Below are 57,671 nucleotides of genomic sequence, written 5' to 3'. Positions count from 1 at the left end.
TACCAGTAGAAGTCCATGTTCCGGTTCTGCCGCTGCAACTGGGGCAGGTGGTCGAGGGTCCAGGCGATCGACGAGCACCAGTTGCGCCGCCGCAGGTGGTAGGTGGGGGTGAGGCGCAGCGTCAGCGCGGTCACCACGCCGAGCACGCCGAGGGAGAGCTGCGCCGCCGGCAGTACGTCGGCGTTCTGCTCTGCGGAGATCTCCAGCACCTCGCCGGTGCCGGTGACCAGCCGTACCCCGGCGACCTGGGTGGAGAGGTTGCCGAATTCGAGGCCGGTGCCGTGGGTACCGGTGGCGGTGGCGCCGGCGATCGACTGCACGTCGACGTCACCGAGGTTGTCCATGGCGAGCCCGGCCTCGTAGAGCGCCTCGCCCAGCTCACCCAGCGGCACCCCGGCGCCGACCGTTGCCAGGTGCGGGTCGTCGTGCCGGCGCACGGTGCGGGGCAGCCCGGCCAGGCTGACGAGTACGTCGTCGGTGCGGACCAGCGGACTGGACGAGTGGCCGGAGCCGACCGGCCGGAGCGTGGTCGACGTCTGGCGGGCCCGTTCGACCAGGGCCCGTACGGCGTCCTCGTCCTCCGGGCTGGCGTACTCGCGCGGGGTGAACCGGAGGCTCCCCGACCAGTTCCGCCACTCCCGTCCCAACACAACCTCCCTGCTCGGTTGCCCGCCCGGGAGCCGGCCGCACGCCTCCGGTACCGGGCCGGACGGATCGGGACAGGCGTCTCTACCCGGTCGACGGCCCGGGAAACGGCAGGTCGGGACCGGTGGTGGTTGTCCAGGCAGTGCCCAGCGGGGCTCGGTAGGATGGCCTGGTGATCGACTCAACTGTCCAGGAGGGCAGCTGTAGCCAGCCGGGTCGGACCCGGCATTCCTCGCACCAGCCGCGACGACAGGGAGCGCTGAGCACCCTGTGTTGATCGCGATCGGTCTCCTCCTGATCATCCTGCTCACCGCGGCGACGGGGTACTTCGTCGCCCAGGAATTCGGTTACGTCGCCGTAGACCGGGGCAAACTGCGCCAACTCGCCGAGGACGGTGACGTCGCCGCGCAACGCGCCCTCACGGTCACCGGACGGCTCTCCTTCATGCTCTCCGGAGCCCAGCTCGGGATCACCGTCACCGCCCTGCTCGTCGGTTACGTCGCCGAGCCGTACCTCGGCGACGGCCTGGCCGAGCTGTTCGGCGTGGCGGGCGTCTCCGCCGCCGTCAGCACCCCGGTCGCGGTCGCGCTCTCCCTGGTGATCGCCACCGTCATCCAGATGGTCTTCGGCGAACTCGCCCCGAAGAACCTCGCCATCGTCCGGGCCGAGGGGCTGGCCCGGGCACTGAGCCGGTCCACGCTGATCTACCTGGCCGTCGCCGGGCCGGTGATCCGGCTCTTCGACGCCGCCGCCACCCGGCTGCTGCGCCGGGTCGGCATCGAACCGGTGGAGGAACTGCCGAGCGGGGCGACGCCGGAGGACCTGGAACAGATCATCGCCGAGTCGCGCGAGGAGGGACACCTCGACGCCGAGATGTCCACCCTGCTCGACCGGGGACTCGACTTCCGGCAGCTCACCGCCGCCGAGGCGATGGTGCCCCGGGTCGACGTCTACACCGTACGGCCCGACGAACCGCTCAGCCGGCTGGTCGAGCTGCTCGACACCGGGCACTCCCGCTTCCCGGTCCGTGGCGCCGAGGGCGTGGACGACGTCGTCGGGGTGGTCGGCATCGCCGACGTACTCGGGGTGCCGCCGGCCAAGCGGGCCAGTACTCCGATCGAGGCGGTCGCCGTACCCCCGTTGCTGGTGCCGGCGACGCTGCCGCTGCCGACGGTGCTGGACCGGCTCCGGGCCGGGCACCGCCAGCTCGCCTGCGTGGTGGACGAGTACGGCGGCTTCGCCGGGGTGATCACCCTGGAGGACATCGCCGAGGAGCTGGTCGGGCCGATCCGGGACGAGGACGACCCGCCCGAGCGGGCCCCGGTCCGGCAGGCCGACGGCTCCTGGGTGGTGCCGGCCCGCTGGCGGATCGACGAGGTCGCCGACAGCACCGGGATCACCCTGCCCGAGGCACCCGAATACGACACCCTCTCCGGTCTGGTGATGCGGGAGCTGGGCCGGATCCCCGAGGTCGGTGACCGGCTGGAGATCAGGCTCTCCGCCGAGGGGGAATCCGAACAGGAGGCGATGCGGCCCCGGGCCCACGTCGAGGTGCTGGCGGTCGACCGGCACGTCGCCGACTCGGTCCGGCTCCGGGTGCTGGTGCCGCAGAGCGGGGCGGAGCGCGCATCGTGAGTGCGACATGGGCGTTGCTGGTCTCCCTGTTGCTGCTCGCGCTGAACGCCTTCTTCGTGGCCGCCGAGTTCGCCCTGCTGGCGTCGAAGCGCTACCGCCTGGAGCAGGCCGCCGCCTCCGGTGGCCGGGCCGCCCGGGCGGCGCTGGACGGGGTACGCGAGCTGACCCTGATGCTGGCCGGCGCGCAGTTCGGCATCACCGTCTGCACCCTGGGGCTGGGTGCGCTCGCCGAACCGGCGATCGAGCACCTGCTCAGTCCCCTGCTGCACGCGGTCGGCCTGCCCGACACGGCAAGCCACGTGATCGCGCTGGTCTTCGCGCTCGCCCTGGTCACCTTCCTGCACCTGGTGGTCGGCGAGATGGCCCCGAAATCGTGGGCGATCACCGACCCGGAACGCTCCGCCCTGCTGCTCGCGCTGCCGTTCCGGGCGTTCGCCCGGGTGGCCCGGCCGGTGCTCTTCGCACTGAACGGGCTCGCCAACGTGACGCTGCGGCTGGTCCGGGTACGCCCGGAAGAGCAGTTGGCGGTGGCGCACGGGCCGGAGGAACTGCGGATGCTGTTGCAGCAGTCCCGGGAGCACGGCCTGCTCGCCGCCGACCAGCACGAGATGCTGACCAGCATGCTCGAACTCCAGGGCACCACCGTCGCCCAGGTGATGGAGCCGGTCGAGACGATCGTCTCGGTACGCCCCGACGACTCCGCCGAGCGGATCGAGGAGGTGTGCCGGTCCAGCGGCCGGTCCCGGCTGGCGGTCTTCGAGGCGCCGGGCGAGGTGGCCGGGCTGGTGCATGTCCGGGAGGCGGTCCGGGCCACCACCGCCGGACGGCCCGCGACGGCCCGGGAGCTGATGACGAGCCCGTTCACCCTGGAGGCGACCGCGACGGTCACCGAGGCGGTGGCCGCGATGCGGGCCGAGCAGGCGCAGTTGGCACTGGTCAGCAACGGTGCCGGTGCCGGTCGGCCGGTCGGTTTCGTGGCGCTGGAGGACCTGCTGGAAGAGGTCATCGGGGAGTTCGACGACGAGACCGACCCGATCCCGCGGGGCCGCCGGCTGCGCTGACCGTCCGCCGCGCCGTCCCCGGCAGCCGTTCCGGGGGCGGCCGGGGTGGCGGGCGCGGCCGGGTGGGGGCCCGGCCGGGGCCGGTCACGGGAGGGGGCGACGGTGGGCTTCGGGATACTCCCGCCGGGTTCGGGTCTGACCGTGCGGACCACGCTGGCCAATCCGAGTACCCGGCCCGGCCTGACGCTGCCCGGCCGGGTCACCGTCACCGCCGGCCGGTCGCCGGTGACGGTCGACGGCGTGACGCTCGGCCTGGCCACCCGGGTCGAGCCGGCCGGCGGCGAGGTGGAGTACCAGCCGGTGGAGTTCCACCGGGTGGCCGCCGCCGGGACGTTCGTGCTGGCCGCGGGGGAGCGCCGGGTCCTCGACTTCGGCGTGCCGGTGCCCTGGGAGACGCCGGTGACGGTGATCGGCGGGCACTGCCTACTCAACCTGCGGATGGGACTGCGGGCCGAGGTCGCGGTCAGCGCGCTGCTCGACCGGGGCGACCTGCGCCCGGTGTACGTGCACCCGCTCCCCGCCCAGGCCGGTGTGCTCTCCGCCCTGGCCGAGCTGGGCTTCCAGTTGCGACAGGTCGGACTGCTCGCCGAACGGCTGCCGGGGATCGAACAGAAGCTGCCGTTCCACCAGAAGATCGCGTACTGGGCGGCCCCACTGTACGGTGGCCCGTTCAGCGAGTTGGAGGTCTCCTTCTTCACCGACCCGTACCGGGTGGAGGTGCTCTTCGCACTGGACCGCCGGGTGGCGCTGGCCGGTGCCGGGCACCTGAGCTTCAGCCGGTTCCGGGTGGCGCACCAGGGTGCGGCGGAACTCGACTGGATCACCGTGGTGGACAGTTGGCTCCGGTACGCCGTACGGCGGCACTCGGCGACCGCCGCCGGCTACCAGGTGCGTACCGAACGCGGTCCGTCGCCGTCGCCCCGCCCGACCGACCCCGACCGGTCGCACCCCGGCCCGTCCGGCACTGACACCCCGGACAGTCAGCCGGCGGGCGAGGAGCCCCGGGGTGCCGCGCCGGCCGCCGGCCACGATCCGGACCGGGGGCTGCGGCCGATCGGCGGCGGTGAGGGCGGGATCGGCGGCGGCTCCGGCGGAGCCGGCGGCGGAGGCGGCGGCAGCGGCACCTGAAAGGAAGGGCCCCCTCTTATCGTTTTCTGTTGTAGCGGGGGCCCTTCCTTTCACCTCAGCCGGCGGTGGCGGTGGCGAGTTTGATGCCGAAGCCGAGGAAGAGCGCGCCGATCCCGGTGGTCATCCCGGCGGCCAGCCGACGGCGGCGGCGGAACTGTGCCGCGAGGAAGGTGCCGGTGAAGATCAGCATGGTCAGGTAGAGCGCGCTGGTGACCTGGGCGATCGCGCCGAGCAGCAGGAACGACAGCGCCGGGTAGGGGTAGGCCGGGTCGACGAACTGGATGAAGAACGAGATGAAGAAGAGGATCGCCTTCGGGTTCAGCAGGCTGATCACGGCCGCCCGCCGGAACGGCCGGTCGGCCGCCGCCGGCCGGGTGTCGACCAGCGGCGCCACCGCAGGGTCGTTGCGGGTACGCCAGCGCCGCCACGCGCCGCGCAGCATCGTCAGTCCGACGTAGCCCAGGTAGGCGGCGCCGCCGTACTTGATCACCATGAAGATCGGCGGGTACGCCTTGAGCAGCGACGCCACCCCGGCGGCCGAGAGGACCATCAGCACCGCGTCGCCGAGGAAGACCCCGGCGGCGGCCCGGTAGCCGGCGCGTACCCCGGTCTTCGCGGCGGTGGTGAGCACGTAGAGCGAGTTCGGTCCGGGCAGCAGGATGATGGCGACCGTGCCCAGCACGTAGGTCCAGATGTCGGTGATCCCCAGCACGCCGGTCATCATCGCCCCGCCGGGGCGCCCCGCTGAAGGCTTTCCCGGAGCCTGACCTGTGCTTTCGGCCACTCGTCGGCGAGCATCACGTACTGCACGGTGTCCCGCCACGAGCCGTCCGGCCGGATCCGGTGCCGCCGGAGTACCGCCTCCCGGGTGGCGCCGAGCCGTTCGATGGCGCGCTGCGACCGCTCGTTGCGGATGTCGGTGTGCCAGACCACCCGCTCCGCGCCGAGTTCGTCGAAGGCCCGGCTCAGCAGCAGCAGCTTCGCCTCGGTGTTCACGCCGGTACGCCACCAGCGGCGGCCGAGCCAGGTGTGGCCGATCGCGACGCGGCGGTGCTCGGGGTCGATCTCGTAGTAGGAGGTGGTGCCGATCACCTCCCCGGTGGTCGCGTCGAGCTGAGCCCACGGCACCCGCTCGGCCCGCCAGTGCGCGTCCAGGGAGGTCCGGACGATCTCGGCCATCCCGGCCGGGTCGTGCGGCTGGGCCACGCCCAGACTGGTCCAGACCTCCGGGTCGCGGGTCGCCGCGAAGAGGGCGTCGACGTGCGCCTCGGCCAGCGGGACGAGCTGGACGTGCGCGCCGGCCATCGGCGCCGGGGTGTGCCAGCGGGAGCGGTCCGGGCGCAGGTACGCCGGCAGCGGGGCGGTCACCCCGGCGTCCGGCTCGGGCCGCCCGGCGACGGTACGCAGCGGCAGCACGCCGGCCCAGTGCGGCAGGTCGTAGTCGTCGGGCTCGTCGCGTACGCCGCCGGTGCGGTTGCGCACCGAGACCTCCGCCAGCGGGAGGGCCAGCAGGGCGGTCTCGGCCAGTTCCCGGCGGCTCGGCGGCCGGCTGTCGGCGCTGCGGCCCGACCCGACCTTCTCGACCAGCGCGGTCAGTGCCGTCCGCTTCTCGGTCTCGTCGGTGACCAGGCGGGCGGTGCCGTGTGCGACCAGCGAGCGGTAGTTGGCGCTGTGGTGGAACTGGGAGCGGCCGTAGACCAGCCCGTCCAGTTGGGTCACCGCGACGCAGACCGGCAGCCCGGCGTCGGAGCGGGCGGCGAGCAGCGGCCGGCTGCCGGTGGAGCCGTGCAGGTAGAGCGTGTCGCCGAGCCGGACGTGCAGGGTGGGCAGGATCCGGGGCTCACCGTCCACGGTGAACCCGAGGTGGCAGTGGTACGCCTCGTCGAGCAGCTCGTGTGCGGCGTCGCGCCGGTAGCTCATCCTCGACCGGTCGCGGGTGGCGGTGGTCCGTCCGGTCTGCCGGTAGGTCTCGGCTGTGCCGTTCGGATGCGTCTGATCGGCCATCTGGCGTCCGCCCTTTTGTTATAGTACAATTTCAAAACTGTGACAGCACATTATCAGATCGCCGGTACGACGGCAGCCGAGATATCGGCCAGCGTGGAGACGGGGGTCCGGACCGGGGACCTGCCGGCCGGAGCCGCGCTGCCCGCCGTCCGGGCCCTCGCCCAGCGGCTCGGGGTCAGCCCGGCGACGGTCGCCAAGGCGTACCAGGCACTGCGCCAGCGCGGGGTGGTGGAGACCGCCGGTCGCAACGGCACCCGGATCCGCCCGAAGCCGCCGGTCACCGGCCGCCGCGCCGCGCTGCGGCTGCCCGCGCCGCCCGGCGCGCTCGACCTCTCGGTCGGCGAACCCGACCCCGGGCTGCTCCCGCCGATCGGCCCGCACCTGGCCGCACTCGCCGAGTCCGCCGCCGCGGCGGTCAACTACCGGGACGGCGGCGTGCTCCCGGAACTCGTCGACGCGGCCCGGCAGCGGCTGGCCGCCGACGGGGTGCCGACGGAGGCGGTGACGGTCACCGGCGGCGCGTCGGACGGCATCGAACGGCTGCTGGTCGGCAACCTGAGCGCGGGTGACGCGGTCGCGGTCGAGGATCCCGGCTGGGCCAACACCATCGACCTGGTCGCCACGCTCGGGATGCGGGCGGTGCCGATGCCGGTCGACGACGCCGGCCCCACCCCGGCCGGGCTGCGCGCCGCGCTGGCCGCCGGAGCGCGGGCGGTGCTGGTGACCAGCCGGGCACAGAACCCGACCGGGGCGGTGGTCACCGCCGACCGGGCGGCGGCGCTGCGGGCGGTGCTGGCCGACCACCCCGACGTACTGCTGATCGAGGACGACCACGCCGCCGAACTCTCCGTCGAACCGCTGCACACCCTGGCCGGCGCCACCCGGAGCTGGGCCTTCGTCCGCTCGGCCAGCAAGCCGTACGGGCCGGACCTGCGGCTCGCCGTGCTCGCGGGGGACGAGGTGACCGTGGCCCGGGTGGCGGGCCGGCTGGGGGTCGGCTCCGGCTGGGTCTCCACGCTGCTGCAACGGCTCACCCTCGCGCTGTGGCGGGATCCGGCGGTCGCCGAGCGGGTCGCACTGGCCCGGGCCAGCTACGCCGAGCGGGTCGCCGCGCTGCGTGCCGCCCTCGCCGAACGCGGGTTGACCGGGTACGGCCGCACCGGGATCAACGTCTGGCTCCCGGTACCCGACGAGACCCGGGCGGTCGCGGTGCTCCGCGACGCCGGCTACGTGGTGGCGCCCGGCTCGCTGTTCCGGTTGGCCAGCGGGCCGGGGATCCGGATCACGGTCAGCCCGCTCGCCGGGGTCGACATCGCGCCGCTGGCCGACGCCCTGGTCCGGGCCGCCGCCCCCGCCACGCCGGCCACCCTGAGTGCGTGACCCCGGGGACACGGGGTAGAACATTCGCTATGTCTGAGACGGAGACCGCACCCGGAGCGCAGGAGTTCATCCCGCCCGATGCCGGCAGCCTGGCCGAGCTGCGCGACGCGGCCGGCGGTTGCCGGGGCTGCGAGCTGTACCGGGACGCCACCCAGACGGTCTTCGGCCGGGGTGACGAGCGGGCCCGGGTGGTCTTCGTCGGCGAGCAGCCCGGCGACATGGAGGACCAGAAGGGACTGCCGTTCGTCGGGCCGGCCGGGCATCTGCTGCGGCGGGCCGTGGACGAGGCCGGCATCGACCCGGCGCAGCTCTACATCACCAACGCGGTCAAGCACTTCCGGTTCGAGATGCGCGGCAAGCGCCGGCTGCACAAGACCCCGGACCGGGTGCACATCGTCGCCTGCCGGCCCTGGCTGGTCGCCGAGTTCGCCCGGCTGCACCCCGAGGTGGTGGTCGTGCTCGGCGCGACGGCGGCCAAGGCGCTGCTCGGCCCCTCGTTCCGGGTCACCCAGTCCCGGGGCGTACTCCTGCCCTGGCCGGAGTCGGCGCAGCGACCGCAGGACTTCGCCAAGGTGCCGGTCGGGCCGACCGGTGAGCGGGAGACGGTCGCGCCGACCCGGCTGGTTGCCACCATCCACCCCTCCGCGGTGCTCCGCGCCGACGACCGGGACGCCGCGTACGCCGGACTGGTCGACGACCTGTTGGTGGTGGCCGGGGCGCTCGGCTGAGTCCTGAGTCCGACGACCCCGTCCAGCACCTCGACCCCGCGTACGTGACCGGGTGGTGGGGGGCCCCCGCCGGGCCGCCCCCCCCCCCCCCCCCCCCCCCCCCGCCGGGGGGGGGGCCCCCCCCCCCCCCCCCCCCCCCCCCCCCCCCCCCCCCCACCACCGGGACGCGTCAGAGCCGCTGGAGTTGGGTGACCACCATCGCGACGGCGAAGAAGCCGTAGAAGCCGATCGCCACCAGCATGCCGCCGAGCCGCCAGCCGCGCAGCCGGATCGCCGTCGGCAGGTCCCGGATGTTGAGCCGGACCAGCAGGATCGAGTAGAGCAGGGTGACCACCGAGGCCGCGCAGGTGGAGACGATCAGCAGCCCGAGCGGTTGGCTGAAGCCGGCGAGCAGGATGATCGAGCCGAGCACGATCTCGGCCCAGACCACCGCCAGATAGAGCCGGGCCTCGGTCCACCGGGTGGAGGTGGTGAGGTAGTTGCGCCGGAGGAAGTCGCTGGCCACCCGGCCGATCACGTCCAGCAGCCCCATCGCGGCGGCCCAGAGCGAGACCACGGCGATCGCGAAGAACAGCAGCTTGAGCCAGGTGCCGACCTCGGCGGCCAGCACCTCGCCCTCGATCCGCAGGAACGACGGGTCGTTCGTCAGGTCGTCCCGGCCGAAGAGGGTCTCGTAGGCGAGTAGGCACATGATCGTGATGGTCACGAAGCAGACCAGCGCGAAGGTGCAGAAGTGCTCGATGTTGGCCCGCCTCCACCAGGTCGCCCAGCGGGCCAGACTTCCCTCGTCCTGCGGGAAGGCGTACCGGTCCGAGCCGGCGGCCTCTTCCCGGCCGGTGATCGGCGAGAGCAGCCGCGGTACGTGCGCGCCCATCCCGTACCGCTTGTCGCGGATCCAGTTGCTCAGCACCAGGTTGTGCACCCCACCGGCTCCGGCGGCACCGATCGCGCTGAGCAGCATGGTGAAGGTGATCCCGGCCGGGATCTGTCCGAAGCCGACGACCGTCTCCTTCGCGCCCTCGCCCCAGGTACTCAGCGAGATCACGAAGACCACCACCACGGCCAGGAAGAAGAGCGTGAGGGCGACCTTGACCATCTCGACCCGCTCGACGGTCCGGTAGACCACCTTGGAGACCGAGAGCAGTACGCCGATGGCGACCAGCACGCCGACGGTGATCCAGACCGTGTCCCCGCCACCGACCAGGTAGGTGAAGACGGCGGAGCCGCTGGTGGCCCAGCCGGGCCAGACGTACTGGAAGGCTCCGGCGAGGCAGATGAGGATGCCCCAGCCCTTCCACCAGCGGGAGAACCCGGCGACGACGGTCTGCCCGCTGGCCAGCGTGTACCGCTCGATCTCCATGTTGATGACGTACTGGACGGCGAGGGTGGCGATCGCCAGCCAGAGCAGGCCGAGCCCGCCGAGCGCGGTGAGGTACGGCCAGAGGATGAGTTCCCCGGCGGCCATCCCGATGCCGACCGCCACCACGCCGGGGCCGACCATCCGGCGTAGGGGCATCGGTTCGGGCAGTTCGCGGGTGACCGGGTCGTCGGGGGGTGCGGCGCTGTCGGGGGTGGTCGCCTGTCGGCTCATCGAGTACTCCGGGGGTGGTGTGGGGGTGGGGGTGTGGGGGAGGGGACCGTCCCGGTGGGACGGCCGGTGGTGCGGGGACGCCGCGCGGGGGTGACCGCGCGGCACCGGTTCAGGCGGCGGGCCGGGCCCGCCCGGCGAGCAGCAGGTCGAGGTGGCGCAGCATCCGGCCGGTGTCCGGGGTCCGGCCGGTGAACAGTTCGAACGCGGCGGCGGCCTGGAAGACGCACATTCCGGTACCGCCCACCGCCCGCAGGCCGGCCGCCCGGGCGGCGGCGAGCAGTTCGGTCTCTACCGGCATGTAGATGACGTCCAGCACCCACAGGCCGGGGTGCAGCAGTTCGACCGGCAGCGGTATTCCCGGATGCGCCCGCATGCCGACCGGGCTGGTGTTGACCAGCCCGTCGGCGGCGCCGACGGCGGCCGGCAGGTCCGCCGGGCCGGCCACCGCGATCCGCTCGGTGTCGAACCGCAGGCTGAGGGTCTCCGCGAGCAGACCGCGCCGGTCCGGGTCGGGGTCGACCACGGTGAGCTGCTCGACCCCGGCCGCCAACTGGGCGTACGCGCAGGCGGCGCCGGCACCGCCGGCCCCGAGCTGCACGACCCGGCCGGTGGCGGCACCCGGCAACCCGAGCCGGAACGACTCGGTGAACCCGTGGGCGTCGGTGTTGTGGCCGATCCGCCGCCCGTCCCGGAAGACGACCGTGTTGACCGCGCCGATGTCGTCGGCCGGCGGGGCGAGCCGGTCCAGCAACTCGATCACCTGTTGCTTGAACGGATGGGTGATGTTCAGGCCGGCGAACCCGGCCGCCTCGGCGTCGTCCAGCAGCCGGCGCAGCCCGGCCGGGGTCTCCGGCCGGTCGACGTCGAGTAGCGAGTACGACAGGTCGAGGCCGTGGTGCCGGCCCTCGGCCTCGTGCAGTGCCGGCGACAGCGACGCGTCGATGCCCGCTCCGACCAACCCGTAGCGGCAGGTCCGCATGGTGCTCCCGTCCTGGTCCGAGCGCGGTCCCGGGACCGGCGGGTGCCGTCGGCCGGGGTCCGGCGTCAGCTAATGTACGAACTGGTACGTTAGTTATCCGCCTCGGTGCCGGGCCTGTCAAGGGCGCACCGGGGGCACGGCACACTGGTCCGATGGCGGACATCCGGAGGGACGAGGCGATGACTCTGCGGGCGGCACCGGCCGCCGAGGCGGGGCCCGACCGGGCTGCGACCGCTGCTCCTGCGGCTCGGCGGGATGCGACCCCGGCCGTCGAGCGGCGCCGGGACGCGGAACGCACCCGGGCCGACATCATCGACGTCGCCACCGACGAGTTCGCCAACCGGGGCTACAGCGGCGCCCGGGTCGACGAGATCGCGGCCCGGACCCGCACCACCAAACGAATGATCTACTACTACTTCGGCGGCAAGGAGCAGCTCTATCTCGCCGTCCTGGAGCGCGCGTACGGCGAGATCCGGGCTGCCGAGCGGAGCGTCGACGTCGACCACCTGGAGCCGGTGGCCGCGATCCGGCGGCTCGCCGAGGTCACCTTCGACCACCACGAGGCGCATCCGGCCTTCATCAAGCTGGTCGGAGTGGAGAACGCCCAGCAGGCCGAGCACATGACCCACGTCGCCCGGCTGGTCGACCTGAACAGCTCCGCGGTCGACCTGCTGCGCGGCGTACTGGAGCGCGGCCAGCGGGCCGGGACGTTCCGCTCCGACGTGGACGCTCTCGACGTACACATGATGATCAGCGCCTTCTGTTTCTTCCGGGTCGCCAACCGGCACACCTTCGCCGCGCTGTTCGACCGGGACCTCCTCGCCGCCCCCAGCCGCCAGCACTACCGGACCATGCTCGCCGAGATGGTCACCGGCTACCTCCGCCGCCGCTGACCGCGCGTCCTGCGAGCGTCGTCGCCGCCGACCGCACACCCCGGGAGAGGTGCGCAATGACCAGCAGCCGCCGTTCCGCCCCGACTCCGCCGGCCGGCACCGGCCCAGCCCGTACCCTGCGCCGGGCCGTGGCGACCGTCTGCCTCTCCGGCACTCTCGAAGACAAGATCGCCGCCGCCGCGGCGGCCGGCTTCGACGGCATCGAGCTCTTCGAGAACGACCTGGTGGTCTCGGCGTGGCCGCCGGCCGAGGTACGCGCCCGCTGCGCCGACCTGGGGCTCACCATCGAGCTGTACCAGCCGTTCCGGGACTTCGAGGCGGTGCCGGCCGACCTGCTGCGGGCCAACCTGACCCGGGCCGAGCGCAAGTTCGACGTGATGGCCGACCTCGGTGCCGACATCCTGCTGGTCTGCTCGTCGGTGGCACCGGCGGCGGTCGACGACGACGGGCTGGCCGCCGAGCAGCTCCGGTTGCTGGCCGACCGGGCCGCCGCCCGGGGGATCCGCATCGCCTACGAGGCCCTGGCCTGGGGGCGGCACGTCTCCACCTGGGACCACGCCTGGCGGATCGTCGACCGGGCGGACCATCCGGCGCTCGGCGTCTGCCTGGACTCGTTCCACGTGCTGTCCCGGGAGGTCGACCCGGCCGGCATCGCCGAGATCACCCCGGGCAAGATCTTCTTCCTGCAACTGGCCGACGCGCCGCACCTGCGGATGGACGTGTTGCAGTGGAGCCGGCACCACCGGCTCTTCCCGGGGCAGGGCGCCTTCGACCTGGCGGGCTTCGTCCGGCTCGTGCTCTCCGCCGGGTACGCCGGGCCGCTCTCCCTGGAGGTCTTCAACGACGTCTTCCGGCAGTCCGACCCGGCCCGTACCGCCGTCGACGCGATGCGCTCCCTGGTCTACCTGGAGGACGGCCTGCACCCGACCGGGCGATCGGACCGGCAGCCCCGGCGGCTGCCGGTGGCGCCCGGGCTGACCGGGCACGCCTTCACCGAATTCGCCGTCGATGGCCGGTCCGGCCCGCTCCTCCAGGACGTGCTCCGGGGGCTCGGCTTCACGCACACCGGGCAGCACCGCTCCAAGCCGGTCCAGCTCTGGGAACAGGGCGACTGCCGGGTGGTGCTGAACAGCGCGGTGACCCGCCCACAGGCGTCCGGCACCGCCGCGATCAGCGCGTTCGCGTTGACCACCGCGGATCCGCACCGCGGCGTCGACCGGGCCGTGGCGCTGCACGCGCCGGTACTGCCGCGGCGCCGCGGCCCGGCTGAGGCGGAGTTGGCCGCGGTCGCCGCCCCGGACGGCACCTCGGTCTTCCTCGCCGAACCCGACGACGGCTGGCGGGCCGACTTCCTGCCGACCGGGAACGAGGTCGCCGAGGGCGTCGGACTCGTCGCCACCGACCACCTCGGGCTGACCCAGCCCTTCGACCACTTCGACGAGGCGGGCCTCTTCTACCGCTCGGTGCTCGGGCTCACCCGGCTCGGCACCGAGGAGTACGCCGCACCGTTCGGGCTGATGCGGTCCCGGGGTTTCGCCGACCCGGGGCGCGCGGTCCGGCTCGCCCTCACCGTCGCCGTGCTCCGGCGCGGTGACTGGGCGCCGTCGGTGGCCGATCCGCAGCACGTCGCCTTCGGCACCGACGACATCTTCGGCACCGCCGCCGCCCTCGACCGGCTCGGCGCCGCCACGCTGCGGATCTCCGACAACTACTACGCCGACCTGGTCGCCCGGTTCGGCCTCGACGAGGAGACCGCGCAGCGGCTACGCCGGTACGGCGTCCTCTACGACCGCGACCCGCACGGCGGCGAGCTGCTGCACCTCTACACCCCGGTCTACGGCGGCCGGATCTTCTTCGAGGTGCTGCAACGCCGGGGCGGTTACGACGGCTTCGGCGACGCCAACGCGCCGGTGCGGATGGCGGCGCACCGGCACCAGCGACTCACCGAGGTCGCAGCGCCGGCCGGGGATGTGCCCGTCCCGGTCGCCGGGGCAGACTGACCGGCATGGAGCAGCACCTCTACGAGCCCGTGCACGACGAGTTCCGCGAACTGTGCCGGGCGTTCCTGGCCCGTGAGGCGGTCCCGCACCACGACCGGTGGGAGGCGGACGGCATCGTCGACCGGGAGGTCTGGCGCCGGGCCGGTGCCGCCGGGCTGCTCGGGACGGACGTCCCCGAGGAGTACGGCGGCGGCGGCCAGCGCGACTTCCGGTTCAACGCCGTACTCGTCGAGGAGATCGTCGCCAGCGGCTGTTCCGGGCTCGGGTTCGGGCTGCACAACGACGTGGTCGCGCCGTACCTGAGCGAGCTGGCCACCGACGAGCAGCGGGCGCGCTGGCTGCCCGGCTTCTGCGCGGGCGACGTCGTCACCGCGATCGCGATGAGTGAGCCGGGCGCCGGTTCCGACCTGGCCGGGATCCGCACCACCGCCACCCGGGACGGCGACGACTACGTCCTGACCGGACAGAAGACGTTCATCACCAACGGCGAGCTGGCCGACCTGGTCGTGGTGGTGGCGAAGACCACGCCGGAGCGGGGTGCGCACGGGGTGAGCCTGCTGGTGGTCGAGCGCGGCACGCCCGGGTTCACCCGGGGACGCCGGCTGGCCAAGGTCGGGCTGAAGGCCAACGACACCGCCGAACTCTTCTTCGACGAGTGCCGGGTGCCGGCGGCGAACCTGCTCGGTACGGAGAACCAGGGCTTCTACCACCTGATGGCGAACCTGCCCCGGGAACGGCTCGGCATCGCGGTCGCGGCGGTCGCCGCCGCCGAGCGGCTGCTCGCGGTCACCCTCGAGCACGCCCGGTCCCGCCAGGCGTTCGGCAGGCCGATCGGCGCCTTCCAGCACAACCGCTTCCTCCTCGCCGAGCTGGACACCGAGGTCACGATCGCCCGTACCTTCCTCAACCACTGTGTCGCCGAGTTCAACGCGGGCCGGCTCTCCGCGGTGGACGCGGCGAAGGTCAAGTGGTGGACCACCGAGTTGCAGAACCGGGTCGCCGACCGCTGTGTCCAGCTGCACGGCGGCTACGGCTACATGCTGGAGTACCCGGTCGCCCGGGCCTGGCTGGACGGCCGGGTGCAGACCATCTACGGCGGCACCACCGAGATCATGAAGGAGATCATCGGCCGCGACCTGGGGCTCTGACCGGCCGGCGGCTCGCGGCTACGCCGTCGGCGAATCGGGGTTGTACCGGGCCGGGAGGCGTGCTTCGATCCGCGGGTAAGGATGGCCCCGGCCCACCGCTCCTTGCGGTGCCCGGCGCGGGCCTCCCCGCCGGAGGCGGCGGGTCCGAACGGGGACGGGAGCGGCTGCCATGACGGCGGAACTGACCACCGGAGTCGAGGGCCGCCCGGCCGGCGCGGCGCCGGTCGACGTCACCCGGCTCCAGCGGCGCACGTTGCTGCTGCTCTGTCTCACCCAGATCATCGGCGGCACCGGGATGACCATCGGGATGACCGTCGGCGTGCTGCTCGCCGCCCGGCTCGGCGGCACCGCCATCTCCGGCCTCGTGCAGAGCGCCTCGGTGGTCGGCGGCGCGCTGCTCGCCGTACCGGTGAGCCGGATCATGCGTACCGGTGGCCGGCGGCCGGGGCTGATCACCGCGTACCTGGTCGGCGCGGTGGGCGGCGTCCTGATCATCGTGTCGGCGGTCGCGGACTGGGTACCGCTGCTCTTCGTCGGCGCGCTCCTCTTCGGCGGCGGGACGACCGCCGGGCTCCAGGCCCGGTACGCCGCCGTGGACCTGGCCGAGCCGGCCCGCCGGGGCCGGCACCTGTCGATCGCCGTCTGGGCCACCACCATCGGTGCGGTGGCCGCGCCGAACCTCGCCGCGCCGGCCGACCGGGCGCTGACCTGGACCGGGGTACCGGTGCTGGCCGGCCCGTTCGTCTTCAGCGTGCTCGCGTTCGTGCTGGCTGCCGGCGTACTCCTGGTGTTCCTCCGGCCCGATCCGCTGGTGACCGCGCGCCGGCTCGCGGCCGCCGACGCCGCGCCGGTGGCCGGCATCCCCGCTGCCCGGCCGGGGCGGGACGACGGCCTGCGCGGCGCCTTCCGGGTGGTCCGCGACCTGCCGGCGGCCCGGCTCGGCATCTCCGCCGTCGCGATGGGACACCTGGTGATGGTCGGGGTGATGGTGATGACCCCGGTACGCCTCGGCGAGTGGCACTCCGACGCCCACCTGCTGCGGGTGGTCGGCATCGTGCTCAGCCTGCACATCGCCGGGATGTTCGCGCTCTCCCCGCTGGTCGGCTGGCTCACCGACCGGGTCGGCCGGCGGGCGGTGATCCTCGGCGGGCTCGGCCTGCTCCTCGCCGCCTGCGCGGTCGCCGGGACCGCCGGGCACGACACCGTCCGGATCTCGATCGGGCTCACCCTGCTCGGGCTCGGCTGGTCCGGCACGATGGTGGCCGGCTCGACCCTGCTGTCGGAGTCGGTGCCGGCGTCGGTGCGCCCTGCGGTGCAGGGGCTCTCCGACCTGACCATGGGGCTGGCCGGGGCGCTCGCCGGGGCGCTGAGCGGGTTTGTCATCCAGGTTGCCGGCTATCCCGTGCTCAACCTGCTGGCGGCGGTCGCCGTGGTGCCGCTGCTGGCGCTAGCGTTGCGGACGGCGCCGCCGCGGGTGCGGGCCGGGACCTGAGAGACCGGGCGGGACGCCCGTCGCGGAAGGGGATTGGTTCGGTGCGGCTGACAGACTTCTGGGCGCGGCTGGAGCAGACGTTCGGTCCGGCGTACGCCGGCAGCATCGCCGCCGACCAGGTGTTGCCGCAGTTGGGCGGCCGGACCATCCGGCAGGCGCTGGAGGCCGGCGAGGAGACCGTGGTGGTGTGGCGGGCGGTCTGCGCGGCGTACCCGGACCGGGTGCCGGCTCGGCTACGCTGACCGTCGATCGACACGCGTCTCAAAGTGATCGATTAGGCACTTACGGTAGTTTGGCGTGTCGTGTGCCGAGTCGTACACCTGTTCGGCTATTGTCCACAGCAGGGCACCCGTCCACAGGTCGCGGCCAGCCGGCTGTTTTCTGTCGGACCGAGCGCCTAGCGTGTGCGCGTGACGAAAAGCTCAGCGAAGATGCCGGCGAAGGCAGGGGTGGCGACGATGGCGGCAGGACCTGACCGGGAGAAGGCACTCGACCTTGCTCTCGCTCAGATCGACAAGCAGTTCGGCAAGGGCTCGGTGATGCGGCTGGGGGAGCGGCCGGTCATCCAGACCGCTGTGATTCCGACCAGTTCCATCGCGCTCGACGTGGCGCTCGGCGTGGGCGGCCTGCCGCGCGGCCGGGTCGTCGAGATCTACGGCCCGGAGAGCAGCGGTAAGACGACCGTCGCGCTGCACGCGGTGGCCAACGCGCAGAAGGCCGGCGGCATCGCCGCGTTCATCGACGCGGAGCACGCCCTCGACCCGGAGTACGCGAAGGCGCTGGGCGTGGACACCGACGCGATGCTGGTCTCCCAGCCCGACACCGGTGAGCAGGCGCTGGAGATCGCCGACATGCTGATCCGGTCCGGCGCGCTCGACATCATCGTGATCGACTCGGTCGCCGCGCTGGTGCCCCGCGCCGAGATCGAGGGTGAGATGGGCGACAGCCACGTCGGTCTCCAGGCCCGGCTGATGAGCCAGGCGCTGCGGAAGATCACTGGTGTGCTCAGCAACACCGGCACCACGGCGATCTTCATCAACCAGCTCCGCGAGAAGATCGGTGTGATGTTCGGCTCGCCCGAGACGACCACCGGTGGCCGGGCGCTGAAGTTCTACGCCTCGGTCCGGCTCGACGTGCGCCGGATCGAGAGCCTCAAGGACGGCACCGACGTGGTCGGCAACCGGACCCGGGTCAAGGTGGTGAAGAACAAGGTCGCGGCGCCGTTCAAGCAGGCCGAGTTCGACATCATGTACGGCAAGGGCATCTCCCGGGAGGGCTCGCTGATCGACGTCGGCGTGGAGCAGTCGATCATCCGCAAGTCCGGCGCCTGGTACACCTACGACGGTGACCAGCTCGGCCAGGGCAAGGAGAAGGCCCGGGAGTTCCTCCGGGAGAACCCGGACGTCGCGGCCGAGATCGAGAAGAAGATCCTCGAGAAGCTCGGTGTCGGGATGGCGGCCGGGACGGATGCGGCCGGCGGGCCGGAGCTTCCGCCGGTGGACTTCTGACGGTCGACCGGGTCCACATAGACGTGGCAGGACGACGTGGTGCCCGTACGGGCCGGGGGTGGGATGCCGCCCCGTCGGCCCGTACGGGCGGCAGTGGCACCGGCCGGGCGCGCCGGGGCCGGTCCGGTGGTTCGGCCACCCCGTCCGGGCGGTGGCCGACGGCGGGCGGACCGGGCGACGCGGATCCGGACGACGGGTCGGCGACGCCGAGTGCGCCGCGCGACGAGGCGGAGCAGGCTCGGGAGATCTGCCTGCGCCAGCTCGCCGTGCGCCCGCGCACCCGGGCCGAGCTGGCCACCGCACTCGCCCGGCGGGGCATCTCCGCAGAGGTGGCCGCCCAGGTTCTCGACCGCTACGACGAGGTCGGCATCATCGACGACGCCGCCTTCGCCCGGGCCTGGGTGAGCAGCCGTCACCAGGGCCGGGGCCTGGCCCGGCGCGCCCTCGCCAACGAGCTGCGCCAGCGGGGCGTGGACGCCGACATCGCCACCGAGGCGCTCGGCGAGCTCGACGAGTCGACCGAGGCCGAGACCGCCCGGCAACTGGTCGACCGCAAGCTCCGAACCGCCACCGGCTCTCCCGAGGCGGTCTTCCGGCGGCTGGTCGGGATGCTGGCCCGCAAGGGCTACCCGCCCGGGGTGGCGATCCGGGCGGTCAAGGACGCGCTGGCCGAGCGGGATGCCGAGGCGGCCGAGTTCGCCGACCAGATCGACGCGGACGCGCTGGCCGAAGCCGGCGCCGAACCCGATCGCGACGCCCTCTAGGGCCCTCCGAGCTGGACTCCGGAGCCGCCGACGTGCTGAAGGCCTGTCTCAACGGCGGGGTGCGCCGCGACGAGCACCCCGCCGTGCCGGTCGAGCCCGCCGAGCTGGCCGCCGACGCGGCCCGGTGCCGGCGCGCCGGTGCCGTCGCGGTGCACGTACACCCCCGGGACCGGGACGGGCGGGAGTCGCTGGCCGCGCCCGACATCGCGGCGGCGGTCACCGCGATCCGCCGGGCCTGCCCCGGTCTGCCGGTCGGGGTAAGCACCGGTGCCTGGATCGAGCCCGACCCGGCCGCCCGGCTGGCGGCGGTACGCGGCTGGACGGTGCTGCCCGACTTCGCCTCGGTCAACGCGCACGAGCCGGGTGCCGAGCTGCTGGCCGGTGCGCTGCACGAGCGTGGTGTCGGGGTCGAGGCCGGCCTCTGGACGGTCGAGGCGGTGACGGCCTACCAGCGATGGCGGGTGCCCTGCGTACGGGTCCTCGTCGAGTGCCTGCGGCCGGATCCGGCCGAGGCGCTGGCCGATGCCGCCGCGATGCTCGCCGCGCTCCCGGCCGGCGGTCCACCGATACTCCTGCACGGCGAAGGACCGGCGAGCTGGGCGGTACTCGTCGACGCGGTCCGGCGCGGGCTCGCCACCCGGATCGGACTGGAGGACATCCGGACGCTGCCGGACGGCTCGCCCGCGCCCGGCAACCCCGAGTTGGTGGCGGCGGCGGTGACGCTGGGCGCGGGCTGAGTCGCCGAGGCTCTCCGGGCGTTGGGCGGGTGCCCGCGAGGCGAGCTGGGAGCGCTTCCGTTCCGGTTGCCGGCCCGTGTCGTGGTGAGCGTTGGTCGAGTCGGATTCCGGACTCGCCCCCTTATGCCCGCCCTGGAATCAGCTTCCCGTGAGCGTGTCGTCGCCCTACGTCAGGCGCCTGGCCGGATCATGAGTTTCTTGACCGAATGCCCCATCGCGACCTAGCCTCGCCTTAGACGAGTTTTCCCGACCATCGCAGGCTAAGCGCACAACATAGATCGCGTAACAGTACGGCATCACTTCAGGCCAGTTCATCGGCCAGATTATTCGGTTACCGGACGGGCCGGTCGGGTGACCGCGCAGCACCAGCACCCGGTCGTCGGCGGTGTCCCCGGGGGGCACTGCCCGGTGGCCGTACCCTCGGCCAGCCGCCTCGGTCGGGCGTCGTGACAGCCGTAGGGCTCGCCCCACCCACGGGCGTGGCTCTTCCGGCGCTTGACGGCACAGGGGAGGCGGCCATGACCGAGCGGGCCAGGATCGGTAGCGGGTTCAGTCACGCCGGAGTGCCGGCATGAGCGAGCCACGCGAGCGAATCAGCCAGTTCAGTGCGGACGTGCCCCACGCCGGCACGCGGTGCGGCGGAGTGCCGGCATGAGCGGCCTCGAATGGGTCCTGCTGGCCGCCATCGTGGGGCTGGCCGCGCTGGTGCTCGTCGCGATCAGCCTGGGCACCCGGGCGCTGCGCCGGATCGGGACCGTGGCCGCCACGCCGACGCCGGACGATCCGGCCTTCGTCGCCGAGAAGGACCGCCAGGAGCAGTCGCTGGCGGCGTTGCGAACCGCCGCCGACGAGGCGTCGTCGAGCGTCGACACGGCCAAGTCGGCCGCCGCGGCGGCCCGGGCCGACGCCGCCGCCGCGAAGGCCGAGGCGAGCGCCGCCCGCGCCGAGGCGCAGCGGGTGCTGGACGCCGCCCGTGCCGAGGCCGACACGGTACTGGACCGGGCGCACCGGCAGGCCGAGGCGGACGCCGAGCAGGTACGCGCGGCGGCCCGGCGCAGCGGCGAACGGGAGATCTCGCTGCTCGCCTCCACCACCCGGGAGCAGGCGGCCGAGGTGGAACGCCGGGCCCAGCGGATGGACGAGCGGGAGCGGCTGCACACCGAGGAGGTGGAGCGGCTCGCCGAGCGGGAGCGTCAACTCAGCGCGGCGACTGCCGAGCTGGCGGCCCGGAAGGCGGCGCTGGTGGCCAGGGAGACCGCGCTGGCCGAGGCGGAGGAGCGGCAGAAGCGGGAGCTGGAGCGGATCGCCGGGCTGACCGCCGACGCGGCCCGGGCCGAGCTGGTCGAGGCGATCGAGGGCCAGGCGAAGCGGGAGGCGGCGATCCTGGTCCGGGACATCGAGGCCGACGCCCGGAACACCGCCGAGCAGCGGGCCCGGCACATCGTGGTCGACGCGATCCAGCGGGTGGCCAGCGAGCAGACCGCGGAGAGCGTGGTCAGCGTGCTGCACCTGCCCGGTGACGAGATGAAGGGCCGGATCATCGGTCGCGAGGGGCGCAACATCCGGGCCTTCGAGTCGGTCACCGGAGTCAACCTGATCATCGACGACACCCCGGAAGCGGTCCTGCTCTCCTGCTTCGACCCGGTACGCCGGGAGATCGGCCGGCTCACCCTGGAGAAGCTGGTACTCGACGGCCGGATCCACCCGCACCGCATCGAGGAGGTCTTCGAGACCGCCAAGCACGAGGTGGAGCGGCTCTGCCAGCGGGCCGCCGAGGACGCCCTGGTCGAGGTGGGGATCACCGAGATCCACCCGGAGATGGTCAGCCTGCTGGGCCGGCTGCGCTACCGGACGTCGTACGGGCAGAACGTGCTCAAGCACCTGGTCGAGACCGCGCACATCGCCGGGATCATGGCCGCCGAGCTGCGGCTCGACGTGCCACTGATCAAACGGTCGGCATTCCTGCACGACATCGGCAAGGCGCTCACCCACGAGGTGGAGGGGAGCCACGCGCTGATCGGCGCCGACCTGGCCCGCAAGTACGGCGAGACCGAGGAGGTCGTACACGCGATCGAGGCGCATCACAACGAGGTGCAGCCGCAGACCATCGAGGCGGTACTGACCCAGGCCTCCGACGCCTGCTCGGGCGGTCGGCCGGGAGCACGCCGGGAGAGCCTGGAGGCGTACGTCAAGCGGCTGGAGCGGATCGAGGAGATCGCCGCCGGCAAGTCGGGCGTGGAGAAGGTCTTCGCGATGCAGGCGGGCCGGGAGATCCGGGTGATGGTCAAGCCGGACGACGTCGACGAGATCGGCGCGGCGGTGCTGGCCCGGGACGTGGCGAAGCAGATCGAGGAGGAGCTGACCTATCCGGGGCAGATCCGGGTGACCGTGGTACGCGAGTCCCGGGTCACCGAGATCGCCCGCTGACGTCCCCTCGGCCGGGAGCCCTAGCCGCCCGCCCACCCGGACATCCCTGCGCTCCGTACCGCGGAGACGGAAACGCCGGCCACGACCCGAGGTCGTGACCGGCGTCCATGTTGTTACGACCTGCTTCGCACTCCGCCCACCTCCCCTGGCCCGCTGGGCCGAGGGGAGCGAGGCTCATCCCGGGTTGCCGGCTCCGGTGCCCGCACCGGCGCCGATCCCGGCCGTGGCGGTGCCGGGCTGCCCGGCCTGCGGCATGATCGACGGCGGTGCGGCCTGGGTCGGCAGGCCACGGGTCTTGCGGGCCTGGCCCATCCGCCGCTGCGCGTACTCGGCGAGCTTCGACAGCAGGTAGTTGAGCAGGATGTAGATGGCGCCCACCACCACGTACACCTGGATCGGGTTCGCCAGGTTGTCGATGATGTACCGGCTGACCCGGAGCACTTCCTCGTAGCTGATGATGAAGCCGAGCGAGGTGTCCTTGAGGACCACGATGAGCTGGCTGATCAGGGCCGGCAGCATGATCCGGAACGCCTGCGGCAACAGGATCATCCGGGTGGTCTGGAAGGAGCTGAGCCCGACGGCGTTCGCCGCCTCCCGCTGGCCGCCGGGCAGGCCCTCCATGCCGGAGCGGAGGATCTCGGCGATGACCACGCCGTTGTAGATGGTCAGGCCGATGACCAGGTACCAGAGGATGTCGCCGAGGTCGACGCCGAGGTCGGGCAGGGCGCTGGCGACGAAGAAGATGGTGATCACGACCGGCAGGCCGCGGAAGATCTCCACACAGAACCGGGTGACCGCGTTGAGCACCCAGCCGAGCCCGCGCAGCGTCCAGGCGGCCGGGGCGGGCAGCCCGACGAACCGCCGCTGCTTGAGCGTCTTGAGCTGCACCCGGAGGACGGCGAGCGCCGTACCGAAGATCAGCGAGCTGACGATCGCCAGCCCGGCCGCGATCAGGGTGGCGATGAAGCCGTCCCGCAGCCGCGCCCAGACCAGCGAGAACACCTCGTTGTTGGGGTCGATCAGCGGACCCCACTTCTCCATCGTGAACTGGCCGTTCTCGTCGAGCGGCCGGTAGACGAGGAAGTAGCCGAAGAGGGCGATGCCGACGACCGCGAGCAGGCTCACGATCAGGGTGATCCGGCGGGCCCGGGGCCCGGGGGCGTCGTAGAGCACCGCCTGCTGCTGGCTCATGCCGCCCCCTCGCTGTTCGCGCCCGCGCCGGTCCTCGCCCGGCTCTGCTCCGACAGGTTCATCGGGCTCTGCTCCGACACGTTCATCGGGCCGCCACCGCCCGGCGCCGCTCGATCCGGTCGAGCAGGATGCCCAGCGGCACCGTCATCACCAGGAAGCCGACGGAGACTCCGACGAAGACCGGGATGATCGGCTCCCCGAGTGCGCTGGTCAGGTTCTGCGCCGAGTTGGAGAGGTCGCCGACGACTCCGAAGAAGCCGGCGAGCGCGGAGTTCTTGATCATGGCGATGATCACCGATCCGAGCGGCACGATCGCGGACTTCCATGCCTGCGGCAGGACGACGTACCGCAGGTTCTGCCCGAAGGTCAGCCCGATCGCCCGGGCCGCCTCGGCCTGACCCGGCGACACGGCGTTGATGCCGCTGCGGATCGCCTCGCAGACGAATGCGGCGGTGTAGACCGCGAGTGCGATGACGGCGAACCGGAAGTACGGCAGGTCGATGCCGAGCCGGGAGAAGATGCTGGACAGCCCGGGGATGCGCAGGAAGTCGGCGTTGGAGCCGAGCGCCGGCAACCCGAAGGCGGCGAAGAACATCACGATCGTCAGCGGACTGTTCCGGAACACCGTCACGTACGCCGTGCCGATCCAGCGCAGCGGCGGCACCGGGGAGATCCGCAGGACCGCCACCAGGGTGCCGAGTGCCAGCGCCCCGATCGCGGACAGGATACAGAGCTGGAAGGTGAGCCAGAACCCTCCAACGAATACGTCGAAGTGTTCGACGAGCACACTCACGGGCACGCCTCTCTCATGGTCACCTTCCAGCTCCTACCTAACCGCTGCCGATGCCGGCGCTACTCAGTACCGGTTGACCGCCGGACCCTGCGGGACGTTCGGGTCGAACTTGCCCGCGGTGTCCTGCCAGGCCTTCGCGTACCGGCCGTCGGCGTAGATCTTCTCGAGGGTGGCGTTGATGAACTCGCGGAACGCGGTGTCGCCCTTCTTGACGCCGATCCCGTACGGCTCCTCGGTGAACTTCTCGCCGACGAGCTTCAGCTTGCCCTCGCTCTTGGCCACGTAGCCGAGCAGGATGACGTTGTCGGTGGTGACGGCGTCGACCTGCTTGTTGTTCAGGGCGTCGACGCACTTCTGGTAGCCGTCGAAGACCACCAGCTGGGCGCCGGGGCTGGCCGGGTTGGCCAGGTACTTCTTGATGTTGTCGGCCGGGGTCGAACCCTGCACCGAGCAGACCTTCTTGTCGCCGGCCTTGAACGAGTCGGGGCCGGTGATGGAGCTGTCGTCGGCGCGGACCATGATGTGCTGCCCGGCGACGTAGTACGGACCGGCGAAGTCGATCCGCTCCTTGCGCTTGTCGTTGATGGTGTAGGTCGCCACCACGATGTCGGCCTTGCCCTGCTCCAGGACCTCTTCCCGGACGGCGGACGGGGCCTCGATGTATTCGATCTTGTCCTCGGCGATGCCCAGCTCGCCGGCGATGATCTGGCCGATCTCGACGTCGAAGCCGGCCGGCTTGTTGTCCAGACCCTTGAGACCGAAGCCCGGCTGGTCGAACTTGGTGCCGATAGTGATCTTCTGTGCCTTGTTCAGCCGCTCCATCGTGGTGCCGGCCTCGAAGGTCTTGCTGCCGGCACCGGTTCCCGTGCCCTCTCCATCGTCACCGCCGCAGGCGGCCACGGTGAAGGCCAGTGCCGCGACCGCGGCCACCGCCGCCACTCGCGTGATGCGCATTGCTCTCTCCTTCTTCGACGGAGCGGCCAGACCCGGGGGCAGTCCGCTCCACTGTGGATACCTAGTGGGTGAGGATTTTGGACAGGAAGTCCTTCGCCCGCTCGCTACGGGGGTTCGCGAAGAACTCGTCCGGTGCGGCGTCCTCGACGAGCTGGCCGTCCGCCATGAAGATGACCCGGTTGGCGGCGTGCCGGGCGAAGCCCATCTCGTGGGTCACCACCACCATCGTCATGCCGTCACGGGCCAACGAGGTCATCACGTCCAGCACCTCGCCGACCATCTCCGGGTCGAGGGCGCTGGTGGGCTCGTCGAAGAGCATCGCCTTGGGCTGCATGGCCAGGGCGCGGGCGATCGCCGCCCGCTGTTGCTGTCCGCCGGAGAGCTGTGCCGGGTATTTGTCGGCCTGGTTCGCGATGCCGACCCGCTCCAGCAGCTTCATCGCCCGGTCCCGGGCGGAAGCGGCCTTCTCCTTGCGGACCTTGATCGGGCCGAGGGTGACGTTCTCCAGGATCGTCTTGTGCGCGAAGAGGTTGAACGACTGGAAGACCATGCCGACCTCGCTGCGCAGCCGGGCCAGGGCCTTGCCCTCGGCCGGCAGCGGTTGGCCGTCGAAGGTGATGGTGCCGGAGTTGATCGGCTCAAGCCGGTTGATCGCCCGGCAGAGCGTCGACTTGCCCGAGCCGGAGGGACCGATCACCACGACGACCTCGCCGCGGGCCACCGACAGGTCGACGTCCTGCAACACGTGCAGCGGGCCGAACCACTTGTTGACCCCGTCAAGCCTGATGAGCGGTCGGTCGGTCGTCGTCGCACCGGCCACTTCGCCCGCCTCGCTCCGCTCGGTCATGCCCCCACCTGTCTCGTTTCATGATCTGTCGCACCGGATCCAAGGCTGAATCGGTTACGCAACTCTAGGGGACCTGACGTGCTGGAATGTAATCGACTTCATCACGGGGCGATAACACCGGCAACGGTGATCGTGACGTTCCATGAAGATTCGCTAACTGCGAGTATCGGGTCGCTGCTCTTCATCCCGGTTCCGGTGGTCGGTCGCCTGCCGGAACCGGGCGAGCGGCCCGTCACAGGGAAAAAGTTGGCGGAGGCGTACGGGAATCGAACCCGCCCGACCGAGCTGCTCGGTCGCATCGGTTTTGAAGACCGTGAGGACCACCAGGCGCCTGCCCGCCTCCAGGTCGGACTATAGCCGTGCCCGAACTGTCCGGTGCCCGACCGCGCCGACCGGAACAGGCCACGCTGGGTGAGCGTCCCCGGCGAGCTGCGCCGGGGCGGGGGTACCCTCCGACTACAATAGGTAGTCAAGCGTCGTCTATTTCGGCGGATATGGTCACAGACCGGTAACTTAGCCGCTCTCGACCGGGTGTGCCCGGCACCATCGTGGGTGAGGCCGTTACACCCAGGCACCGGGGTACCCGGCCCGACGGGGGATGCCCGACCGAGACCCGGCATCCAGCCACGAACGATTACGGCGAGGAGGCGGCAATGATCGAGCTGTGGAACTGGAGGACGGAGGGGCGCGTCGCCGCCTCGGAGATCCGCCTCGCGCTCGCCGACGCGCTCGACGTACCGGTGCTGCCGCTCGGCGGGGTCGACCTGGCCCGGGTGCCGTCCGGCGCGTTGCTGGTCGACGTCTGGCATCGTCCCGGCGACTTTCCGACCTCCGTCGACTGCTACGGGGTGCCGGCCGGGCTGCCCGAGGTGGGCGCTGTCGCGGCGTTCGCCCGCCGGCTGGGCCGGGCCTGCCTGCTGCCGGACGACACCCTCGACGCCGGACGACACCTGCTGGTCGCCGCCGACGGCACCATCCGGCCCGTGCACCACGACGTGCGGGACACCGAGGACGGCGAGATCCTCTCCGAGCAGCGGCTCTGCACGGTGCTCAGCCCGCGCTGCCGGGGCTGGTCGCCCTGCCAGCGGTCGCGCTGGGTCCCCGACTCGGTCATCCCGGCACTCGCCGCCGCCTGATCGCCGGCCCGCTAGCCGGGCCGCCCTGGGCCGCTAGCCAGCCGGCTGGCCATCCCTCGCCGGCTGGCCGGCGCCGGAGCCCTTCACCACGAGCTGGTCGAGCAGGGTCCGGGTCGCCTCGGCCACCGCGGCCACCGCGGCGTCGAACGCCGCCGCGTTGTGCGCGGCCGGGGCGCGGAACCCGGAGATCTTGCGAACGTACTGCAACGCCGCCGCCTCGATGTCCGTCTCGGTGACGACCTCGGCGTACGGCTGGCGAAGGGTCTTGATGCTCCGGCACATGGCGCTACCTTCCGTGGCGGGTCGAGTGGACGTCCCGGGGGAACGGGCTTCCCGGGCCCTGCGGATACTCTGTCACTGTCATGACTACCGCAGCCCCCGGCAGCCCGCGCACCTATCAGGTGCGCACCTACGGCTGCCAGATGAACGTGCACGACTCCGAGCGGATCTCCGGGCTACTGGAGCAGGCCGGTTACGTGCGCGCGGCCGACTCCGACGACCCGGACGTGGTGGTCTTCAACACCTGTGCGGTACGCGAGAACGCCGACAACCGGCTCTACGGCAACCTCGGCCACCTGCGCCCGGTCAAGGACAAGCACCCCGACATGCAGATCGCGGTCGGCGGCTGCCTGGCCCAGAAGGACCGGGGCGAGATCGTCCGCCGGGCACCCTGGGTCGACGTGGTCTTCGGCACCCACAACATCGGCGCGCTGCCCGTGCTGCTGGAGCGGGCCCGGCACAACACCGCCGCCGAGGTGGAGATCCTGGAGTCGCTGGAGGTCTTCCCCTCCACGCTGCCGACCCGGCGCGAGTCGACGTACGCCGGCTGGGTGTCGATCTCGGTAGGCTGCAACAACACCTGCACCTTCTGCATCGTGCCGGCGCTGCGCGGCCGGGAGAAGGACCGCCGTCCCGGCGACATCCTGGCCGAGGTACGCGCCCTGGTCGCCGAGGGTGTGCTCGAGGTCACCCTGCTCGGCCAGAACGTCAACTCCTACGGGGTCGAGTTCGGTGACCGGCTCGCGTTCGGCAAGCTGCTCCGGGCCACCGGGGAGATCGACGGGCTGGAGCGGGTCCGGTTCACCAGCCCGCACCCGAAGGACTTCACCGACGACGTGATCGCGGCGATGGCCGAGACCCCGAACGTCTGCCACTCGCTGCACATGCCGTTGCAGTCCGGCTCCGACGACGTGCTCCGGGCGATGCGCCGCTCGTACCGGGCCGACCGCTACCTCGGGATCATCGAAAAGGTCCGGGCGGCGATGCCGGACGCGGCGATCACCACCGACATCATCGTCGGCTTCCCCGGCGAGACCGAGGCCGACTTCGCCCGCACCCTGGAGGTGGTCCGGGAGGCCCGGTTCGCCTCCGCGTTCACCTTCCAATACTCGAAACGCCCCGGCACGCCGGCCGCCACCATGCCGGACCAGCTTCCCAAGCAGGTGGTCCAGGAGCGCTACGACCGGCTGATCCGATGCGTCGAGGAGATCACCTGGGCGGAGAACCGGAAGCTGGTCGGCACTCCGGTCGAGGTACTGGTCGCGGTCGGCGAGGGGCGCAAGGACGAGCGCACCGGACGGCTCTCCGGCCGGGCCCGGGACGGCCGGCTGGTGCACTTCGCCGCCGGCTTCCACGAGGGGAGGATCCGGCCCGGCGACATCGTGCACACCACGGTCAGCTACGCCGCCCCACACCACCTGAACGCCGACGGGGAACCGCTGGCCCACCGGCGTACCCGGGCCGGTGACGCCGCCGAGGCGGGCCGGGCACCGCGTACCCCCGGGGTGTCGCTCGGGCTGCCCACGGTCGGCGTGCCGCCGCCGCTGCCCGCGTCCGCGGCGGCCTGCGACCGCTGAGGTGTCCTGACCCGACGGTGGCCGGCACGACCGGCCACGGTCGACGGTACGCCGCTGGCGCCGCCAGCCTGGCCGCTTGTTGTCGCGGCCCGGGGCGGGTACGCCCGCCCCGGGGGTAGGTTCAGCTCGCCTGTTCGGCCAGTTCGAGGAAGCGGCGCTTGGCGGCGAGGGCCTGCTCGGCCTCGCGGATGCGCTTCGCGTCGCCGGCCGCCTGGGCCCGGGCCAGCCGCTGCTCGGCCTCGGCGACCTGGTCACGCATCTGCGCGAGCAGCGGGTTGGCCGACGGCTCGGTCCGCCGCCACGCCGAATCCATCGCCTGGCGGACCCGCTCGTCCACCGCACGCAGCCGGCGGTCCAGGTTGGCCGCCGCGTCCCGGGGAACCCGGCCCGCCTCGTGCCACTGCCCCTGGATCTCCCGCAGCTTCGCCTGCGCGCCACGCGGGTCACCGTCGACGTCGAGCGCCTCGGCCTCGGCGAGCAGGGCCTGCTTGCGCTCCAGGTTGCCGCGCTGTTCCGCGTCCCGAGCCGAGAAGACCTCGCTACGCCGGGAGAAGAAGCTGTCCTGGGCGCCCCGGAACCGTTCCCAGAGCCGCTCCTCGGCCTCCTTCGAGGCGCGCGGCGCGGCCTTCCACTGTGCCATCAGCTCCCGCAGCCGGTTGGCGGTCGCGGCCCAGTCCGTCGAGTCGGCCAGCGACTCGGCCTCGACGACCAGCTCCTCCTTGGCCGCCTGAGCCTGCTTACGCTGGGCGTCCAGGGTGGCGAAATGCGCCCCACGGCGCCGGGTGAAGCCGTCCCGGGCGGCCGCGAACCGCTTCCACAGCTCGCCGTCGGTCTTCTTGTCGACGCCCCGGATGGTCTTCCACTCGTCGAGGATCTCCTTGAGCCGGTCCCCGGCGGTCTTCCACCCGGTGGATTCCGCGGCCAGCTTCTCGGCCTCCTCGACCAGGGCCGTCTTCCGGGTCACCGCCTCGGCCCGGGCCGTCTCCCGGGCCGCCCGCGCCTCGCCGGCCTTGCCCTCGGCGACCGTGGCCAACCGGTCCAGCCGGGCGGCGAGCGCGTCCAGGTCGCCGACCACGTGCGCGTCGGCGAGCGACGCCCGCAACCGCCGGATCGTGGCGAGCGAACCCGACGGGTCCGCCGCCCCGGAATTGAGTCGGGCCTCGGTCAGGTCGACCTCGGTGACCAGGTCGGCGAAGCGGCGGGCGAAGTGGGCCAGACCTTCCTCCGGCGCACCGGCCTGCCAGGAACCGACCACCCGCTCACCCTCGGCAGTCTTGACGTAGACGTTGCCGTCCGCATCCACCCGTCCAAAGGCAGTCCAGTCACTCATGAGCCCATCCTCGTTCTCCCGGCGCTGCCGGGGATGGGGGTCCCCGGCGGTCGCCGCCACGGCGCAGCGAAGTTTCTCCCGGCATTGTCACAGGTCCAACCCCGTCCGCGTCGAGCGCCTATCGTCGACCGTGACCATACGGTGTCCTAGACCGCACCCGGATCGTCTGGCCAACGGGTGTAAGGTTCGCTGCCCGCTACGGTGGTGGCGTGCCACTGGTCGCCGCCGCGGTCTGCCCGCATCCCCCGATCATCGTCCCCGAACTGGCCGCCGCTGCCGCCGGTGAGCTGGATGATCTCCGTCGCGCCTGCGTCGACGCGGTCCGCCGGCTGCTGGCCAGTGAGCCGGACGTCGTGGTCCTGGTCGGGGCCGGGGCACAGACCGTACGGCACGGGCCGGGCGACTCGGGCAGCCTCCGGCCGTACGGGCTGGACCGGGTGCTGCGGCTCGGACCGGGCGGCGCCCGCACCGGCCCGGCGGAGCTGCCGCTCAGCCTGCTGGTCGGCGCCTGGCTGCTGGACCGGGCCGGTGCGACCGGACCCCGGCGGGGACAGAGCGTGGCCACCGACGCCCCGGTGGACGAGTGCCGGCGGATCGGTGCCGAACTGGTGGCTGATCCGGCCGAGCGGATCGCGCTGCTGGTGCTGGGGGACGGGTCGGCCCGCCGGGGCGAACGCTCCCCCGGGTACGACGACCCGCGCGCCCGGCCCTACGACGACCAGGTCGCCGCAGCGCTCCGGGACGGCGACGGCCCGGCCCTGCTCGGCCTGGAGCCGGAGCTGTCGACCCGGCTGCTGGTCGCCGGTCGGGCACCCTGGCAGGTACTCGCCGCTGCGGCGGCCCGCAGCGGCGGACCGTGGCACGGCGACCTCGTCTACTACGCGGCGCCCTACGGCGTCAGCTACTTCGTGGCCACCTGGACCCCGTCCGGCCCCGACCGGCCACCACCGGCGTCAGGTGGCCCGGCGCCGTTGTCGGTCTCCGGTGGCCCGCAGCGGTTGTCGGTGTCCACTGGCCCCGAGCGTATGTCGGTCTCCGGTGGGCCGGAGCGGTCGGCGCAGTCCGGCGAGCCGGGCGGAGAGCCGGCATGAGCGCGCGAGGTCGGGTCGTCACGGTCGTCGGCCCCACCGCCACCGGCAAGTCCGGGCTCAGCATCGAACTGGCCGAGGCCCTCGGCGGCGAGGTGGTCAACGCCGACTCGATGCAGCTCTACCGTGGGATGGACGTCGGAACCGCCAAGCTGACCCCGACCGAGCGGGCCGGGGTACCGCACCACCTGCTGGACATCTGGGCGGTGACCGAACCGGCGAGCGTGGCGGCGTACCAGGCGCTGGCCCGGGCGGCGGTCGACGACATCCTCGCCCGGGGACGGGTACCGCTGCTGGTCGGCGGCTCCGGGCTCTACGTCCGGGCGGTGGTCGACGAGTTCGAGTTCCCCGGTACGGATCCGCTGGTCCGGGCCCGGCTGGAGGCGGAACTCGCCGAGTCGGGGCCCGCGCCGCTGTACGCCCGGCTGCGCGCCGCCGACCCGTTGGCCGCGGAGAACATCCTGCCCAGCAACGGGCGGCGGATCGTACGGGCGCTGGAGGTGATCGAGCTGACCGGAGCGCCGTTCACCGCCTCGCTGCCCCGGCCGACGCCGTACTACGACACCATCCAACTCGGGGTGGACCGGGAGACGGCGGCGCTGGACGAGCGGGTCGCCGTACGTGTCGACAAGATGTGGGCGGACGGCCTGGTCGCCGAGACCCGGGCGCTGGCGGAGCAGGGCCTGCGGGAGGGTCGGACCGCCAGCCGGGCGCTCGGTTACCAGCAGGTGCTCCGGCTGCTCGACGGCGAGATCTCCGAGCCGGAGGCGCGGGCCGACACGATCCAGGCGACCCGGCGGTTCGTGCGGCGGCAACGCTCCTGGTTCCGCCGCGACCCCCGGATCCACTGGTTGGACGGGGCCCGGGACGATCTGACCGAGACGGCCCTGGGCCTGGTCGCCGAGGCGTCGGCCGACGCGCCCGCACGCAGTCCTGATGGACGGTGACCTGCTGCCGGCCGAGACGACGGCGCGTCCGGCCAGTCCGGTCGCGAACGTGGTCGGGCCGGCGATCACCGCTCGTCGGGGCAGGGTGACCAGCCGGGTGGGAGATCGGGTGGTGCCGCGAAGACTCCCGGCCGTGATCGTCGACCCCGGTCCGATCGGCACCGCGTCGGGGGATCCGGTCTGTTCATCAAATCAGCTTGATGCATCATTTTGTTTTGATGTATCTTCCGGATCGTGGAATCGACGGGTCAAGGTGCCCCCGCGTTCGTACGCCTGGCTGCCCATCCGCTGCGCTGGCGGCTGCTGAAGGAACTCGCGGGCAGCGACTACCGGGTCCGCGAGCTGGTGACGCTGGTGGGCGAGCCACAGAACCTCGTCTCCTACCACCTGCGGCTCCTGCGCGACGGCGGCCTGGTCAGCACCACACGCAGCAGCTTCGACGGTCGGGACAGCTACTACCACCTGGATCTGGACCGCTGTGCGGACGGACTGGCCGACACCGGGGCGGCGCTGCACCCGACGCTGCGCCGGGAACCGGCCGCGCCTCACCTCCCCTCGGTGGACCTGCGGCGCTCGCCCCGCATCGGCGTGCTGTTCGTCTGCACCGGCAACAGCGCCCGCTCCCCGATCGCCGAGGCCCTGCTCCGGCACCACACCGCCGGTGCGGTCGAGGTGGCAAGCGCCGGTAGCCGACCCAGGCCCCAGCTGCACTCCAACGCCGTACGGGTGCTGCGGGAGGAGTTCGGCGTCGACATCGCCGGCCAGCGACCCCGGCACTGGGAAACCGTCTCCGACCGCCGGTTCGACTACGTCGTCAGCCTGTGCGACAAGGCCCGCGAGGTGTGCCCCGACTTCCCGGACCAGCCCCGGCGGGTGCACTGGAGCATTCCCGACCCCGGCGCTGGCGACACCGACCGGGCCGGCTATCCCGTGTTCCGCCGTACGGCAGTCGAGATCGACAACCGGGTCAGGCACCTGCTGCCCGTCCTGCGCGCCACCCGATCCTGAAGGAGAACCAGCCGTGACAGCCTCCGACCGGTACGCCAGCGTCCGCTACGTCGTCGACGACGTCCGCGCCGCCGTCGACTTCTACACCACCCATCTCGGTTTCACCCTGCACACGAGTGCCGTCCCCGCCTTCGCCGACGTCGTACGCGGTCCGCTGCGGCTGCTGCTGTCCGGCCCGGCCAGTTCCGGCGCCCGGGCCACCCCCGACGATGCCGACGTCGCCGGACGCAACCGCATCCACCTGATCGTCGACGACCTGGACGCCGAGGTTCGCCGGCTGCGCGACGCCGGACTGCTGTTCCGCAGCGGCCTGGTCACCGGCCACGGCGGACGCCAGATCCTGCTCAGCGACCCCGCCGGCAACCTCGTCGAGCTGTTCCAACCCGTGCAGCACCCGGAGGCCCCCTGACCGGGATCGGCATGATCGACACTGGCCCGGAACCGGCCTCCTCCCGCTTTGCCGGGACTGCCGAGCCTGCTGGGGTGGCTGGGGCTGCGGAACCCGCTGCGGCCCTCGGGGTGTCCGATGCCGCAGAGGCGCTCCGCCCCGCATGATCCCCGGGCTGGGTGGAGGGTGCCCGGCGGGCGCGGCCGGCGCTCGGGGATGATGGAGGGGTGCGGTTCACCAAGGGCCACGGCACGGGTAACGACTTCGTGCTCCTGCCCGACCCAGACGGCCAACTCGACCTGAACCCGCCGGTCGTGGCGGCGCTCTGCGACCGTCGTCGCGGCATCGGCGCGGACGGGGTGCTCCGGGTCGTCCGGGCGGCCAAGCACCCGGACGCGGTCGGCTACGCCGACACCGCCGAGTGGTTCATGGACTACTGGAACTCCGACGGCTCCCTCGCCGAGATGTGCGGCAACGGGGTGCGGGTCTTCACCAGATATCTGATCTCCAACGGGCTGGCCGAGCCGGTCGACGGCGGCCTGCCGATCGCCACCCGCGCCGGGGTGGTCCGGACCGAGGTGACCGCCGGGGAGATCGCGGTCGACCTCGGGCCGCCCCGGATCACCGGAGGCTCCGTGGCCGCGCTCGGCGGACTGACCCTGGCCGGTACCGCGGTGGACTGCGGCAACCCGCACCTGGTCTGCGTACTGCCGACCAGCATCGAGCTGGCCGGACTCGATCTCACCCGCTCACCCGACTTCGACCCGGCGGTCTTTCCGACCGGCGTGAACGTCGAGTTCGTCACCCCCGCCCAGCCGGTCGGCGGCGCCGATCTGCACGTGCGGATGCGGGTCTACGAGCGCGGCTCGGCGGAGACGCTCTCCTGCGGCTCCGGCGCCTGCGCGGTGGCGGCGGTGGCGTTGCGCGACGCTGGGCGTACCAGTGGAACCGTGGCTGTGGACGTGCCCGGCGGCCGGCTGACGGTGACCCTGGACGACGAGAGCTGCTGGCTCGCCGGCCCGGCGGTGCTGGTGGCGAACGGCGAGCTGGACCTGGCCGCTCTCGCCGGCTGAGCCCCGGCTCGAGGTCGGCGGGATCGCCGCGTCCGTCCGCGCCCGGCGAGGATTCCCGCTCCCGGTTGGTCCCGGATCCAGTGTGGTCGGGGTCGGACGCTGACGGTTTCCTGATCGGCCGACGCCGCTGACGGTTTCCTGATCGGCCGACGCCGCTGACGGTTTCCTGGTCGGCCGACAGCCGAGCCGGCCGACCAGGACAGCCGACAGCCGACAGCCGACAGCCGAGCCGGCCGGTCAGCTCGACAGCGGGCTGGCCGGAGCGGCGGCCTCGGCGGCGATCTCCGGCAGGTCGGCCGGCCCGGGGTCCGCGGCCGGCGGCGGAGTGGGGTGCTGCGCGGCGGCCCGGACGGCGGCAGCCACCGCCGGTGCCACCCGGGCATCGAAGACGCTCGGCACGATGACCGTCGGGTTGATCTTTTCTGCGCCCACCACGTCGGCGATCGCCCGGGCGGCCGCGATCGCCATCTCCTCGGTGAACTCCTCGGCGTGCGCGTCGAGCATGCCTCGGAAAACGCCCGGGAAGGCGAGCACGTTGTTGATCTGGTTCGGCTGGTCGGACCGGCCGGTGGCGACCACCGCCGCGTGCTTGCGCGCCTCCCGGGGGTCCACCTCCGGATCCGGGTTGGCCAGCGCGAAGACGATCGAGTCGGGTGCCATCGTGGCGATGTCGTCGCCGGTGAGCAGGTTGGGGGCGCTCACCCCGATGAAGACGTCCGTGCCGCAGAGGGCTGCCTTCAGGTCACCGGAGAAGGCGTCCCGGTTCGTGTTCTCGGCGAGCCACTGCCAGGCCGGGTTCAGCCCTTCCAGGTTGCGGTGCAGGGGGCCCTGACGGTCGTACGCGATGATGTCGCCGACGCCCTGCCGGAGCAGCAGCTTCATGATGGCCGTACCGGCGGCACCGGCGCCGGAGACGACCACCCGGACGTCCGCGAGCTTCTTGCCGACCACCCGTAGCGCGTTGGTGAGCGCGGCGAGCACCACGATCGCGGTGCCGTGCTGGTCGTCGTGGAAGACCGGAATGTCGAGCAGTTCGCGCAGCCGGTTCTCGATCTCGAAGCACCGCGGCGCGGCGATGTCCTCCAGGTTGATCCCGCCGTACTGCGGTGCGATCGCCCGGACGATCGAGACGATCTCGTCCGGGTCCTGGGTGTCCAGCACCACCGGCCAGGCGTCCACCCCGCCGAAGCGCTTGAAGAGCGCGGCCTTGCCCTCCATCACCGGCAGCGCTGCCGCCGGACCGATGTTGCCGAGTCCGAGTACGGCCGAGCCGTCCGTCACCACCGCGACGGTGTTCCGCTTTATGGTCAGCCGCCGTGCGTCGGCGGGATTCTCGGCGATGGCGAGGCAGACCCGGGCAACCCCCGGGGTGTACGCCCGGGAGAGCTCGTCCCGGTTGCGCAGCGCCACCTTCGGCGAGACCTCGATCTTTCCGCCCAGGTGCAGCAGGAAGGTCCGGTCGGAGACCTTGCGGACGTCCACTCCGTCCAGTGCGGTCAGCGCCTGCACCACCTGGTCGGCGTGGGTCGCGTCGGCGGTGTCGCAGGTCAGGTCGACGACCACGGTGGTGGGGTCGGAGTCGACCACGTCGAGTGCGGTGACGATCGCGCCGGCCTCGCCGACGCAGGTGGTCAACCGGCCGATGGCCGAGGCGTCCGCCGTTACGCTGATCCGGATCGTGATCGAGAATCCGGCACTCGGCAGTCGGGTGATCGCCACGTGGTCCTCCGTCGTCTTTCCCGCGGCCTCGCTGCCGCCGTCAGCATTCTCGCCTGCCGGATCCGACCCGCCGTCGGCCGGGCCCGCCCTCGGTCGCCGCCCGGCGACCCGCACCACCCTAGGCGGACTCGGCAACGCCGCCGACGCCAGCCCGCCCGGTCGGCCGGCAGCACCCGGTCGGGCAGCACCGGGCCTGTCGGGATCCGCTCCGGCGCGGACCGGACGGAGGGGAATTTCCCACTGCCAGGGGACGTTGACCATCCCGGGTGACGGTGGACCGCCCGGCCCGTCGCGGCCGGACCGTTGGGCGTCGCGGCCGGCTCGGTGGGCGACCGGAGCGGCTCGAAGAGACCGTGGGCCCTGAGACGTAGGGCGTGCGCCCGACGGGTATATAGCGGGTGCGTCCGACCGGCGCACGTGTCACGATTGATTGCCACCAGCGCGCAGAGCGTAACCAATGCGACGAGAAGTCGCAGAGCGCGCAGACGACGCAGGAGGCGTCGGAAGTCCCGACCGGCCGAGCGGACAGGCGCCGCGGACGGCGGGACCGGCGGAGAGACCAGATCAGGAGGATCGGCTTGCGAGACCAGGAAAGCTTCGTTCGGCTGGCGGACGAGGACCTCGACGCCATCGTCATCGATGGCGACGTCACCACCGGCGAGTTGGAGTTGGAGGACCGCCAGGCGCTCCGTCGGGTCGCGGGCCTCTCGACCGAACTGGCCGACGTCACCGAGGTCGAATACCGGCAGCTCCGGCTGGAGCGGGTGGTCCTGGTCGGCGTCTGGACGGACGGCACGGTTACCGACGCGGAGAACTCCCTCGCGGAGCTCGCCGCCCTCGCCGAGACGGCCGGTTCACAGGTGCTCGAGGGCCTGATCCAGCGGCGCAGCCGGCCCGACCCGGCCACCTACATCGGTCGGGGCAAGGTGGACGACCTCGGCTCGGTGGTGCTGGCCTCCGGCGCCGACACGGTGATCTGTGACGGTGAGCTCTCCCCGTCCCAACTGCGCAACCTGGAGCAGCGCACCAAGGTCAAGGTGGTCGACCGGACCGCGCTGATCCTCGACATCTTCGCCCAGCACGCCAAGAGCCGGGAGGGTAAGGCGCAGGTCGAGCTGGCGCAGCTCGAATACCTGCTGCCCCGGCTGCGTGGTTGGGGTGAGAGCCTCTCCCGGCAGGCGGGTGGTAGCGGCCGCGGCGGCGGCGCCGGTGGCGGTGTGGGGCTGCGTGGTCCCGGTGAGACCAAGCTGGAGACCGACCGGCGCCGGATCCGGATCCGGATCTCCCGGCTCCGTCGGGAGATCAAGAACATGCGGACGGCCCGGATCACCAAGCGGGCCCGGCGGGCCCGCAACAACGTACCGGCGGTGGCCATCGCCGGCTACACCAACGCGGGCAAGTCCAGCCTGCTCAACCGGTTGACCAACGCCGGGGTACTGGTCGAGGACGCCCTCTTCGCCACGCTGGACCCGACGACCCGCCGGGCGTACGCCGCCGACGGGCGGGTCTACACCCTGGCCGACACCGTCGGGTTCGTCCGGCACCTGCCGCACCAGATCGTCGAGGCGTTCCGCTCCACGCTTGAGGAGGTGGCCGACGCCGACCTCGTCGTGCACGTGGTCGACGGCGCGCACGCCGACCCCGAGGAGCAGGTCCGGGCGGTACGCGAGGTGCTGGCCGAGGTCGGTGCGGACAAGCTCCCCGAGCTGCTGGTGGTCAACAAGACCGACGCGGCCGACGAGGAGACCCTGCTCCGGCTGAAGCGGGAGTGGCCGGACGCGGTCTTCGTCTCCGCGCGTACGGGTCGCGGTGTCGACGAGGTCCGGGCGGCGATCGAGGCCCGGCTGCCCCGACCGGCGGTCGAGGTTCGTGCCGTGCTCCCGTACGACCGGGGTGACCTGGTCGCCCGGGTGCACCGCCGGGGCGAGGTGCTCGGCACGGCGCACCTGCCGGAGGGGACGAAACTCCACGTACGGGTGGACGAGGCGCTCGCCGCGGAGTTGGCGCCGTACCGGGAGGTAGTGGCGTGACCGGCCGCGCCGCCAACCGGTGACGGAGCGTTGATCACGTCGCTTCCCCGGTTGGCGGCATCAGCATGCGACACTGGTCGGATGCGGCGAGTCCTCTCCATGGTGCTGGTTGCCTCCGGCGTGCTCGGGTTGACCCTGGGCCTGCTCGGGGCCAGCCTCGGTTTCGGAGCTGTCGCGGCCTCCGCCGCTGCCGGCAAGAAGGTCTGCACCGTCACCGACGAACGGATGACGGAACTCTCCGGAATGATCGCCACGTCCAGTGGCTACGTGATGATCAACGACGGGAGTGAGGACGAGAGCCGGGAGCGGGTCTTCCTGCTGGACACCAAGTGCAAGCTGAAGAAGGCCGTCCAGTACCCGACCAGTCCGCGCGACCCGGAGGACCTCGCGCTCTCCGCCGACGGCAAGACGGTCTGGATCGCCGACACCGGTGACAACGACACCGAGCGGCGGACCAGCGTCGTGCTCTGGAGTATGCCGATCACCGGCGCCTCGAAGCCGGTGCTGCACCGGTTGACCTTTCCGGGCAACAAGCGGCACGACGCCGAGGCGCTGCTGATCGGCGCCGACAACGTGCCACTGATCATCACCAAGTCGACCGGCAAGGCGGAGATCTACCGCCCGAGCGCGGCGCTGGAGAAGAACAACGGCGAGGGCGTACCGCTGGCGAAGGCCGGCGAGATCACCCTGCCGAAGTCCTCCACCGCCAACCCGTTCGGCGGGGCGGGGCGGGTGACGATCACCGGCGCGGCCCGGTCGCCGGACGGCGCCCGGGTCGTCCTGCGCACCTACGCGGACGCCTTCGAGTGGGACGTCCAGGGCGACGACCTGGTCAAGACCCTGACCAGCGGGACGCCTCGGATGACGGCCCTGGCCGACCCGTTCGGCGAGGCGATCGCCTACACGCCGGACGGCAAGAGTTTCCTCACCGTCTCCGACGTGGCCTCGCTGGACGAGGAACTGGACGTGACGGTGCTCAGCTACACCCCGGCCAAGGAGGTGGCGGCGACGGCCGGCGGGTCCGGGGCCGACACGAAGAAGTCCGCGAAGTCCTGGACGGATTCGCTCACCCTGGACGACATCACCTACCTCATCGCGGCCGTGGGGGTGCTCGGCGCCCTGCTGGTCGGGCTCGGCATCTTCGGGATCGTGCGGGCCCGCCGTCGACCCCGGGAGGATGGCCTGGGCGCCGTCGGGCCGGACGGTGACGACGTCGATCCGAGGGCCGGTCGGGAGGGGATGCCGGGCGGTGACCGGGATCGCTCCGGGGGCCGGCGGGCCGACTACGACGACGGGTCGAACTGGGGTCCGGCCCGCTCCGGCGGGTACGACGACGGCTACCGCTCCGACCGTCCGGCGGACGACTACGAGCCGGCCGGCCGGGGCAGGCCGGCGGGCGGCGGTGTGTACGGCGGAAAGCCCGCCGACGGTGGTGTCTACGGCGCGAAGCCGGCCGGCGGCGGAGGCGTCTACGGCGGCCGTCCCCAGGGCGGCGGTGGCGGCCGCCCGCAGGCCGGCGGCGGTGGACGCCCGCAGGGTGGCGGTGCTGGCGGTGGACGCCCGCAGGGCGGTGGTCGTCCCCAGGGTGGCGGCGGTCGTCCCCAGGGCGGTGGCGGTCGCCCGCCCGGCGGTGGCGGTGTGTACGGCGGGGCTCCCGCCGGCGGCGGTGCTCCGGCCGGCCGGCCCCGGGCCGGTGGCGGCGGCGTGTACGGCGGCCAGCCGTCCGGCGGCAACGGCAACGGGCGGGGTGGTCGGCCGGGACCGGACGACCAGTGGGGCGACCAGCGTGGCGGGCCGCCGCCGCGGACCGGCCAGGGTGCCGGGCCCCGTGGTGGTGCTCCCCGAGGTGCGCAGTACGGCCAGCCCCGGCAGCGCTCCGGCGGCCAGCCCGACGACTACGACTACCGCTGACCCGGCCAGCCCGGGCGGGTACCCCGGCCGACGGCCGGGCACGGGTACCGCTGCGGACCGGCCGGGTACGCGTCAGATCCGGCGGAGTACCGCCACCACCCGGCCCATGATGGTGGCGCTGTCACCGGCGATCGGGTCGAAGGCGGAGTTGGCCGGCATCAGCCAGACGTGCCCGTCCCGGCGGCGGTAGGTCTTGACGGTCGCCTCGCCGTCCAGCATCGCCGCGACGATCTCTCCCGAGTTCGCGGTCGGCTGCTGGCGGACGACCACCCAGTCGCCGTCGCAGATCGCCGCGTCGAGCATCGAGTCACCCTTGACCTGGAGCATGAAGACCTCGCCCTCGCCGACCAGTTCGCGGGGGAGCGGGAAGATGTCCTCGACGGCCTGCTCGGCGAGGATCGGGCCACCGGCGGCGATCTGACCGAGCAGCGGCACGTAGGCCGGGGTGGGACGCTGGGCCCGGGCCGTCTCGTCGTCGATCATCTCGCTCGGCGGACGCACGTCGACGGCACGGGGGCGGTTCGGGTCGCGCCGGAGGAAGCCCTTCCGCTCCAGTTCCTTGAGCTGGTAGGCCACGCTCGACGGGGAGACCAGGCCGACCGCCTCGCCGATCTCCCGGACGCTCGGCGGGTAGCCGTAGCGCTCCACCCAGTCCCGGATGAACTCCAGGATCCGCCGCTGCCGGGCGGTGAGGTCCGCGGAGACCAGGTCGGGGAAGGTGCTGACCACCGGAGTGACCGCGCGCAGTGCGGGGGCACCCTCCCGGGCGCGCGGCCCGGCCGTGCGTCGGGCGGCCCGGCTGCCCGGTGCGCCGCTCTTCTGGGGCTTCTGCCGGCTCGTCCGGTCGTCGGTCGACACGTCGTCCTCCTGGTGGCGGTGGGGTGCCTTGGCGGCTCGTGGTGCGTCGTGGCCCGGCCCGGTCCCGCGTTTCGTGCGGTCCCGGTGTCGGTGTTCAAAACCGTATAGGTGAGATCACATAGTTTCAAACATCTGTACGACATTCTGTGCGGCGTGTCGCCTCCGTCGGCTCGACATCGAACGCCTGTTCTGATAAACCATCGTACGTCCGTTCGTTCGAACTCCTGTTCGATCTTGGAGGTCACGATGGGTGCGACGGGATACCCGAGGGCTTCCCGGGGCGGTGGCCGGCTTCGGCTCACCCGGCGGGGGCGGCTGGTCGTGACGGTGCTCCTGCTGCTCCTCGTGGCAGGGCTGGCGGCGATCCTCTCGCCCGCCTCCCGGGCCGCCGACCCGCCCCGGTCGGCGGAGACGGCGGTGGTCCGGCCCGGTGACACCCTCTGGTCCGTGGCCGAGCGGCACCGGCCCGGTGGGCGCCCGTTCGCGGTGATTGACGAGATCCGCCGGCTCAACGACCTCGACGACTACACGGTGTACGCCGGTCAGCGCCTGATCCTGCCGGCGAAGCGGTAACCGTCCCGTCGGTGCCGCGGTTGGAAGATTTGCGGGCCGCGCCACGCCCTGTTCAACTTGACCTCGGCTGTTCCGCGACATACGGTCGACCCCTAGATGTAGTAGTGACAAGGGTGTAAGTAGCCTAGAAGTTGGGGTTCCGTTACCCGCAGCTCTCAGGTACGCACAGCACTGCGGAAGCCGCCGAGGGTGGCTGACCGCCGGTGTCGGCTGCCTGTGGGCGGGTCCGTCTTTTCCGGCGGGCCGCGGGCGCGGGTGGTCCCGGCGGTGCGAAGGAGGTCGGCGATGCGGTGTCCGTACTGCCGGCACGCCGACTCCCGGGTGGTCGACTCGCGGGAGGCCGACGACGGCCAGTTGATCCGGCGCCGGCGGGCCTGCCCGGAATGCGGCAAACGGTTCACCACCGTCGAGGAGCCGGTGCTCGCGGTCGTCAAGCGCAGCGGCGTCACCGAGCCGTTCAGCCGGACCAAGATCATCGGCGGGGTGCGGAAGGCGTGCCAGGGCCGGCCGGTGGACGACGACGCGATCGCCCTGCTGGCCCAGCGGGTCGAGGAGACGGTCCGGGCCAGGGGCGCGGCCGAGATCCCCAGTCACGACGTGGGGCTGGCCATCCTGGGCCCGCTGCGCGAGCTGGACGAGGTGGCCTACCTGCGCTTCGCCAGCGTCTACCGGTCGTTCGAGTCGCTGGACGACTTCGAGCGCGAGATCGAAACGCTGCGGGCGGCGGCGGTGGCGCGGAACCGTCCGGCGGCGGACGGCGTCGGGGCCGTCCAGCCGGCGGGCGAACCGGCCAGTTAGTTCGTTCTGGTAACAGATCAGCGAAGCCGTACGACGGGAAGAGTCGTGCGTGCGTAAGGGGGCGGATGAGATGTCGGGGGAAGGTGTGACAGCAAGTAGGTCACGGACCCGGGCGGCGACGACGGCCGGCCTGAAGGTCGAGCGCGTCTGGACCACCGAGGGGGTGCACCCGTACGACGAGGTGACCTGGGAGCGCCGGGACGTCGTCATGACGAACTGGCGGGACGGCTCGATCAACTTCGAGCAGCGGGGCGTCGAGTTCCCGGACTCGTGGAGCGTCAACGCGGCCAACATCGTCACCACGAAGTACTTCCGGGGCGCGGTCGGCACGCGAGAGCGGGAGTGGTCGCTCAAGCAGCTCATCGACCGGGTGGTGAAGACGTACCGGGCGGCGGGGGAGCAGCACGGCTACTTCGCCAGCCCGGCCGACGCCGAGGTCTTCGAGCACGAGCTGACCTGGATGCTGCTGCACCAGGTGTTCAGCTTCAACTCCCCGGTCTGGTTCAACGTCGGCACCGCCTCGCCGCAGCAGGTGAGCGCGTGCTTCATCCTCGCCGTCGACGACTCGATGGACTCGATCCTCGACTGGTACAAGGAGGAGGGGCTGATCTTCAAGGGTGGCTCCGGCTCCGGGGTCAACCTCTCCCGGATCCGCTCCTCCAAGGAGCTGCTCTCCAGCGGCGGCACCGCCTCCGGCCCGGTCAGCTTCATGCGGGGCGCGGACGCCAGCGCCGGCACCATCAAGTCCGGCGGTGCCACCCGGCGGGCCGCCAAGATGGTCATCCTGGACGTCGACCACCCGGACGTCGAGGAGTTCGTCCTCACCAAGGCGCGCGAGGAGCACAAGATCCGCGCGCTGCGGGACGCCGGCTTCGACATGGACCTCGGCGGCTCCGACATCGTCAGCGTGCAGTACCAGAACGCCAACAACTCGGTCCGGGTCTCCGACGAGTTCATGCGGGCGGTGCAGGACGGTGGCACCTTCGACCTGCGCGGCCGGCTGGACGGCGCGGTGATCGAGACCATCGACGCCAAGGGGCTGTTCCGGACCATCTCCCAGGCCGCCTGGGAGTGCGCCGACCCCGGCCTGCAGTACGACGACACGATCAACGACTGGCACACCTGCCCGGAGACCGGCCGAATCACCGCCTCCAACCCGTGCTCGGAGTACCTGCACCTGGACAACTCCTCGTGCAACCTGGCCTCGCTCAACCTGATGAAGTTCCTCCGCGCCGACGGCGGCTTCGAGGTGGCCAGGTTCGTCAGGTCGGTCGAGCTGGTCATCACCGCGATGGACATCTCGATCTGCTTCGCCGACTTCCCGACCGAGAAGATCGGCGAGACCACCCGGGCGTACCGGCAGCTCGGCATCGGGTACGCCAACCTCGGCGCGCTGCTGATGGCGACCGGCCACCCGTACGACTCGGAGAGCGGCCGGTCGGTGGCCGCCGCGATCACCTCGCTGATGACCGGCACCGCCTACCGCCGCTCCGCCGAGCTGGCCGGGGTGGTCGGCGCCTACGACGGGTACGCCCGCAACGCCGAGCCGCACAAGCGGGTGATGCGCAAGCACGCCGCCGCGAACGACGCGATCAAGCCGACCGGCGCGGTCGCTGGCGAGATCGTCCGCGAGGCGACGAAGCAGTGGACCCAGGGCAACAAGATCGGTGACAAGTCCGGCTGGCGCAACGCCCAGGCGTCGGTGCTCGCCCCGACCGGCACCATCGGGCTGATGATGGACTGCGACACCACCGGGGTCGAGCCGGACCTCGCGCTGGTGAAGTTCAAGAAGCTGGTCGGCGGCGGCTCGATGCAGATCGTCAACCAGACCGTCCCGCGCGCCCTGCGCAGCCTCGGCTACCCCGAGGAGCAGGTCGAGGCGATTGTCGAGCACATCTCCGAGCACGGTCACGTGGTGGACGCGCCCGGGTTGAAGCCGGAGCACTACGCCGTCTTCGACTGCGCGATGGGCCAGCGCTCGATCGCCCCGATGGGGCACGTCCGGATGATGGCCGCCGTGCAGCCGTTCATCTCCGGCGCGATCTCCAAGACGGTCAACATGCCGGAGTCGGCGACCGTGGAGGAGGTCGAGGAGATCTACTTCGAGGGCTGGAAGCTCGGTCTCAAGGCCCTGGCGATCTACCGGGACAACTGCAAGGTCGGCCAGCCGCTCTCCGCCGCCAAGAACGAGAAGGAGAAGGCGGTCGAGCCGGCTCCGGCGGAGAAGGCGGTCGAGAGGGTCGTCGAGTACCGGCCGGTGCGCAAGCGGCTGCCGAAGAAGCGCCCCTCCGAGACGGTCTCGTTCTCGGTCGGCGGGGCCGAGGGCTACCTCACCGCCTCGTCGTACCCGGACGACGGTCTCGGCGAGGTCTTCCTGAAGATGTCGAAGCAGGGCTCCACGCTGGCCGGGGTGATGGACGCCTTCTCGGTCGCCATCTCCATCGGCCTGCAATACGGTGTGCCGCTGGAGACGTACGTCAGCAAGTTCACCAACATGCGGTTCGAGCCGGCCGGGATGACCGACGACCCGGACATCCGGATGGCGGCCTCGGTGATGGACTACATCTTCCGCCGGCTCGCGCTGGACTTCCTGCCCTACGAGCGCCGGGCGGAGCTGGGCATCTTCACCGCCAAGGAGCGGGCCGCGCAGTTGCGGGCCGAGGCCGAGGCGGAGGGCGCGGTGGATCTCGCCGCGATGGCCGCGTCGGCACCGGTGGAGACGGCGAAGCCGGAGCCGGCGGCGGAGCAGCCGGTCGAGGTGGTGGCGGAACGGCCGGCGCCGAAGGTCGGCTCCTCCACCGAGCTGCTGGAGGCGGTGCTCGGCACGGCGGCGGACGCCCCGCTCTGCTTCACCTGCGGCACCAAGATGCGTCCCGCCGGCAGTTGCTACGTCTGCGAGGGCTGCGGTTCCACCTCCGGATGCAGCTGAGACCGGCTGACCTCGGCTGACACGAGTGACCGCCCGACCCGACCGGGGTCGGGCGGTCGCCGTGTCCGCCCCCGGTCGGGGCGGGGGTGATGGGGGACACCCGGACGTAGCGGCGCTGCGCAGCGCCGGTGGACGGGTCGGCTGGGATCATCGGCAGATGACGATCGCCGCCCGCTACGTCGAGTTCGGTACCCGTGAGACGCGGGGGGTGTCGCCCGCCTACGAGCGGCTCGCCCTCGCCGTCTCCCGCGACGACGAACTGCTCGACCTGATCGGTACGCTGCCGCCGGCCAAGCGGCAGCCGAATCTGCTCTTCGGGGTGGTACGGCTGCTCGGCGGCCCGGTAGAGGACCCGGCCGCGTTCCACGAGTACGTGGTGGCGCACTGGCCGGTGATCGCGGCGGAGCTGCGTACCCGGGCCACCCAGACCAACGAGGCCGGCCGGTGTGCGCTGCTGCTGCCGGTGCTCACCGCCCTGCCGCAGCCGCTCGCGCTGCTGGAGGTCGGCGCCTCCGCCGGGCTCTGCCTCTATCCGGACCGCTACGCCTACCGCTACGGGGACCACCTGCTCGGCACCGGCGAGCCGGTGCTGGACTGCGCGGTCAGCGGGGTGGCGCCGCCGACCCGGCTGCCCGAGGTGGTGTGGCGGGCCGGCCTGGACCTGAACCCGCTGGACGTGACCGATCCCGCCGACCTGGCCTGGTTGGACGCCACCATCTGGCCGGAGCACGCGCACCGGCGGGCCCGGCTGCGGGCCGCGGCGGCCGTCGCCGCCGCCGAGCCGCCGCTGCTGCGCCGCGGCGACCTGGTGGACGACCTCGCGGCGCTGGCCGCGCAGGCGCCGCCCGAGGCGACCCTGGTGGTCTTCCACACCTCCGTGCTCTACCAGGTGCCGGCGCCGCGCCGGCGGGCCTTCGCCGATCTGGTACGCGGGCTGCCCGGCCACTGGATCGCGAACGAGGCTCCGGAGGTACTGCCCTACGACGGGTTGCCGGAGCAGCCGAGCGACGCGTTCCACAACGTCCTCGCGCTGGACGGCAGGCCGCTCGCCTGGACCCGGGGGCACGGACAGTCGATGGTCTGGTTCGGCTAGCCGGTGCCGGTGCCGGTGCCGGTGCCGGTGCCGATGCCGGTGCCGGTGCCGGTGGCAGGCGCGGTCGGCTGCTTGTCGTAGGGTCGGCGCGATGGACGGTGCGGGGGAGCGGGCCAGGGGGCGGCGCCTGCCGTTGGCACCCCGACCGCTGGAGCAGCCGCATCCGGCCCGGCTTCCGGTGACGCACCCGGGCCGGGAGCGGATTCTCGCCGCCCACGCCGCCGCGCTCGCGGCCGGTGAGGCGGGTTATCCCGACCCGGTGACCGGGCTCTTCGTGCTCACCGCCGGCTTCCTGGCTCGGCGTGGCACCTGCTGCGGGCGTGGCTGCCGGCACTGCCCGTACCTGGACGACCCGGTACCGCCGGCCGGTTGAGCCGGGCCGTTCCGCTCCCCGCCGGCCGGGCGGGTGACGCGGGGTTTCGCCGCGCCGGCCGAACCCGTACGGTGTCCGACGGATTCCCCGGCGCTCGGGCCGGACGGGTGGGAGGTACGAGGTGCGCGGACGACTCTGCCTGATTGGCGCCGGTTTGCTGCTGCTCGCCGGTTGTGCCGAGGAGGCCGCGCCGCAGTCGGTCGGGCCGGCGCCGAAGGTGGTCCGGTTGCCGGCGTCGGCTGCCGGCGGTGCGTGTCAGCTTCTGGATTACCCGGCGGTCGAGCAGGCGATCGGCGCCCGGTTCGAGGTGGCGGCGGCGAGCCGGCACGGCAAGACCGACACCTGCGTGCTGCGCGGCGAGGCCGAGGCCCGTCCCGAACTGGCGCTCTCGGTGACGCCGACCACGGCCGACGCGTCGATCTTCGCCGACGAGGTGGTGCCGAGCGGCGGTAAGACCGTCAAGGGGCTGGGCAAGGCCGCCTATCGGGCGACGACGGCCCCGGCGAAGAGCGCCGGCAGTACGGTCGAGGTGGGCTGGCTCGCCGGCAACGGCCGGCTGGTCAGCCTCCGCTTCACCTTTCCCGCCGGGAAGGACCGGGCCGAGGCGGACGCCCTGGCGCCCAAGCTGATCAACCTGGCGAAGAAGATCGACACCAGCAGCCTCTGACCATCGCCGGACCGGAGCCGGGCGCGCCCGGCTGGGCGCGGCCGGCTCCCGGTCAGCGTGCGGCGGTCGGTGTGTGGGGTCCCCGTGCGGCGGTCAGTGTGCGGCGACGAAGACCCGGGAGGCGACCTCGCGGGGGAGTCGTACCTTGTCGCCGGAACGGTCGATGGTGACCCCGTCCCGCTCCTGCGCGACCGTCACCATCGCGCCCGGGTCGACGCCGGCCGCATGCAACTGGCGCAGCACGTCGCCGTCCTTCTGGACGCTCTCGCAGATCCGCCGGACCACCACGGGGCCGCTCAGGCCGGGGAAGGCGAGGTTTCGCTCACCCTCGGTGACCGTTTCCACCAGGACGTCCTGGTTTGGGCTGAACGCCTCCAGTCCCGGGATCGGGTTGCCGTACGGCGACCGGGTGGGGCGGTCGAGCAGCTCGTAGACCTTCTTCTCCACGGAGTCGCTCATCACGTGCTCCCAGCGGCAGGCCTCGTCGTGGGCCTCCTCGTAGGGCATCCCGATCACGTTGACGAGCAGGAGCTCGGCCAGCCGGTGCTTACGCATCACCGAGATCGCCTGAGTGCGGCCGAGCGCGGTGAGCTGGAGGTGCCGGTCGTCCTCGACGGTCAGCAGGCCGTCGCGCTCCATCCGGGCAACGGTCTGGCTGACGGTCGGACCACTCTGGCGCAGCCGCTCGGCGATCCGGGCACGCAGCGGCGGCACCCCCTCCTCTTCCAGCTCGAGGATGGTGCGCAGGTACATCTCGGTGGTGTCGACTAGGTCGTTCACGTCAGTGGTCCTCCCGGTCACGATGGTACCTCGGGGTACCGATATTCAGTGCCACCGAGCCGGGCGCTTCCGTTCCGGATGGTGTTGACTGGACCCCGTGTCCGTACCGGATGACCTCCTCGTCGACGTGACCGGGCTCGCCGCCGAACTGGCGTCCGCCGAGCCACCGGTGGTGCTCGATGTCCGCTGGCGGCTCGTCGGACCGCCGGGCCGCCGGGACTACCTGACCGGGCACCTGCCCGGCGCGGTCTTCGTCGACCTGGACACCGAGCTGTCCGGGCGGCCCGGCGCGCAGGGCCGGCATCCGCTGCCCGACCCGGCGGCGTTGCAGCGGGTGCTCCGCACGGCCGGCGTCCGCACCGGAGGTCCGGTGGTGGTCTACGACGGCGGCGACCAGATGGCGGCGGCACGTGCCTGGTGGACGCTGCGCTGGGCCGGACACGCGCAGGTCCGGGTGCTCGACGGCGGCTTCCCGGCCTGGGCCGGGGCCGGGCAGCCGGTGACCACCGAGCCGCCGTCGCCGACACCGGGAGACATGACCGTACGCCCGGGCGGGATGCCGGTGCTCGACGCCGGCTCGGCCGCCGAGATGGCGGCGCACGGGGTACTGGTCGACGTCCGGGCGGCGGTGCGCTACCGGGGCGAGACCGAGCCCGTCGATCCGGTGGCCGGGCACATCCCCGGCGCCGTGAACGTGCCGGCCACCGAGTACGTCGGGACGGACGGCCGGTTCCCGGCCGCCGAGGCGCTGCGCGCCCGGTTCGCCGAGGCGGGCGTCCGGCCCGGGGTGCGGGTCGGCGCCTACTGCGGCTCCGGGGTGACCGCCGCGCAGGCGGTACTCGCCCTGCACCGGGCCGGACACCCCGGGGCGGCCCTCTACGTCGGGTCGTGGAGCCACTGGATCACCGACCCGGAACGGCCGGTGGCGCTCGGCCCCGAGCCGGGTACCCCGGCACCGGTCGGCGCCTGAGCCGGCGCACCCCGTCGCGGCGGGCGCCTGAGCCGGCGTACCGGCCCGACGGCGGCGCGCGGCACTCCGGCTGGGCGGTCGCGGCCGGCCGTCGTCGGCCGTGCGACGATGACCACCATGTCGGACGACACGGTGGTGGTCTGGGACGAGAGTCTGCTGACGTACGACCTGGGTGACCATCCGCTCGACCCGGTACGGGTGGAACTGACCGTGGCTCTGGCTCGGGAACTCGGCGTGCTGGACCGCCCCGGGGTACGCCTGGTGGCCCCCACTCCGGCCGACGACGCGGCACTGGCCCGGGTGCACCGGCCGGACTACCTGGACGCGGTCCGGGCGGCGCCGAGCGACCCGCTCTTCTCCGGGTACGGCCTCGGTACCCCGGACAATCCGATCTTCGACGGGATGCACGAGTCGAGTGCCCTGGTGGCCGGGGCGAGCCTGGCGGCGGCCGAGGCGGTCTGGCGGGGCGAGGCTCGGCGCGCCGTCAACGTGGCCGGTGGCCTGCACCACGCGATGCCCAGCCGGGCGGCCGGGTTCTGCGTCTACAACGACCCTGCGGTGGCGATCGCCCGGCTGCTCGACCTCGGGGCCGAACGGGTGGCCTACGTGGACGTCGACGTGCACCACGGTGACGGGGTGCAGGAGGTCTTCTACAGCGATCCCCGGGTGCTGACGGTCAGCCTGCACGAGACGCCGTTGGCACTCTTCCCGGGTACCGGGTTCTCCGACGAGACCGGCGGTCCGGGGGCCGAGGGGAGTGCGGTCAACCTGCCGCTGCCGCCCGGGACCGGCGACGCGGGTTGGCTGCGTGGTTTCCACGCCACCGTTCCGGCGCTGCTGCGCGCGTTCCGGCCGCAGATCCTGATCACCCAGTGCGGTGCCGACAGCCACCGGCTCGATCCGCTGGCCGACCTGCGGCTGAGCGTGGACGGGCAGCGGGCGAGCTATCTGGCGCTGCGGGCGCTCGCCGACGAACTCTGCGAGGGGCGCTGGGTGGCCACCGGCGGCGGCGGTTATGCGCTGGTCGAGGTGGTGCCCCGGGCCTGGACCCACCTGCTCGCGGTCGCCACCGGCGACGCGGTCGACCCGGCCACGCTGACCCCGCCGGCCTGGCGGGCGCTGGCCAAGGCCCGCCGTCCGGAGCGGGAGGTGCCGCTGCGGATGACCGACGACGCGGACGCCTCGTACGAGCCGTGGCAGCCGACCGGCGAGCCGGACGCGGTGGATCGGGCGATCATGGCGACCCGCAAGGCGGTCTTTCCGCTGCACGATCTCGACCCGCAGGATCCGTCTCTCTGACCGGCTGACCGGCTGTCCGTCCGGCGGCTCGGCGCGCGGGCCGGCCGCCGTGTCGGGCGACGTTCCGGCCGTCGCAAAATTGTCTCGAATTAGTGCCGGAATCTGTCTCGTTATCGCTCGGGGTGCGCCGGGTCGGCGACCCGGAGATGCCGGTAGAGGGTCGCCCGGGAGACGCCGAGGCTGGCGGCGATCTGGTCCACGGTGTGCAGGCCCGCACCGTGCATCGCCCGGGCCGTACGCACCTGGTCGGCACTGAGCCCGGGCGGTCGACCCGCCCGGCGCCGACGGTTCGGCCGCACCCGCTCCGGGCCGGCTTGCCGGTCTCCGCCCGGTTCTGCGGCCTGGTCAGCGCCCGGTTCTGCGGTCCGTTCTGTGCCGGGTCGCGGGGGCGGTTCGCTGAGCAGCCGGACCGCGCCGTCGAGCAGTGCGGCCCGCAGCTCGTCGTCCGGCACGTCGGCGAAGAAGACGATGGGGTCGCCGAGCATCCCGGTGGCCTGGATCGCCCGGATCCGCTCCAGCCGGGTCGCGCCCGGACCGGCGACCAGGTCGTACGCCTTGCTGGCAAGTCGCATGATCCGGGCGTACGTGCTGCCCCGGGCGAGCAGCGTCATGTCGTGGTAGAGCGTCCCCAGTGGACGCCGGTGCCGCAGCAGGGTGTCGACCCAGCCCTCCAGCGCCGCCCAGCGGGCCGCCGGCCAGGGCAGCCGGGCCGCCCGCTCCAGCGCCGCCTCCAGGTCGGAGACGAGCGGCTCGGCGAGCGCCACCAGCAGGTGCTCCTTGCTGGGAAAGTGGTAGAGGATGCCCGCCTTGGTCAGCCCCAGCCGGTCGGCGATCTGCCGCAGCGAGGTGCGCTGGTAGCCCTGCGCGCCGAACAGGTCCAGGGCGGTACGCAGGATCCGGCTCCGGGTGTCGAGAGCGGGAGGTCCGTCCATCCGCCCAGCGTACCGATCCCTGACCGACGATCAGAAATCTGTGACCGTCGTCCTACCATCGGTCAGTACACTGGCATCGAGACACTGTCACGATCCGGCTCGACACGTCGTCCTGGTTCCCAGACGGCGCGGAATCGGCAACTAGCAAGGGAGCGTCATGACCGCGATCTCGGTGGCCGGCCTGGTGAAGACCTTCGGGGCCACCCGCGCGCTGGACGAACTGGACCTGACCGTCCGGTCCGGCGAGGTGCACGGGTTCCTCGGACCGAACGGGGCGGGCAAGTCCACCACCATCCGGATCCTGCTCGGCCTGCTCCGCAAGGACGCGGGCGAGGTGAGCGTGCTCGGCGGCGATCCCTGGCGGGACGCCGTGTCGCTGCACCGCCGGCTGGCGTACGTGCCCGGCGACGTGAACCTCTGGCCCAACCTCTCCGGCGGGGAGGCGATCGACCTCTTCGGCGCGCTGCGCGGGGGGCTGGACCGGGCCCGCCGGGACGAGTTGTTGCAGCGCTTCGACCTCGACCCGACCAAGAAGTGCCGCACCTACTCCAAGGGCAACCGGCAGAAGGTGGCGATCGTCGCCGCGTTCGCCTCCGACGTGGAACTGCTGGTGCTCGACGAGCCGACCTCCGGACTGGACCCGCTGATGGAGGCGGTCTTCCGGGAGTACGTCACCGCGCTGCGCGACGCGGGCAGGACGGTGCTGCTCTCCAGCCACGTGATGTCCGAGGTGGAGGCGCTCTGTGACCGGGTCAGCATCATCCGGGCCGGCCGTACCGTCGAGTCCGGCACCCTGGCCGAACTGCGCCACCTGACCCGGACCCCGATGACGGTCGAGACCGAGCGCCCGGTGGAGGGGCTCGCCGACCTGGCCGGGGTGCACGCGGTGACCGTCTCCGGCGCGACCACCCGGTTCGAGGTCGAGTCCGGCACCCTCGACCCGGTGCTGGCCCACCTCGCCCGGTTCGGGGTACGGGCGCTGACCAGTACGCCGCCCACCCTGGAGGAGCTGTTCATGCGGCACTACGGCGACGGTTCCGGGACCGGCGCCGCCCAGCGTCCGGTGCCGGCGGGTGCCCGGTGACCGCGCTGACCGGTACCGCCCGGCTGACCCGGCTCGCGGTCCGCCGGGACCGGGTCAAGCTCCTGGTCTGGGTGCTGGCCGTGCCCGGGGTCGCCGCCGCGGTCGCGCAGAGCGTCGCCGGCATCTACGGCACCGAGTCCGACCGGATCGGCTACGCCACCACCAGCGCCGCCAGTGTGGTCGCCCGGGCGTTCAACGGCCCGGTCTCGGGGCCGAGTCTCGGCTCGGTGGTCACCGCCGAGGCGTACACGATGCTGGCCCTGCTCGCCGCGCTGCTCAGCACCTTCGCGGTGGTCCGGCACACCCGGCAGAACGAGGAGACCGGCCGGGCGGAGCTGCTCGGCTCGGCGGTGGTCGGCCGGCACGCCCCGCTCACCGCCGCCCTGCTCACCACGCTCGCCGCCAACGTGCTCAGTGGAGTACTGCTCGCCCTGGTCCTGGTGGCCGGGGACCTGCCGGTGGCCGGTTCGTTCGCCCTCGGTGCGGCGATCGCCGGGATCGGGGTCTCGTTCGCGGCGGTCGCCGCGGTGACCGCCCAGATCTCCGGTACGGCGCGCGGCGCGAACGGCATGGCCGCGGCCGTCGTCGGGTTCGCCTTCCTGCTCCGGGCCGCCGGGGACGCCTGGGGGACCGTCACCGCCGACGGGATGCGGGTGGTCAGTGCCTGGCCGTCCTGGCTCTCCCCGCTCGGCTGGGCCAGCCAGGTCCAGGCGTTCGACCGCAACCGCTGGCCGGTACTGGCCCTGACGGCCGGCTTCGCGCTGCTCGCCGTCGGTACGGCGTTCGTGCTGACCGCACACCGGGACCTCGGCGGCGGGCTGCTGGCGGTCCGCCGGGGCCCGGCGGCGGCGGCCCGGAACCTGCTCGGCCCCGGCGGCCTGGCCTGGAGGTTGCAACGCGGTGTGGTGCTGGGCTGGGCGGTCGGCATCGTGGTGATGGGGCTGTCGATGGGGTCGGTCGGCGAGGAGGTCGACAGCTTCGTCGGCGAGAACGAGGCGGCCACCGAGCTGATCGCCCAACTCGGCGGCACCGAGAAGCTGGTCGACGCGTTCCTCGGCACCATGATGGCGATGTTCGCGCTCGCGGTGGCCGGCTTCGTGGTCCAGGCGGTGCTGCGGCTGCGGGCCGAGGAGGCGGCCGGCACCCTGGAGGGGATACTCGCCACCGCGGTCAGCCGGCCGCGCTGGCTGCTCAGCCACCTGCTCTGGGCCGCCCTCGGCGCGGTCGTGCTGCTGGCGCTGGCCGGCGCGAGCACCGGACTGGGTTACGGCCTGGTCAGCGGCGACGTACCCGGCGAGGTGGCCCGGCTCACCGTCGCCGGACTGGTCCAGGTGCCGGCGGCACTGGTCCTCGCCGGTCTGGTGGTGGTGCTGTTCGGGCTGCTGCCCCGGCTGTCGGTGGCGCTGTCCTGGACGGCCTTCCTGCTCTGCGTCCTGCTGGGACAGCTCGGCGCGCTGTTGGAGCTGCCGCAGCCGGTGTTGAACCTGTCGCCGTTCACCCACCTGCCGGCGGTGCCGGCCGCCGACCCGAGCACCACGCCCCTGGTGGTGCTGCTCGCCGTCGCGGTCGGGCTGACCGGGCTCGGCCTGGCCACGTTCCGCCGCCGGGACCTGGCGGTCGGTTGAGCCGGACGGGCCGGCGAATCACGGGTACGACGCGGAGCCCCCGCCACCGGGCAGGTGGCGGGGGCTCCCGCGCGTACGGCTCAGCTCGCGTACGCCTCCAGGCGGTCCGCCCGGGACGGGTCACGCAGCTTCAGCAGGGTGACCTTCTCGATCTGGCGGATCCGCTCCCGGGAGAGGCCGAACTCCCGGCCCACCTCGTCGAGGGTGCGCTGCCGCCCGTCGTCCAGGCCGAAGCGCAGCCGGATCACCGCCTGCTCGCGCTGCGAGAGGGTGGCGAGGACGATCTCCACCTCGTTGCGGAGCTGGCCCGCCGAGACGGCGTCGCCGGGCTCCTCGCGGGGGTCGACGGCGGCGACGAAGTCACCGAGGGCGCTCTCACCGTCCTCGCCGACGGCCTGGTCGAGACTGACCGGCTCCCGGTCGTACGAGATGAGTTCGATGATCTGGAACTCCGGTACGCCCAGCGCGGCGGCGACCTCGGCCACGGTGGGCTCGCGGCCGAGCTGGGTGGCGAGGTCCCGGCGGGTCCGGACCATCCGGTTGACCTGCTCGACCATGTGCACCGGGATGCGGATGGTGCGGGCCTGGTCGGCCATGGCCCGGGTGATGGCCTGTCGGATCCACCAGGTGGCGTAGGTGGAGAACTTGTAGCCCTTGGTGTAGTCGAACTTCTCGACGGCGCGGATCAGGCCGAGGTTGCCCTCCTGGATCAGGTCCAGGAACGCCATGCCCCGCCCCGTGTACCGCTTCGCGATGCTGACCACCAGCCGCAGGTTCGCCTCCAGCAGGTGGTTCTTCGCGGCCCGCCCCTGGGCGGCGATGATCTCCAGGTCCGCCCGCAGCTCCGCCGGCAGCGCGCCCCGGGTGTCGGTGCTCAGCTTCTCCTCGGCGTAGAGCCCCGCCTCGATCCGCCGGGCCAGCTCGACCTCCTGGACGGCGGTGAGCAGCTTGGTCCGGCCGATGCCGTTGAGGTAGGCCCGGACCAGGTCGGCCGAGGCGCCGCGCTCGTCGGTGGCGTCGAGGTCGACCATGACCTGCCCGCCGTCCCCGGTCGGCTCGGTGTTGACGCCGGCCGCGCTGGCCGGGTGAGTGTGGCTCTCGTTGTGCTGCAGGACCATCATCTGTCGCCTCCCCGCTTCGACAATGTGGCGCGTCCCAGCGGACAACCGCGCTGGTGACACATAGCTTGGCCGGTGGGGCGTGAAGCCGAGGTGAGGAGAGCGTCGGGTTGGCATGAAACCGGGAGTGCACAGCGGGCTGGTTCGTCCCGGTTTCCCGGCCTTGATCCCATTGATCGTCGTCCTCCGGCCCCGGGTCGCTCCGGCACGTGCCCCGGGCGGTACTTGCCAGTGACGGTTACCGTGCGAGACGGGATCGAGATCGACGACGGATGGAGGACGTGGTGGTCTTCAAGCGGTTGATGCAGGCGATGGGTGTGGGTGGTCCGTCGGTCGAGACGGTGCTGACCAACCCGAACTGCCGGCCAGGCGGTTATCTCGAGGGCCAGGTCCACGTCGCGGGCGGCGACCATCCGGTGGACGTCGAGTACGTCTCGCTCGGTCTGGTGACCCGGGTCGAGGTGGAGAGCGGTGACAGTGAGTACAACACCACCCAGGAGTTCCAGCGGCAGCGGGTGACCGGCCCGTTCCGGTTGGAGAGCGGTCAGCGCCACGACGTCCCGTTCCGCTTCGAGGTGCCGTGGGAGACGCCACTGACCGAGATCGGCGGCCACCACCTGCACGGGATGACGATGGGGCTGCGTACCGAGCTGGAGGTGGCCCGCGCGGTGGACAAGGGTGACCTCGACCCGGTCGCGGTGCATCCGCTGCCGGCACAGGAGCGGGTCATCGACGCCCTGGTCCAGCTCGGTTTCCGGTTCAGCCGGGCCGACGTCGAGCGCGGTCACATCTACGGCGTACGGCAGAGCCTGCCGTTCTACCAGGAGATCGAGTTCTACCCCGGTCCGCAGTACGCCCGCGCGATCAACCAGCTTGAGCTGACCTTCGTGGCCACGCCGCAGCAGTTGCAGATCGTGCTGGAGATCGACAAGCGGGGTGGCCTCTTCACCGAGGGCCGGGACGCGTTCGGCCGGTTCACCGTCGACCACGCCTCGGTGGACCGGACCGACTGGGTCCGGCAGCTCGACGGCTGGCTCCGGCAGTCGATGCAGAAGCGCGGCCTCTTCTTCTGAACCATCCTGCGGCCGTCCACCTGGTTGGCGCGGCGCAGGCCGGCACCTACAGCTCCAGCAGCACCGTGCGCGGACCGACGTTGACGCTCTCGACCAGCATCTGCGCCCGGAACCGGCCGGTGGAGACCTTGGCACCCCGCAGCCGCAGCGCCTCGACGAACGCGGTGACCAGCGGTTCGGCCACCTCGGCCGGGGCCGCCGCGCCCCAACTGGGCCGGCGGCCCTTCCGGGCGTCGCCGTAGAGGGTGAACTGGCTGACCACCAGCAGCGGCGCCCCGACGTCGGCGGCCGACCGCTCGTCGTCCAGGATGCGCAGCTCGTGCACCTTCCGGGCCATCGTCTCCGCGGTGGCCGAGGTGTCGGCGTGGGTCACCCCGAGCAGCACCAGCAGCCCGTCGGAGATCGCCCCGACCACCTCGCCGTCCACCGTCACACTGGCCTGGCTGACCGTCTGCACCACCGCACGCACGGCGGTCAGTCTGCCACGGGCGCCAGGACGCCGCGCTCCACCAGGTGCGCGATGATCGGCGCGGCCGCCTCGGCAAGATCCGCCGGGGGTACGTCGTGCGCCAGCGCCAGCACCGCGAGCTGCTCGCGCAGCGGCACCTGGCCGTTGGCCCCGCCGACCAGGGCCAGCACCAGCGGGTCCACCTCCTCGGTCCAGCGCAGCCCGTGCGACTGGACGAGCACCTGCCGGTCCACCGCCCAGCCGTCGTCGCCCATCGACGCCTCCTGGTGCAGCTTCAGTCCGTCGACCGCCCGGAACCTGGTTCCCAGCAGCGCCTCGTCGTCCCGGCCGCGCAGCCAGTCCTGCCGGTCGAACCAGGCCGCGATCTGCTCGCCCATCGGCGGCTGTACGGCCTGCCGCAGGTCCTCGACCCGTACCACCGGATCGGTGTTGCCACCCCGGCGCAGGTTCACCACGCCGAAGCCGATCGCCTCCACCTTCTGCGCGTCGAACCAGTCCAGCCAGGCGGCCACCCGGTGCGGGTCGGCCGCCTCGCCGGCGTCGGAGAGCCACAGGTCGACGTACGTCATCGGGTCGGCGACCTCGCGCTGGATCACCCAGGCGTCCAGGCCGGTACCGGCGAACCAGCCGGCCACCCGC

General features: G+C 72.5%; 51 protein-coding genes, 1 tRNA gene and 1 pseudogene (2 of these 53 only partly in view). 34 read left to right on the top strand and 19 right to left on the bottom strand.

Translation table 11 applies throughout. The features are described from left to right. On the bottom strand, positions 1-650 hold the 5' portion of the coding sequence (locus V1634_RS07225) for a D-arabinono-1,4-lactone oxidase (protein ID WP_407951731.1). Its footprint begins 544 nt before the window's first position; 650 of the gene's 1,194 nt are visible here — the first part of the coding sequence; its start codon is at positions 648-650; its stop codon lies off the left edge, out of view. A 265-nt stretch (positions 651-915) separates the two neighbouring features. On the opposite strand from V1634_RS07225, the gene V1634_RS07220 reads away from it, so the two are divergent. From V1634_RS07220 to V1634_RS07210, 3 genes are all read left to right on the top strand, one after another. Continuing rightward, entirely contained in the window at positions 916-2,280 is a 1,365-nt protein-coding gene (locus V1634_RS07220; protein ID WP_331206957.1) for a hemolysin family protein, read from the top strand. Further along, a complete protein-coding gene (locus V1634_RS07215) occupies positions 2,277-3,341 on the top strand; it encodes a hemolysin family protein (protein WP_331206956.1) in 1,065 nt (354 codons plus the stop codon). Before V1634_RS07220 ends, V1634_RS07215 begins: the two co-directional genes overlap by 4 nt. A gap of 141 nt (positions 3,342-3,482) precedes the next feature. Further along, positions 3,483-4,469 carry a sporulation protein gene (locus tag V1634_RS07210; protein WP_331206955.1) on the top strand — a complete coding sequence of 329 codons (987 nt, stop codon included), beginning with the start codon at positions 3,483-3,485 and terminating at the stop codon, positions 4,467-4,469. Positions 4,470-4,524: 55 nt separating this feature from the next. Here V1634_RS07210 and leuE read toward each other — a convergent pair whose 3' ends face one another. Further along, the gene (gene leuE, locus V1634_RS07205; RefSeq protein ID WP_331206954.1) at positions 4,525-5,193 is read right to left on the bottom strand and encodes a leucine efflux protein LeuE; all 669 of its coding nucleotides are present in this window, start codon (positions 5,191-5,193) and stop codon (positions 4,525-4,527) included. Then, a complete protein-coding gene (locus tag V1634_RS07200; RefSeq protein WP_331206953.1) occupies positions 5,190-6,473 on the bottom strand; it encodes a bifunctional pyridoxamine 5'-phosphate oxidase family protein/GNAT family N-acetyltransferase in 1,284 nt (427 codons plus the stop codon). Before V1634_RS07200 ends, leuE begins: the two co-directional genes overlap by 4 nt. 39 nt (positions 6,474-6,512) lie before the next feature. Here V1634_RS07200 and V1634_RS07195 point away from each other — a divergent pair, with 39 nt between their 5' ends. Next, the gene (locus V1634_RS07195) at positions 6,513-7,853 is read left to right on the top strand and encodes an aminotransferase class I/II-fold pyridoxal phosphate-dependent enzyme (protein WP_331206952.1); all 1,341 of its coding nucleotides are present in this window, start codon (positions 6,513-6,515) and stop codon (positions 7,851-7,853) included. A gap of 29 nt (positions 7,854-7,882) precedes the next feature. Further along, the gene (locus V1634_RS07190; protein WP_331206951.1) at positions 7,883-8,581 is read left to right on the top strand and encodes a UdgX family uracil-DNA binding protein; all 699 of its coding nucleotides are present in this window, start codon (positions 7,883-7,885) and stop codon (positions 8,579-8,581) included. Between the two features lie 169 nt (positions 8,582-8,750). Here V1634_RS07190 and V1634_RS07185 read toward each other — a convergent pair whose 3' ends face one another. Together V1634_RS07185 and V1634_RS07180 are read right to left on the bottom strand one after the other, a co-directional pair. Next, positions 8,751-10,172, bottom strand: coding sequence for an Nramp family divalent metal transporter (locus V1634_RS07185; protein WP_331206950.1), 1,422 nt, complete (start codon positions 10,170-10,172; stop codon positions 8,751-8,753). Between the two features lie 109 nt (positions 10,173-10,281). Then, positions 10,282-11,151, bottom strand: coding sequence for a shikimate dehydrogenase (locus V1634_RS07180; RefSeq protein ID WP_331206949.1), 870 nt, complete (start codon positions 11,149-11,151; stop codon positions 10,282-10,284). 152 nt (positions 11,152-11,303) lie between these two features. Between V1634_RS07180 and V1634_RS07175 the strand changes: the two genes are divergently transcribed. From V1634_RS07175 to rny, 9 genes are all read left to right on the top strand, one after another. After that, entirely contained in the window at positions 11,304-12,044 is a 741-nt protein-coding gene (locus V1634_RS07175) for a TetR/AcrR family transcriptional regulator (protein ID WP_331206948.1), read from the top strand. A 56-nt stretch (positions 12,045-12,100) separates the two neighbouring features. Beyond that, complete coding sequence (locus V1634_RS07170; protein ID WP_331206947.1) at positions 12,101-14,044, top strand: bifunctional sugar phosphate isomerase/epimerase/4-hydroxyphenylpyruvate dioxygenase family protein; 1,944 nt, start codon at positions 12,101-12,103, stop codon at positions 14,042-14,044. A 5-nt stretch (positions 14,045-14,049) separates the two neighbouring features. Then, positions 14,050-15,192, top strand: a complete 1,143-nt coding sequence (locus V1634_RS07165) for an acyl-CoA dehydrogenase family protein (RefSeq protein ID WP_331206946.1) — start codon at positions 14,050-14,052, stop codon at positions 15,190-15,192. Positions 15,193-15,361: 169 nt separating this feature from the next. Next, the gene (locus V1634_RS07160) at positions 15,362-16,684 is read left to right on the top strand and encodes an MFS transporter (protein WP_331206945.1); all 1,323 of its coding nucleotides are present in this window, start codon (positions 15,362-15,364) and stop codon (positions 16,682-16,684) included. A gap of 41 nt (positions 16,685-16,725) precedes the next feature. Next, positions 16,726-16,926 (top strand): DUF3046 domain-containing protein, encoded by a 201-nt coding sequence (locus tag V1634_RS07155; RefSeq protein WP_107258591.1) that lies wholly within the window; start codon positions 16,726-16,728, stop codon positions 16,924-16,926. A 216-nt stretch (positions 16,927-17,142) separates the two neighbouring features. Then, complete coding sequence (recA, locus tag V1634_RS07150; protein WP_331207353.1) at positions 17,143-18,192, top strand: recombinase RecA; 1,050 nt, start codon at positions 17,143-17,145, stop codon at positions 18,190-18,192. A gap of 23 nt (positions 18,193-18,215) precedes the next feature. Then, positions 18,216-18,956, top strand: a complete 741-nt coding sequence (locus V1634_RS07145) for a regulatory protein RecX (protein WP_331206944.1) — start codon at positions 18,216-18,218, stop codon at positions 18,954-18,956. Positions 18,957-18,988: 32 nt separating this feature from the next. Next, positions 18,989-19,693 carry a 3-keto-5-aminohexanoate cleavage protein gene (locus V1634_RS07140; RefSeq protein ID WP_331206943.1) on the top strand — a complete coding sequence of 235 codons (705 nt, stop codon included), beginning with the start codon at positions 18,989-18,991 and terminating at the stop codon, positions 19,691-19,693. A gap of 651 nt (positions 19,694-20,344) precedes the next feature. Continuing rightward, a complete protein-coding gene (rny, locus tag V1634_RS07135; protein WP_331206942.1) occupies positions 20,345-22,120 on the top strand; it encodes a ribonuclease Y in 1,776 nt (591 codons plus the stop codon). Positions 22,121-22,294: 174 nt separating this feature from the next. Here rny and V1634_RS07130 read toward each other — a convergent pair whose 3' ends face one another. From V1634_RS07130 to V1634_RS07110, 5 genes are all read right to left on the bottom strand, one after another. Further along, positions 22,295-23,311, bottom strand: a complete 1,017-nt coding sequence (locus V1634_RS07130) for an amino acid ABC transporter permease (RefSeq protein ID WP_331206941.1) — start codon at positions 23,309-23,311, stop codon at positions 22,295-22,297. 82 nt (positions 23,312-23,393) lie between these two features. Further along, entirely contained in the window at positions 23,394-24,104 is a 711-nt protein-coding gene (locus V1634_RS07125) for an amino acid ABC transporter permease (protein ID WP_331206940.1), read from the bottom strand. Positions 24,105-24,167: 63 nt separating this feature from the next. Continuing rightward, positions 24,168-25,058 carry a glutamate ABC transporter substrate-binding protein gene (locus tag V1634_RS07120; protein WP_331206939.1) on the bottom strand — a complete coding sequence of 297 codons (891 nt, stop codon included), beginning with the start codon at positions 25,056-25,058 and terminating at the stop codon, positions 24,168-24,170. A gap of 61 nt (positions 25,059-25,119) precedes the next feature. Further along, positions 25,120-25,905, bottom strand: a complete 786-nt coding sequence (locus tag V1634_RS07115; protein WP_331206938.1) for an amino acid ABC transporter ATP-binding protein — start codon at positions 25,903-25,905, stop codon at positions 25,120-25,122. A 247-nt stretch (positions 25,906-26,152) separates the two neighbouring features. Next, a tRNA-Sec gene (locus V1634_RS07110) sits at positions 26,153-26,248 on the bottom strand. A gap of 310 nt (positions 26,249-26,558) precedes the next feature. Here V1634_RS07110 and V1634_RS07105 point away from each other — a divergent pair. Further along, a complete protein-coding gene (locus tag V1634_RS07105; RefSeq protein ID WP_331206937.1) occupies positions 26,559-27,041 on the top strand; it encodes a hypothetical protein in 483 nt (160 codons plus the stop codon). Positions 27,042-27,074: 33 nt separating this feature from the next. Here the strand turns inward: V1634_RS07105 and V1634_RS07100 are convergent, their stop codons facing one another. Further along, a complete protein-coding gene (locus tag V1634_RS07100) occupies positions 27,075-27,323 on the bottom strand; it encodes a DUF2277 family protein (protein WP_331206936.1) in 249 nt (82 codons plus the stop codon). Between the two features lie 80 nt (positions 27,324-27,403). Here V1634_RS07100 and miaB point away from each other — a divergent pair, with 80 nt between their 5' ends. Continuing rightward, a complete protein-coding gene (gene miaB / locus V1634_RS07095; protein ID WP_331206935.1) occupies positions 27,404-28,897 on the top strand; it encodes a tRNA (N6-isopentenyl adenosine(37)-C2)-methylthiotransferase MiaB in 1,494 nt (497 codons plus the stop codon). A 121-nt stretch (positions 28,898-29,018) separates the two neighbouring features. On the opposite strand, the gene V1634_RS07090 is transcribed toward miaB, so the two are convergent. Beyond that, positions 29,019-30,227: a DUF349 domain-containing protein gene (locus V1634_RS07090; RefSeq protein ID WP_331206934.1), complete on the bottom strand. Its 1,209-nt coding sequence runs from the start codon at positions 30,225-30,227 to the stop codon at positions 29,019-29,021. A 209-nt stretch (positions 30,228-30,436) separates the two neighbouring features. Between V1634_RS07090 and V1634_RS07085 the strand changes: the two are divergent. From V1634_RS07085 to dapF, 5 genes and pseudogenes are all read left to right on the top strand, one after another. Next, a pseudogene (locus V1634_RS07085) lies at positions 30,437-31,168 on the top strand (class III extradiol dioxygenase subunit B-like domain-containing protein); the annotation flags it as partial. A 146-nt stretch (positions 31,169-31,314) separates the two neighbouring features. Beyond that, positions 31,315-32,262: a tRNA (adenosine(37)-N6)-dimethylallyltransferase MiaA gene (gene miaA, locus V1634_RS07080; protein ID WP_331206933.1), complete on the top strand. Its 948-nt coding sequence runs from the start codon at positions 31,315-31,317 to the stop codon at positions 32,260-32,262. 234 nt (positions 32,263-32,496) lie between these two features. Then, positions 32,497-33,270: an arsenate reductase/protein-tyrosine-phosphatase family protein gene (locus V1634_RS07075; RefSeq protein WP_331206932.1), complete on the top strand. Its 774-nt coding sequence runs from the start codon at positions 32,497-32,499 to the stop codon at positions 33,268-33,270. A 13-nt stretch (positions 33,271-33,283) separates the two neighbouring features. Further along, the gene (locus V1634_RS07070; RefSeq protein WP_331206931.1) at positions 33,284-33,679 is read left to right on the top strand and encodes a VOC family protein; all 396 of its coding nucleotides are present in this window, start codon (positions 33,284-33,286) and stop codon (positions 33,677-33,679) included. A gap of 206 nt (positions 33,680-33,885) precedes the next feature. After that, positions 33,886-34,731 (top strand): diaminopimelate epimerase, encoded by an 846-nt coding sequence (dapF, locus tag V1634_RS07065; protein ID WP_331206930.1) that lies wholly within the window; start codon positions 33,886-33,888, stop codon positions 34,729-34,731. A 237-nt stretch (positions 34,732-34,968) separates the two neighbouring features. Here the strand turns inward: dapF and V1634_RS07060 are convergent, their stop codons facing one another. Next, a complete protein-coding gene (locus V1634_RS07060; RefSeq protein WP_331206929.1) occupies positions 34,969-36,450 on the bottom strand; it encodes an NAD-dependent malic enzyme in 1,482 nt (493 codons plus the stop codon). Positions 36,451-37,028: 578 nt separating this feature from the next. On the opposite strand from V1634_RS07060, the gene hflX reads away from it, so the two are divergent. Next, entirely contained in the window at positions 37,029-38,480 is a 1,452-nt protein-coding gene (hflX, locus tag V1634_RS07055; protein WP_331206928.1) for a GTPase HflX, read from the top strand. Between the two features lie 81 nt (positions 38,481-38,561). Beyond that, on the top strand, positions 38,562-40,391 hold the full coding sequence (locus V1634_RS07050) for a hypothetical protein (RefSeq protein WP_331206927.1): 1,830 nt from the start codon (positions 38,562-38,564) through the stop codon (positions 40,389-40,391). Positions 40,392-40,463: 72 nt separating this feature from the next. On the opposite strand, the gene lexA is transcribed toward V1634_RS07050, so the two are convergent. Further along, positions 40,464-41,249, bottom strand: a complete 786-nt coding sequence (gene lexA, locus V1634_RS07045; RefSeq protein WP_107258606.1) for a transcriptional repressor LexA — start codon at positions 41,247-41,249, stop codon at positions 40,464-40,466. A 246-nt stretch (positions 41,250-41,495) separates the two neighbouring features. Between lexA and V1634_RS07040 the strand changes: the two genes are divergently transcribed. The 6 genes from V1634_RS07040 to V1634_RS07015 all read left to right on the top strand — a co-directional run bounded on the left by V1634_RS07040 (position 41,496) and on the right by V1634_RS07015 (position 47,682). Beyond that, a complete protein-coding gene (locus tag V1634_RS07040; protein WP_331206926.1) occupies positions 41,496-41,822 on the top strand; it encodes a LysM peptidoglycan-binding domain-containing protein in 327 nt (108 codons plus the stop codon). A gap of 285 nt (positions 41,823-42,107) precedes the next feature. Continuing rightward, entirely contained in the window at positions 42,108-42,620 is a 513-nt protein-coding gene (gene nrdR, locus V1634_RS07035) for a transcriptional regulator NrdR (RefSeq protein WP_331206925.1), read from the top strand. Positions 42,621-42,690: 70 nt separating this feature from the next. Beyond that, entirely contained in the window at positions 42,691-45,549 is a 2,859-nt protein-coding gene (locus V1634_RS07030; RefSeq protein WP_331206924.1) for a vitamin B12-dependent ribonucleotide reductase, read from the top strand. Between the two features lie 157 nt (positions 45,550-45,706). Next, complete coding sequence (locus V1634_RS07025) at positions 45,707-46,642, top strand: DUF2332 domain-containing protein (RefSeq protein ID WP_331206923.1); 936 nt, start codon at positions 45,707-45,709, stop codon at positions 46,640-46,642. Positions 46,643-46,733: 91 nt separating this feature from the next. Further along, positions 46,734-47,015 (top strand): DUF5522 domain-containing protein, encoded by a 282-nt coding sequence (locus V1634_RS07020; RefSeq protein ID WP_331206922.1) that lies wholly within the window; start codon positions 46,734-46,736, stop codon positions 47,013-47,015. A gap of 121 nt (positions 47,016-47,136) precedes the next feature. After that, positions 47,137-47,682, top strand: coding sequence for a hypothetical protein (locus V1634_RS07015; RefSeq protein WP_331206921.1), 546 nt, complete (start codon positions 47,137-47,139; stop codon positions 47,680-47,682). Positions 47,683-47,775: 93 nt separating this feature from the next. Here the strand turns inward: V1634_RS07015 and V1634_RS07010 are convergent, their stop codons facing one another. Continuing rightward, positions 47,776-48,462 carry a metal-dependent transcriptional regulator gene (locus V1634_RS07010; RefSeq protein WP_331206920.1) on the bottom strand — a complete coding sequence of 229 codons (687 nt, stop codon included), beginning with the start codon at positions 48,460-48,462 and terminating at the stop codon, positions 47,776-47,778. Positions 48,463-48,559: 97 nt separating this feature from the next. Here V1634_RS07010 and V1634_RS07005 point away from each other — a divergent pair, with 97 nt between their 5' ends. Further along, a complete protein-coding gene (locus V1634_RS07005) occupies positions 48,560-49,432 on the top strand; it encodes a sulfurtransferase (RefSeq protein WP_331206919.1) in 873 nt (290 codons plus the stop codon). Between the two features lie 117 nt (positions 49,433-49,549). Continuing rightward, positions 49,550-50,731 carry an acetoin utilization protein AcuC gene (locus tag V1634_RS07000; protein WP_331206918.1) on the top strand — a complete coding sequence of 394 codons (1,182 nt, stop codon included), beginning with the start codon at positions 49,550-49,552 and terminating at the stop codon, positions 50,729-50,731. Positions 50,732-50,841: 110 nt separating this feature from the next. Here the strand turns inward: V1634_RS07000 and V1634_RS06995 are convergent, their stop codons facing one another. Next, positions 50,842-51,663 (bottom strand): TetR family transcriptional regulator, encoded by an 822-nt coding sequence (locus V1634_RS06995; RefSeq protein ID WP_331206917.1) that lies wholly within the window; start codon positions 51,661-51,663, stop codon positions 50,842-50,844. Between the two features lie 157 nt (positions 51,664-51,820). Here V1634_RS06995 and V1634_RS06990 point away from each other — a divergent pair, with 157 nt between their 5' ends. Together V1634_RS06990 and V1634_RS06985 are read left to right on the top strand one after the other, a co-directional pair. After that, complete coding sequence (locus V1634_RS06990; RefSeq protein ID WP_331206916.1) at positions 51,821-52,747, top strand: ABC transporter ATP-binding protein; 927 nt, start codon at positions 51,821-51,823, stop codon at positions 52,745-52,747. Then, positions 52,744-54,372 carry an ABC transporter permease gene (locus V1634_RS06985; RefSeq protein ID WP_331206915.1) on the top strand — a complete coding sequence of 543 codons (1,629 nt, stop codon included), beginning with the start codon at positions 52,744-52,746 and terminating at the stop codon, positions 54,370-54,372. The genes V1634_RS06990 and V1634_RS06985 overlap by 4 nt, the downstream gene beginning before the upstream one ends. An 80-nt stretch (positions 54,373-54,452) precedes the next feature. On the opposite strand, the gene sigB is transcribed toward V1634_RS06985, so the two are convergent. Next, positions 54,453-55,403 carry an RNA polymerase sigma factor SigB gene (sigB, locus tag V1634_RS06980; RefSeq protein ID WP_331207352.1) on the bottom strand — a complete coding sequence of 317 codons (951 nt, stop codon included), beginning with the start codon at positions 55,401-55,403 and terminating at the stop codon, positions 54,453-54,455. 371 nt (positions 55,404-55,774) lie between these two features. Here sigB and V1634_RS06975 point away from each other — a divergent pair, with 371 nt between their 5' ends. Continuing rightward, entirely contained in the window at positions 55,775-56,563 is a 789-nt protein-coding gene (locus V1634_RS06975; RefSeq protein WP_331207351.1) for a sporulation protein, read from the top strand. A 46-nt stretch (positions 56,564-56,609) separates the two neighbouring features. On the opposite strand, the gene dtd is transcribed toward V1634_RS06975, so the two are convergent. Both dtd and V1634_RS06965 read right to left on the bottom strand, forming a co-directional pair. Next, entirely contained in the window at positions 56,610-57,032 is a 423-nt protein-coding gene (dtd, locus tag V1634_RS06970) for a D-aminoacyl-tRNA deacylase (RefSeq protein ID WP_331206914.1), read from the bottom strand. 5 nt (positions 57,033-57,037) lie between these two features. Beyond that, on the bottom strand, positions 57,038-57,671 hold the end of the coding sequence (locus V1634_RS06965; protein WP_331206912.1) for a DUF7782 domain-containing protein. Its footprint extends 851 nt past the window's final position; 634 of the gene's 1,485 nt are visible here — the last part of the coding sequence; its start codon lies beyond the right edge, outside the window; it ends in the stop codon at positions 57,038-57,040.

This window comes from Plantactinospora veratri, from assembly GCF_036421995.1.
Lineage (GTDB): Bacteria > Actinomycetota > Actinomycetes > Mycobacteriales > Micromonosporaceae > Plantactinospora > Plantactinospora veratri.
This window is presented reverse-complemented; position numbering and strand designations above follow the sequence as displayed.

Excerpts from the sequence above, each read along its gene's own strand:
- nrdR (WP_331206925.1), top strand. The coding sequence starts at position 42,108 with ATGCGGTGTCCGTACTGCCGGCACGCCGACTCCCGGGTGGTCGACTCG.
- V1634_RS06990 (WP_331206916.1), top strand. The coding sequence starts at position 51,821 with ATGACCGCGATCTCGGTGGCCGGCCTGGTGAAGACCTTCGGGGCCACC.
- leuE (WP_331206954.1), bottom strand. The coding sequence starts at position 5,193 with ATGATGACCGGCGTGCTGGGGATCACCGACATCTGGACCTACGTGCTG.
- sigB (WP_331207352.1), bottom strand. The coding sequence starts at position 55,403 with ATGGTCGACCTCGACGCCACCGACGAGCGCGGCGCCTCGGCCGACCTG.
- rny (WP_331206942.1), top strand. The coding sequence starts at position 20,345 with ATGAGCGGCCTCGAATGGGTCCTGCTGGCCGCCATCGTGGGGCTGGCC.
- V1634_RS07175 (WP_331206948.1), top strand. The coding sequence starts at position 11,304 with ATGGCGGACATCCGGAGGGACGAGGCGATGACTCTGCGGGCGGCACCG.
- miaB (WP_331206935.1), top strand. The coding sequence starts at position 27,404 with ATGACTACCGCAGCCCCCGGCAGCCCGCGCACCTATCAGGTGCGCACC.
- V1634_RS07120 (WP_331206939.1), bottom strand. The coding sequence starts at position 25,058 with ATGCGCATCACGCGAGTGGCGGCGGTGGCCGCGGTCGCGGCACTGGCC.
- V1634_RS07130 (WP_331206941.1), bottom strand. The coding sequence starts at position 23,311 with ATGAGCCAGCAGCAGGCGGTGCTCTACGACGCCCCCGGGCCCCGGGCC.
- V1634_RS07180 (WP_331206949.1), bottom strand. The coding sequence starts at position 11,151 with ATGCGGACCTGCCGCTACGGGTTGGTCGGAGCGGGCATCGACGCGTCG.
- V1634_RS07165 (WP_331206946.1), top strand. The coding sequence starts at position 14,050 with ATGGAGCAGCACCTCTACGAGCCCGTGCACGACGAGTTCCGCGAACTG.
- V1634_RS07025 (WP_331206923.1), top strand. The coding sequence starts at position 45,707 with ATGACGATCGCCGCCCGCTACGTCGAGTTCGGTACCCGTGAGACGCGG.
- V1634_RS07190 (WP_331206951.1), top strand. The coding sequence starts at position 7,883 with ATGTCTGAGACGGAGACCGCACCCGGAGCGCAGGAGTTCATCCCGCCC.
- V1634_RS07185 (WP_331206950.1), bottom strand. The coding sequence starts at position 10,172 with ATGAGCCGACAGGCGACCACCCCCGACAGCGCCGCACCCCCCGACGAC.
- V1634_RS07170 (WP_331206947.1), top strand. The coding sequence starts at position 12,101 with ATGACCAGCAGCCGCCGTTCCGCCCCGACTCCGCCGGCCGGCACCGGC.
- V1634_RS07030 (WP_331206924.1), top strand. The coding sequence starts at position 42,691 with ATGTCGGGGGAAGGTGTGACAGCAAGTAGGTCACGGACCCGGGCGGCG.
- miaA (WP_331206933.1), top strand. The coding sequence starts at position 31,315 with ATGAGCGCGCGAGGTCGGGTCGTCACGGTCGTCGGCCCCACCGCCACC.
- V1634_RS07000 (WP_331206918.1), top strand. The coding sequence starts at position 49,550 with ATGTCGGACGACACGGTGGTGGTCTGGGACGAGAGTCTGCTGACGTAC.
- V1634_RS07115 (WP_331206938.1), bottom strand. The coding sequence starts at position 25,905 with ATGACCGAGCGGAGCGAGGCGGGCGAAGTGGCCGGTGCGACGACGACC.
- V1634_RS07050 (WP_331206927.1), top strand. The coding sequence starts at position 38,562 with ATGCGGCGAGTCCTCTCCATGGTGCTGGTTGCCTCCGGCGTGCTCGGG.
- V1634_RS06995 (WP_331206917.1), bottom strand. The coding sequence starts at position 51,663 with ATGGACGGACCTCCCGCTCTCGACACCCGGAGCCGGATCCTGCGTACC.
- V1634_RS07200 (WP_331206953.1), bottom strand. The coding sequence starts at position 6,473 with ATGGCCGATCAGACGCATCCGAACGGCACAGCCGAGACCTACCGGCAG.
- V1634_RS07090 (WP_331206934.1), bottom strand. The coding sequence starts at position 30,227 with ATGAGTGACTGGACTGCCTTTGGACGGGTGGATGCGGACGGCAACGTC.
- V1634_RS07105 (WP_331206937.1), top strand. The coding sequence starts at position 26,559 with ATGATCGAGCTGTGGAACTGGAGGACGGAGGGGCGCGTCGCCGCCTCG.
- V1634_RS07040 (WP_331206926.1), top strand. The coding sequence starts at position 41,496 with ATGGGTGCGACGGGATACCCGAGGGCTTCCCGGGGCGGTGGCCGGCTT.
- V1634_RS07020 (WP_331206922.1), top strand. The coding sequence starts at position 46,734 with ATGGACGGTGCGGGGGAGCGGGCCAGGGGGCGGCGCCTGCCGTTGGCA.
- V1634_RS07160 (WP_331206945.1), top strand. The coding sequence starts at position 15,362 with ATGACGGCGGAACTGACCACCGGAGTCGAGGGCCGCCCGGCCGGCGCG.
- recA (WP_331207353.1), top strand. The coding sequence starts at position 17,143 with ATGGCGGCAGGACCTGACCGGGAGAAGGCACTCGACCTTGCTCTCGCT.
- V1634_RS07100 (WP_331206936.1), bottom strand. The coding sequence starts at position 27,323 with ATGTGCCGGAGCATCAAGACCCTTCGCCAGCCGTACGCCGAGGTCGTC.